Below are 56921 nucleotides of genomic sequence, written 5' to 3'. Positions count from 1 at the left end.
CATCGGCATCCCAATCTCGATTGTTTATTCGGGTTTGGTGCTGACCCTAATTCCTTATTTTTTCCCATTTTAATGCTGTTTATTTAAAGGACTAATTATGACCGCAGTACTCAAACCAAAAGATGAGAATGTTGTGTGGCATCAACACTCGATTGATAAAACATTTCGCTCTGATCTGAAATCACAAAAGCCAGCAGTGCTCTGGTTCACGGGATTATCTGGTTCTGGGAAGTCGACAGTCGCTGGAGCATTAGAAAATCGCTTGGCACAGCTTGGTTACCATACTTACTTATTGGATGGCGATAATGTGCGTCATGGGTTATGTAGCGACCTTGGCTTCTCTGAGCAGGATCGCCGAGAGAATATTCGTCGTATTGGTGAACTTGCTAAATTGATGGCGGATGCGGGTTTGATCGTGTTGTCAGCGTTTATTTCTCCACATCAAGCGGAGAGACAGTTGGTGCGTGATTTATTGCCGAAAGGTGAGTTTCTTGAGGTGTTCGTCAATACACCACTTGAGGTTTGCGAACAGCGTGATCCTAAAGGTTTGTATAAGAAAGCGCGTGCTGGAGAAATCCCGAATTTTACTGGCATTAGCTCAGTGTACGAAGCGCCTCAGAATCCTGAGATAGATCTACCTGCGGGTGAGAAGACACTCGATGAACTGGTTGAATTGTGTATTGATGCTTTAGAGAAGCGTAATATCTTAGCCAATTGAGATCGTTGGTATGACTGAGGCTACTCAGCTGTTTATCTGCTTATTCACGACCGATAAATAGTGCAGCCTTGGTTTACCGAGACAAGAAACCTATCCTCTAGATTCTCTTTATTCTTCTCGATATTCTTCACTTTTTACACCGTCTATTTTTTGCACCGTCGAGTGCCTAGACGGTGTAATTCACACTGCTTTTCACTTCTGTCTGAACCGTGAATTTCTGGCTTAATAGTGCAATCAGTTGATCGTAATACTGCATGTTGGGTTTGTTGCCAAGTAAGGTGCACAGCTCATTACCTGTTGGACTGAATCGGTAGTAAACCAGTTTAACCCCTTTTGAAATAGGCGCCAGTGACATGCTCTTACCTTGATAAGTCAGGTGTAGGGCTGGGTCGAAATCAATCTCTCCAGATTCTAATTCTGTTCCTAGAATAATCCCGAGCTCAATCAAGTGGAGCAAACTAGAGTAGGGCAGGTTGTGTCCACCAAGGTTGATGGTGTTGGTGGTGTCTCTTTTGCCAAAGCTGAAGATTCCAGCATGGGATTTAAAGCCGAGTAATAGTTTTCTGCTGTTATCACTACCAAAGCTACAACCCAGTGACGCGGCTCTTTGCAGGGTGAGCGCTTCTTTTGGTGTCATGTCTTTTAAGATCTGAAGTGCCTTCATCGACGTCGAGCCTGGGTTGGTGACTTCTCGTTTCAGTACTTGAGCCCATAGCCTCTGCATCGATGTATTGTGGATCTCTTGTGCCATATCGAAGAAACGGTATAGCCAGTCCTGATCAGGGTCTCCAGCTGCTTCATCCTTACATGAAGAGTGTGCCAACTTTAGAATCTGTTCTAGGTTCTTTTGGCGAAGCTCTCTACGTTTTTTCTCTCGTAATAGTGCCCGTTCGATAAGCGTACTCTCAGCTTTATCGTTTGGCTTTGTACTATGACTAATTAAGGAATCGAGGCCGAAGTTTTGTGCGATGTGCAGCATTCTGCTTGCACTGTCGGCAATATGAGGCTTTTTCTCATGCTTTTGCTGTGTATCGCTAGCATGCTCAATGATCACTGGCTGTTTAGTTTCTGACATAAGAGTACCGTAAGGAGACGACCCAACACCAATCGTAGTAATTAATTGCTCGCCCTAGCTTGTTAAAACGCTCGATAACAGCGTTAGAATTTTTGATTGTAGAATAACTACTTATCAAAACTATTTATTGAAAAGAGCTTCCTTGTTCTCAAGCCTTTTTCCTACGCTATTTCTGAACACTTACTTATTGTGATTGGTATAACTGTCTAAAATGTAACTCTTTATCTTATTGGTGGCTAGATTTTGCGTGCAGAGTTGAAGGTTTCAACAAAATTTTACTTTTGCTAATGATAATAAAATGTTAAATTTGTTGTAATTCTCAAGGAGGAGTTATGAATCAAGTCAATGATAACAAGCTGAAGAAACAGCTTAGTATAGGGTTATTACTCGCTACTTATGTCGCTGTTCTAGCGTACTTATCTAATTACATCGCGTAATTTAGAATAAAATAATCGTTATTAAACTGTTATTGAATGATCTCACTCGTTCAGTGACGGCAGCTCATCCTTGAGCCACCCTTCTAATGACTACATGTCGTCATATTCTTCAATCGCAGTACCTTCAATAAGATAACCGGTTTGCGCCAAGTCATGGCTTATTGACTCAGTTTTCAGCGTACCCACTAAATAGATCACATCCCATAGCTGCTGGATTGGTGCACCTTTAGGGAACTTCACGTAGATGATTTGGTTTGGTGGTGGCGGTGGCACGTGGATACATGCGCCAAAGTACGGTACCAGCAGAAACTCAGTGATCATGTTCTCATCGCCTTCCAATGGAATCACAAAGCCAGGAATTTTGACTGTGCTGCCATTCAGTTCTGGGCGAACAGCGCCAAGTGTCGATTGTTGAGGTTTGTCCATGCTGTCGTGGTTAACCATCGGCATGCCAAATGAGTCGAGTTGTGCTCGCTCTGATTCTGGAATCAAGTCAATCCAATCGAGTGTTAATACCGATTCGTCAGTCTGAGTGGTTTCAGCGTGAGCTGTGCTGATAAATGGGAACATTAGTAACCCAAGTATCAGTAGGAATTTGCGTTGCATCGTAGGTTCCTATTTTAGATTCGAATAGTCATGCCATCAGACAATGACTGACGGTAAGCCCTGAAAGCGGGAATGAAGCCGATAATGATTCCAGCAACTTGCACCAACATAAGCAGTTTCCACTCATGAGGTGTGATTGCGGATATCGATATGTTGATACCATAACTTTGTTGCACAATAGGAGCAACTACTGCGATCAGGGCAAACAACACGGCAACACCTAATGTGATACCGAGGAAGGTTAGGGCACTTGCTTCACTGATCAGTAAACCAAACACATGACGAGGCCTTGCTCCCATCGCGCGCAGAATGGCCATCTCTCGACGTCTTTCTTGCAAGCTAGTGAGTAGACTACTCAGCATCCCTAACAGTCCTGCGATTACAACAAACCCTGAAACAATCAGTAGTGCTTGTTCTGCTACTGCCATCATTCCCCATAATTCGTGAAGCGCAATGCCTGGCATAATGGCGCTCAAAGGCTCTTGGCGGTAGTTATTGATTTCTCGTTGCAGTGCAAAGGTTTGGATCTTCGATTTAAGGCCAACCATCATCGCGGTAATCTGCTTCGGTTGGAAGTCACGTTGCTTTAGCGCTTCAGCATTCGGTGTGTGCCCGAGGTTAGCCCCCGATTCCCAACCAACGTGAATCGCTTCAATGGCCTCTAACGAAACATGCACCGTTTTATCTACTGGTGTGCCGGTTGGCGCGAGTATTCCGACAATGGTGAAGGGCAGGTTGTCGTGGCGACTGAAGGCGACATCACTGATACCGTGCGCCAGAATGATGTGATCACCAATCTTGTAATCTAACTTCTTCGCGACATCGGCACCAATCACGACATCAAATAGCTGATTGAACTCTTTACCTTGCTGAAACGTAAGTGGTTGCTTACTTCCATAGCGATAATTCTCGAAGTAGCTATGGTTCGTGCCCATTACGCGGAAGCCTTTATGTGAATCACCCAATGAGATTGGGATGGCCCACTTTACAGCGTTGTGCTGGCTAAATTCTTCATAGCTTTTCCAGTCGATGTTGTTGGTCGCATTACCGATTCTAAATACGGAATAAAGCAGCAGGTTTACCTGACCAGAGCGGCCACCGACGATAAGGTCAGTACCTGAAATCGTATTCGCAAAGCTGCTCTTAGCTTCGGTTCTTACACGTTCCACACCGAGTAATAGAATAACTGACACCGCCACAGTGAGAATAGTTAGAATGGCTGTGGCTTTACGGTTGAGTACGCTTTTTAAGGCTAAGTGAGTAATTACTTTCATACGACAACCTTAGCTTGGTTAACGGTTTTTAAATCTATGGTTCGAGTGAACAGTTTTTCTAATGTTGGATCGTGACTAACAAAGATCAGGGTAGAACCCGCCTGATTCGCTTGTTCTAGCAACAGTTCGATAAAGGCTTCTCGGTTGTCATGATCCAGAGCCGATGTCGGTTCGTCGGCAATAATGATTTTGGGTTGGCCGATCAAAGCACGAGCGGCAGCAACACGTTGTTGTTGACCAATACTCAACTCGGTAACGGGGTTGTCCATTAGAGCTTGAGGTAGCTTTAATCTGAGCAACAACTCTTGAGCGGTTGCTTGCAGGCTGTTCTGACTTTCAGTGACTTGCTGCTTACGAATCTTAGAAAACTGACAAGGAAGCGTCACGTTGTCGATGACTGACAAGTAAGGAAGCAGGTTAAATTGTTGGAATATATAACCAATATGATCGGCTCTGAATTTGTCTCTCTGGCGAGGTGTTAGCTGTGTGAGATCTTGGCCAAGGATAGATACTTCGCCTTGTTCAGCTTGGTTGATTCCGGTCAGTAACCCTAACAATGTTGATTTCCCGCAACCACTAGGCCCTTTGATGAAAAGGTGCTCTTGAGCTTGGATATGCAGTGAGAGGATCTCTAGCGTTGGGGGCAATTCAGGCTTCCAACGAAAGCTGATATTTTCGAGTTTGACCACAAGTGATGAACTGTCAAAAGACATATTAGCTCCAATAATTAAAGCGGTGTCTCTACTGGACAGTTATTAGAATAATAAATTCCCAGAGCACACCGATTTGTACAGCCAAGTAAGTGAATACTTACTTGGCTGCTTATCTACGTTTAATTCAATCTAATGCTAATTAGAATCGAAAACTAATACGATCTGCGTTAAGTACTTCTTGAATTTGAGCACTGTCAGTTAGCAGGTTCACAGTCATTGATTTTGTGTTGCTGAACTTAGAGAACCACTGAGTATTCACGGTATCCAGTTTTTCAATGTCAGAACATTGGTAGTGGTACTCGACAGTGAACTCACCGTGGCCGCCTTCTGAGTGGTCATGGCCTTCGTGGTCATCATGATCGTGCTCAGCATGGTCATGGCCTTCGTGGTCACCATGATCGTGCTCAGCATGGTCATGGCCTTTGTGGTCGTCATGATCGTGTTCCGCGTGGTCATGGTCTTTGTGGTCGTCATGATCGTGCTCAGCGTGGTCATGACCTTCGTGGTCGTCATGTTCGCCTTCAGCGTGGTCATGGCCTTCATGGTCATCATGATCGTCTTCTAGGGTGTTCGTCACTGACTTGAACTTCAAAGTACAGCTTGCATTGTTGAAACCAAATAGTTCTTCTGGCTTGTTCAGTTGCGCAATCGCTTGTTCAAACACTTTCTTTTGCTCGGCAGTTTCTGGAGCATGTTCAAAGCCAACCACATCAGCGCCGGGAGCTGTTACTTCAACAAGCAGCTCTTGCCCATCTTGAGCGATGTTCACTTCAACTTTACCGTGCACGTGTGCTTCGTGAGAGCGGAATTCTTCGTTAGCTAGAACATTAGTAGAGACAGTCATGCCGATAACAACGGCTAAAATAGTAGGTTTCATGTTTTTTTCCTGAATAAAGGTTAATTAAAAAGTAGTGGTAATTAAGCGATATTTACAGGAGGTGAACGTGCTAAATAAGCGAAATACAGGCGCTGTAACGAAATTACTGACTCTGTAATAGTGGCTGTAAATTCTGAATGGAACTCTGGAACTTGTGGCAGTGAGTGCGCAGTAATGAACTGATTTATCGAAAACAGCTCACAGTGATGCGAAGTGTGGTGATCGGGGTCAATATCCACCATATGTGTTGCCGCTAACACGCTTAACATGAGCATCAGCCCAAGCAAGAAGCCTGTTTTGCGTTTCACATTGTTAGGTGTGTTTTGCCACATGAGTATGTTTAACCACAGAATTAAAAAAGGATACTGTTATAATATAACAATATCCTTTGGTCAGGTCTCGAAAAAGACGCGAATATCTTATTAAAGGCTCGCTTTAATCAACTCAATGACTTGAGTGACTTCTGATTCGTTTAATGCCCCTTCTTTAACAAACAAGATTTTACCTTGCTTGTCTTGAACGATAATCGCAGAGCTTTCTTCTTTTAAAGCCCATGATGACGCTACCGTGCCGTCTTCATCTAGCACCATAGAAGACCATGGAAATTCTTCTTTGCTACTTTCTGCTGACGATTTAACAAAAGACCCAGTACCCCAAATCGCATCATCTTGGTTGATGATGGTCGTGGTTTGGTAGCTGTCTTCTGCGAATTTCGATGCTGTGATGGCTGCCATCAGTGGTGCGTTGAGCTCTTTCGAGCTGCTACGGCCTGCAATAGCTTGAACGACGCGAACTTTACCTAGAAGAGCGTTGGTTGCCCAAGCTTGATATCCAGTATTTCCGTCGTTTAGTACGATTTCACCATAGTTGCTAACATCGACAGCAGGCAGAGTTTCACCTACAGATAAGTTGTGAGCATTGGCTAAGAGTGGAGAGGCTGCGGCTAAAAAAGCCAGTAGAGTTTTGTTTTTCATTATATTTTTGTTCCGCTTATTGGTTTGCTCTGGAAGTATAATATGAAATTTGAAAAATGCCTCTTTAACTTTTTTATCGTACGACGTAGAAATAAGTTGCAGGCTTGTTACCAAAAGGTATAATGCATCAATATCGAGATGAACAATAGATTATCTTGCTGTTTGCTAAAGGAATTAGCGATTGAATGTGCTTTGAATACGGTGGTGTTCAGGTACGTGACTGTAGTACTCAAATGGAATTGAGGTTGTATTATGTTAAGAAAATTTTCTACTTACCGTCCACATCAGGTGGCGCGTTTCGTTAAAGTCCTGTTCAAAGGCCAGTTTGCTATTGAGGGTATCGGAGAGTTTCGCTTCGACCAAGGCAAAGTGCTTCTTCCTGAAGTTTCAGACAAGCAAAAGCTCACTATTTTTAAAGAAGTTAACGGCACGATTGCTGCGCTGCCGGTGTAACTGACTGTTATAGATTTGCATTGCGTCAAATAGATTTCCAATGAAAAAGGGCTTCCTAGCGGAAGCTCTTTTTTAATGGATGTTGTTCTAGTTTGTATGCCTAACACACATTATTGCGGAGGGAAGCAGACACCCGTACCGCCCAACCCACAGTAACCGTTAGGATTTTTGGCTAGGTATTGTTGGTGGTAGGTTTCTGCGAAAAAATATTTTCCAGCAGGCAGAACTTCCGTCGTGATCTCGTTGCCTAATGATTCAGTCATTGCTCGTTGATATTCACGTTTAGAGTGCTCGGCGACGGCTTGTTGCTGTTCGCTGAATGTGTATATCGCGGAACGGTACTGAGTCCCTAAGTCGTTGCCTTGGCGCATCCCTTGGGTGGGGTTATGGCGCTCCCAAAAGGTCTCAAGTATTCGAGCTAAAGATGTTTGTTCGCTATCAAAAATGACACGAACGACTTCAGTATGACCGGTTTGTCCGCTGCATACCTGCTCATAAGTGGGATTGACTGTGTATCCACCAGCGTAGCCAACGGATGTGGAAATAACACCATCAAGCTGCCAAAACAAACGCTCAGCTCCCCAAAAGCATCCCATACCAAGTAGGACTTCTTGTTGGGAACCCATAGGAGCATCGAGCAAGTCAGTTTGATTGACAAAATGGCGCTCAGTGATTCGGATTGGGTCTGCATTTCCCGGTAATGCGGTTGCTGCGGAAACCAGTTGTTGTTTGTTTAGCATGTTATATTCCTTTTCGCATACGTTTACCGCGTAAGTTAATATTAGATCCAGGTTCATATTAACGGCTGGTTCATATTGATTAAGTCTTTAAATTAGACCGTGTTATTCCAAGATTTATTACAGACTCAATGTCTTTTTAGCGGTATTATTTCTTTTCATTTATTAACGTATTGATAACTTCTTCACCAATTAAGCATGATAAGAAAAACTTTACCAGTTCTGATTGGCACTCTATTGTCATCGACGCTCGCTTTCGCTGATGTTTCCCTTGAAATTAAAGGGCTTAATGGAGCGCTTGAGGATAATGTTGATGCTTATCTGAGTGCGATTCCTGAAGAAGAGTACTCGGTTTCATTAAGGTTCCAATCTCGCTTGGAGTCTATGATAAAAGAAGCCCTGAATGCGTTAGGTTACTACCACCCTAATATCACATTTTCTCACTCCGAAGATGATACCGAAATGACCGTTACGGTTGAGCCGGGAGAGCCTGTTGTTATTTATACCTCAGATATCGTTCTGACTGGTGAAGCCAAAGATGATCCTGACTTTTTGGCTTTAATAGCTAAGAGTAAGTTGTCTAAAGGTTCGATTCTGAATCATGGCAATTATGATTCTTTGAAATCATCGATCCGCAACCTTGGATTAGCGAAAGGCTACTTCGATGGGGCGTATGATCTTAGCAAGCTAGAAGTCGCTCCTGAATTAAACCGCGCTTATGTCCGCCTTCATTATAACAGTGGTATACGCTACCACTTTGGCACAACCACAGTGACGGGCAGTCAAATTGAAGATGACAAAGTTCAATCTCTCAAGCCGTTTGAAGATGGCGAACCTTACTCAATTACCAAAGTCGGCGAGTACAACCAAAACTTGTCGAATACAGATTGGTTCTCCTCGGTATTTGTTGAGCCAGATTTAAGCCAGTTAGGCGAAGGCCGAGAAATCCCGATGAAGGTTAGCCTTGCTCCGCAAGCTCGTAACCAAATCGAAACGGGTATCGGTGTCTCAACAGACCTTGGTGTGAAAGGCACTCTTAAATGGAAAAAACCTTGGGTTAATGACAGAGGCCATAGCTTCAATAGTAGCTTGTCGATCTCCAAGCCTGAGCAGACGATCACTGCAGCTTATAAAATCCCATTGGATGACGTACTTAATGACTACTACCAAGTTAAGTACGGTATGAAAAATTTGGATAATCGTGATACCAAGAGTTTGGAATCAAACCTTGCCTTAGAAAGATATTGGCGCCTGGACAATGGCTGGCAACGCACGGTGTTCATTCGATACTTGGTCGAAAACTATGAACAAGGTTTACAAGATGACTTGGCACAGTTTGTTTTGCCGGGTTTCTCTTTCTCACGAACTCGAACGCGAGGTGGTTCGATGCCGATGTGGGGCGATAAACAAACCATTATGTTTGAAGCGGCTGATGATACCTTGTTATCTGAAACTAAGGTTGTTCGTTTTCAAGGCCAAACCGCTTGGATTCGAAGCATTGGCGATAACCACCGAGGTCTAACTCGGCTTCAATTTGGCGGTAACTTTGCCGACGAGTTTGAGAAGCTGTCTCCTTCCCTAAGATTCTTTGCCGGTGGTGATAACAGTATTCGTGGTTATGGCTATGAGTCGATCTCTCCGCGCGATGAAAGTGGCGCTCTAACGGGTGCAAAATTTATCGCAACCAGTTCGTTTGAATACCAATACCGCTTGGTTGGAAACTGGTGGGGCGCTGCATTCTACGATATTGGTGATGCATTTAATGACAAGCCAGAGTGGAAGCACGGCACCGGTGTCGGGGTGCGTTGGGCGTCCCCCGTTGGCCCAGTGAGTCTAGATTTTGCTTGGGGCCTAGATGCGAAGAAAGGCGATGAGTTCCAACTGCACTTTAGTTTAGGACCTGAATTATGATCAAAGTGATGGGCAAGTGCCTGAAATGGACGTCGATTTCATTGACGTCTATTTTGCTATTGTTGATAGCCCTGCTCGGTTTTGTTTTGTTCACGAATCCAGGGTTGAACACCGTGTTGTGGGGCGCTGAAAAAGCATTACCACAACTTGAAGTGGAAAGTACTAAAGGGGCCCTGTTCCCAAGCTTTACGCTTAATAATGTTCAGTTTAAAGATGACAGCCTGCATATCGACACCAAGGTTCAAAAGCTGAACTTGGCTATTAACCCTCGTTGTTTACTTGATCCTAAGCTGTGTGTTGATCGTTTAGCGATTCAAGGGTTGGACTTCGCATTTACTGAACTGCCTCCACCCTCTACAGAAGAAACAGAACCGACTCTGCCCGTAACATCGGTAAAAACACCGTTGCCAATTGTGATCAACCGTATCGCGTTGTCTGATATCAAATTGAATATCTTGGGTCATGAAATCGAATGGGGTTTGTTCTCAACGGCTCTGAGCATGCAGGGAGAAACGCTGACGGTATCGCCAACCTTGTTCAATGACCTAAAAATTAAGCTTGCTGAATCGACAGAAGAACCGCAAACAGAAACGGTAGAACCAGAGGTTGCCACTAAAACGGCTATCGAGCTGCCTGAAGTCTTAATTCCTTTGCAGGTTGTACTTGAGCGTTTTGACCTAAACCGTTTCACCTTAGAACAAGAAACGCCAATCGTTATTAATCACCTTGGGTTAGAGGCTCGCGCGGGTAAACACACGGTTGATGTTTCCACTCTCGAACTCGATATGCCACAAGTAAGCGCAAATCTAACGACGAAAGTTGAGCTCAAGGGCGACTATCCGCTAGAGCTGTCTTTGGATGCGTTAGTGAAAGAAACCGACCTTGCTGGGCAGAAGCTATCCCTGAAAGCGCAAGGTAGCGTAGCTAAACTAAACCTAGATTCCGAGTTTTCTGAGCTGATTGAGGCAAAGCTGTCTGGGGATATTCAACCCTTAGAGCCAACTCTACCATTTGACCTTCTTTTAGAGGGCGGACAAGCGCAGTGGCCTCTTACCGGAAAAAGCGATTACCAAGCGACAATTGAGCAATTCAAAGCTGATGGCTCACTAGATGGCTTCAATGTTCTACTTAAAGGTGAGGCCGATGGTAAGGAAATCCCTGAGTTAGCCATCGATCTGCAGGGTAAAGGCACGACGGAACAGATTGAGCTCGAGCGTCTAAAGCTAAACACGCTAGGCGGTGAACTTAACGGTGTCGTTAAAGCGAATTGGAAGAGTCTCGTTAACTGGCAAGCTGACGTTGCACTCAAAGATATTCAACCGGGCCTACAGTGGCCAGAAGCCGAGGGTAACATTAGCGGAAGCATCGTCACCTCGGGTGAGTTGACGGAAGCGGGCGGTTGGGCGATTGAACTGCCTAAGTTGGATATTGAAGGGATCTTGCGAGAATACCCTCTGGATATCGAAGGTCAGTTGTCAGCGTCGGATCGCAGTGCGAGCGGTGAACCAAAGCTGAAAACCAGCGGTTTGAGCTTGGCTCATGGTGTTAACTCGATTAAAGCACAGGGGCAACTTGATAAGCAATGGGACATGGGCGTTGAGATCTTCTTCCCTGAGCTTGCAAAAAGTAGTCCTGAGCTGAAAGGTAGAGTGATCGGTAGCATCCAACTTAGCGGCCCAACGAAAGAGCCTGAAGTCGATCTTGCTTTAAATGTTGATAAGGTCGATTGGAATAACGAAGCAACACTCGAATCCTTGTCGCTTAATGGCTCTGTGGTTCCTCTTCCATTACCTGAGGCTCAAGCTGATCTTGTACTCAAAGCTAAGAACTTAACCTATCAAGATCAAAGTGTGGAAAGCATTGATCTCACGGTGAGTGGTGGCGAGAAGAAACACACAGTGACACTTGATGTGATATCTGACATCGTGTCGACAAGTTTGGCCATCTCTGGTGAGTTGATTCAAAAGCCTTCTATTATTTGGGATGGGTCGTTAGATCGCGTCAAAATAACTACTCAGCAAGGTCCTTGGGTATTAGATCAACCTGTCGCGATAAAGGCGGATGTCGATAAACAGTTTGCCGATGTTCAAGCGCACTGTTGGAAACAATCTGGTTCGAGTGTGTGCTTGGATGAAGATGTTCGTGTCGGAAAATCGGGTGAGGCCAAGGTGGCCATCAATCAATTTGATTTCGAGCAGATTAAAGCCTTTGTGCCTAAAGAGACGCAATTACAGGGCTTAGTCAATGCGACTGCCCATGCTAAGTGGTCTGAACAAGGTGAGCCTGAGGTTACGGTAAGTGTTGATATGCCGAAAGGTCAGGTTGTTCAACAAGTTGGTGAGCCAATTACACTGGGTTGGGAAAGTATTGCATTGAATGCCCAGTTGAAAGACAACAAACTGGATGCCGATTTTAAGCTGGATGTTTCCGACAATGGTGACCTGTCTGGTACGGTGTCGTTACCGGATATCCTTGCCGAAGACAAAATGGTCGATGCTGCAATTAAGCTGACTACGTTCCACCTCGATTTCTTGCAACCAATCCTAGGTGAGTACAGCCTATTGAAAGCCGACCTTGAGAGTGATCTTCAAGTTAAAGGCTCTTTAATGCACCCTCAAGTTTTTGGTCAGTTCTCGGTTGATGGTATTCAAGTCAAAGGCGACGTTACGCCTGTTGATGTGAAAGATGGCCGTATCGATCTCGACTTTGATGGTTATAGTGCAAAACTGGATGCGAATGTAGAAACGCCTGACGGCCACCTTGATATTGAGGGAACCGGAGATTGGCAAGATCTTAAAGCATGGCACTCTAACGTTAGAGTTTTTGCCGATGAGTTGATGGTTGATATTCCGCCGATGGTCAAGGTTAAGGTCGTGCCTGATATGACCATTGATGTCACACCAGAACTGGCGAAAATTACCGGTGATATTGCACTACCATGGGGACGAATTGTGGTAGAAGACTTACCACCGTCAGCGGTTGGTGTGTCTTCCGATCAAGTGATATTGAACAAAGATCTTGAGCCTGAAAGTGAAGATACGATCCCATTCAATGTGATGACCAATATTAATATCTCCATTGGTGATGACTTTAAATTGTCTGCCTTCGGTCTTGAAGGCGACTTGGTTGGTAAGCTTAATGTAGCTCAAAAAGACCAAGGTCCATTCATCACTGGTGAAGTGAATATCGTCGATGGTACTTACCAATCATTCGGGCAAGACCTCTTGATCGAAGAGGGTAAAATTCTAATGAATGGTCCACCGGATCAACCATATGTAGCCATCAATGCGATTCGTAACCCTGATAATACTCAGGATGATGTGACCGCAGGTATTCGAGTTACAGGCCCTGCGACAGAGCCGACCATCGAGATTTACTCTGATCCAGCGATGCCACAAGCGAACGCGCTGTCTTATATTCTGCGTGGCCAAGATATCGATGGTGAGTCCAGCGGTTCGATGACAACAACCTTGATCGGTTTGAGTTTGGCGAAGAGTGGTAAGGTTGTTGGCGAAATCGGCGAAGCCTTTGGTGTACAAGATTTACAACTGGATACAGCAGGCTCTGGGGATGACTCTCAGGTTACGGTAAGCGGCTATATTCTCCCAGGTTTACAGGTGAAATATGGTGTGGGTATCTTTAACTCGTTAGGCGAGTTTACCGTTCGTTATCGATTGATGCAGGATCTCTACGTTGAGGCAGTATCGGGTCTAGACAGTGCTGTGGATCTTCTCTATCAATTTGAATTTGAGTAACACTTTGAGCGGTGATTGATTAGCGGAGGACGAATGCTAGGGAGTGAGTATGCAGCACCTCGTTTTTGTTTATGGGACATTGAGAAAAGACCAATCGAACCACCACTATTTAAAACAGTGTGAGTGTTTAGGAAGGTTTGACACACCTGAGGAATACTCACTTTTTGATTTAGTTGCGTATCCGGCGATGATTTTCGGAAAGAAAAGTGTCGCTGGCGAGGTCTATATCATTAACGACGAAATTTTGGAGTCGCTCGATCGGCTAGAAGATGTTCCTGTTGAGTATCGTCGCGAGCAAATAGAGACTATATTTGGATTAGCATGGGTATATTTGTATCAGCTTGATCTAACAGCTAATAAAGAAATACTTTCGGGTGACTGGTGTAAGCGGGACAACTGTTAGCCGCTATATATCCTTGAGTTATCAAACAAAAAGCCAGCATCTAAATGCTGGCTTTTTTAATGACGTTATTTTGAGAAATAAACGAGAGAATTAGTCTCGGTTAAGCTCAAGAAACTCTTCTACTTTGCGAACCATGTCTGTTGAGCCAACAAAGAAAGGTACACGTTGGTGTAACTCAGTTGGTTTGATGTCCATGATACGTTGAGCACCGTCTGAAGCGATACCACCCGCTTGTTCCATAAGGAAAGCAATTGGGTTGCACTCGTAAAGCAAACGTAGTTTACCTTGAGGGTGGCTTTGTGTGCTTGGGTATAAGTAGATGCCGCCTTTCAGCAGGTTACGGTGGAAATCTGATACTAGAGAACCAATGTAACGAGAAGTGTAAGGGCGGTTATCACTTGGCTCATCTTCTTGGCAGTACTTGATGTACTTTTTAACACCGGTAGGGAAGCGGAAGTAGTTACCTTCGTTGATCGAGTAGATCTTACCTTCATCAGGGATCATCATGTTTTCATGAGATAGACAGAAGGTACCCAGTGATGGGTCGTAGGTGAAACCATTGACGCCAGCGCCTGTTGTGTAAACAAGCATGGTTGAAGAACCGTAAATTACGTAACCAGCTGCGACTTGTTTGTGTCCAGGTTGTAGGAAATCTTCTTGTGTTGGTGGGGTACCAATCGGTGACACTCGGCGGTAGATAGAGAAAATCGTACCAACCGATACATTCACATCGATGTTTGAAGAACCATCAAGTGGATCCATCAGAACAACGTATTTTGCGTTTTTGTTGAGCTCTTTATTGAAGGCAACAGCTTCGTCTTCTTCTTCACTTGCAACGCCACAAACTTGGTCACGAGCTTCTAGAGCCGCTTTAAATTTGTCGTTCGCGTAAAGGTCTAGCTTTTGTTGCTCTTCACCTTGAACGTTGTCTGTACCAACAGCGCCAGTAATGTCGACAAGACCTGCTTTGTTGATTTCACGGTTAACAATTTTCGCAGCAAGACGAATTGATGACAAAAGGGATGATAGATCACCACTTGCATGGGGAAAGTCACTTTGTTTTGCAACAATGAACTCACCAAGGGTGCGCATCTCAGACATGTTATTTCCTTAAACTTCTCTCAATATTAGGGGGGATTTGAGCACTGTAGATTAGGCCTCTTGAGTGGGCTTTATTCATCTAGACGCTTACCTAAATTCTAAAGGTTAGATCTTTTTAATGGTAATGAACTAAGCGACACAGATCTCACTTACTATGTCGACTAAATTTGTTTTGCATTGCTGCTCGCTTTTAATCGCCATTTAATGATAATGAGTGCAAGTAGTTTGATTTAGACATGGCTCATTTAGCCAAGCGTTTGGAAGCAATATATGCATATTCACATCTTAGGAATTTGTGGCACCTTCATGGGTGGTGCCGCGGTATTGGCTCGTCAATTAGGTCACAAGGTTACGGGTAGTGACGCGAATGTTTACCCTCCAATGAGCACTTTGTTGGAATCGCAAGAGATTGAAATTATTGAAGGGTTCGATCCTAGTCAATTAGAGCCAAGGCCTGATCTCGTGGTTATCGGTAATGCCATGAGTCGTGGTAACCCGTGTGTTGAGTATGTGTTGGATAACAATCTTAGATACACATCAGGCCCGCAATGGTTGCAAGAATTTCTACTGCATGACCGTTGGGTTCTGGCGGTATCGGGAACGCATGGCAAGACAACAACATCGAGCATGCTGGCTTGGATCCTTGAAGACTGCGGCTATGCACCGGGCTTTTTAGTTGGCGGTGTGTTGGGTAACTTTGGTATATCTGCTCGCCTTGGTGAAAGCATGTTCTTCGTGGTTGAAGCCGACGAATATGACAGTGCTTTTTTCGATAAACGATCTAAGTTCGTTCATTACCACCCAAGAACCTTGGTGATGAATAATCTTGAGTTCGATCATGCGGATATCTTTGACGATCTTGAAGCGATCAAGCGACAGTTCCATCATTTGGTTCGCACTGTGCCAAGTAATGGTCGTATTTTCTCACCGAAGCAAGATACGGCTATTGAAGATGTTCTATCTCGTGGGTGTTGGAGTGAGACTGAATCGAGCGGCGAACTTGGCGATTGGGATGCTAAGAAACTGGTTAAAGATGGCTCCAAATTTGAGGTCTATTTCCAAGACGAATGTGTTGGAACCGTAGACTGGGATTTGGTTGGCGATCATAACGTAAGTAATGCCTTGATGGCGATTGCGGCGGCAAGACATGTTGGTGTGACACCCGACTTAGGATGTGAATCACTGGCGACTTTCATTAATACCAAGCGTCGCTTAGAGTTTAAAGGCGAAGTGGCAGGTGTTTCTGTCTATGACGATTTTGCTCATCATCCTACAGCGATTGAACTTACTCTGGGTGGCTTACGTAATAAGGTCGATACGAAAAAAATCATTGCTGTTTTAGAGCCTCGTTCTGCCACCATGAAGCGTGGTGTGCATAAAGAAACCTTGGCTGATTCGCTCAAACAGGCGGATTCTACCTACTTATTCCAACCGGATAACATTGATTGGTCTGTACAAGATGTTGCCGATGCGTGCCATCAACCCGCACATGTAAGTGATGACATGGATGCATTCGTTGCTAGAATTGTCTCTGAGGCACAAGCGGGCGACCAAATCTTAGTAATGAGTAATGGTGGCTTTGGTGGTATTCACCAGAAATTGTTGGATGCGTTGGCACTCAAAGGCTAACGGCATCCACGACCTTATATTTTGAAGTAATTGAGAACATGACAAAACACGATAAAGCTATAACCCTCGCTTTCACTGGCGCATCTGGTGCGCCTTATGGCCTGCGTTTACTTGAATGCCTTTTGGCGGCGGATTATCAGGTCTATTTACTGATATCGTCGGCTGCGCGAGTGGTGTTGGCGACCGAGCATGAACTTAAGTTACCTGCTGGACCAGATGCCGCGAAACAAGCTTTGGTTAAGCATTTAGGCTGCGACCCAGAAAAGCTGGTGGTGTGTGGTAAAGATGATTGGTTCTCACCGGTTGCCTCTGGTTCTGCAGCGCCGAAGCAGATGGTCGTTTGCCCATGTTCAGCGGGAAGCTTGGCTTCAATTGCTCATGGTTTATCGGATAACCTGATTGAGCGTGCTGCAGATGTGGTCATGAAAGAACGAGGCCAACTGTTGTTGGTGGTTCGTGAGACGCCATTCTCGACGCTGCACTTAGAGAACATGCATAAGCTATCGACTATGGGCGTGACGATCATGCCTGCCGCTCCGGGTTTTTATCATCAACCTAAGTCGATTGACGATCTGGTCGATTTTATGGTGGCGCGCATTTTGGATCATCTTGGCATCGAGCAAGGTTTAGTGCCACGTTGGGGTTACGATCAACGTAATTGATCCAAACTTGATAGCTTATTGTTAAAATTCGAATTACAATTCTGAACACTCATCGGGGAGCGAACCATTCAAATAATGAATGCGAGCTGAGATCAAGCAAGTGCTTGGGACCCGTAAACCTGAACCAGATAATGCTGGCGTAGGAATTGAGTTAGGAACAACTTCTACCGTTCTCCTCCCTCAAACCTGTGCCGCTCAGACCATGGAGAGCGTCCAGTGAAATTTACATTAACAACTCTTGCTGTTACTACAGCCATCTCTTTTTCTGCCTTTGCTGCAGACAATACCCTAACGGTTTATACCTATGACTCTTTTGCTGCGGATTGGGGACCTCGTCCTGCCGTTGAAAAAGCATTTGAAGAAAAGTGTGGCTGCGATGTGAACTTTGTCGCGCTAGAAGATGGCGTGTCTATTCTGAACCGCTTACGTCTTGAAGGTGGCAATAGCAAAGCTGATATCGTGTTAGGCCTAGATAACAATCTGATGGCTGAAGCGAAAGCGACGGGCTTATTGGCTGAGCACAATGTTGATACGTCTTCAGTGACACTTCCGAATGGTTGGAACGACAGTACTTTTGTACCCTATGACTTTGGCTACTTTGCTTTTGTTTACAACAAAGAGAAGTTGGCAAACCCGCCTAAGAGCTTAAAAGAACTGGTTGAGCAGCGTGATGATCTCAAGGTTATCTACCAAGACCCACGTACATCAACACCAGGCCAAGGCATGATGCTATGGATGAAGTCAGTATACGGTGATGAAGCGACAGCAGCTTGGAAGAAGCTCGCTCAGAAAACGGTTACTGTGACTAAAGGTTGGTCTGAAGCTTACTCTATGTTCTTAAAGGGTGAGTCGGACTTAGTCTTGTCTTACACAACATCTCCTGCTTACCACATCATTGCAGAAAGTGATTCTAAGTACGCAGCTGCAAGCTTCGAAGAAGGTCATTACACTCAAGTGGAAGTAGCCGCTAAAGTTAAAGGCAGCAAAAATGAAAAGCTTGCCGATGAGTTTATGGCGTTTATCTTAAGTGATGAATTCCAATCGGCGATGCCAACGGGCAACTGGATGTACCCAGTGACGGATATCGAGCTACCAAAAGGGTTTGAGCAGTTAACAGTACCGCAGAAAGCTCTGAGTTTTACGCCTGAAGAAATCGCTGCTAAGCGTAAGCCATGGATTCGTGAATGGCAGAGTGCACTTACTTTTTAAAAGATTAGCTTTCTAGCTTAACTTTCTAAAGATGAGTTTCCTAAAATTCAGCTTTCTAACTTTCTGTATTTAAAGGTTCGTTCGATATTAACTGAGTGAACCACTTACGGTAAAAAATCAATTTATGATAAAGAAAACACCTAAGGTCGGGATCTGGGTTGCGATACTCATTACCGCCTTTGTGGTTTCAGCAGTTGGGGCATTGCTTAGCAATGCCCCTTCTCTTGATATCAGCCAAGTATGGTCCGATCCTTACTATTGGCATGTAACGAAATTCAGTTTTTATCAAGCGACACTTTCAACTGTGCTGAGTGTTGGCTTTGCTATACCTATTGCTCATGCTTTGTGTCGCAGGCAATTTTTTGGGCGAGCTCTGTTGTTAAGGCTGTTCGCGTCGACCTTGGTTCTACCTGTGTTAGTCGGTGTGTTTGGTTTGCTTGCAATTTATGGCAACAGTGGTTGGTTAGCTAAATTTCTGGCGAACTTCGATATTGAACTGCCATTCTCCATCTATGGATTGAATGGCATTTTGCTGGCACACGTTTTCTTTAATCTGCCTTATGCCAGTCGTTTACTTTTACAAGCCTTAGATACCGTGCCTGCCGAGCAACATAAGCTGTGTGCTCATTTGGGTATGAGTCATTGGAATAAATTTAAATGGGTCGAATGGCCACGATTGAGACAACAACTGCCTCATGTGTGTGGCTTAGTCTTCATGTTGTGCTTTACTAGCTTTGCTACCGTGATGGCGCTAGGTGGAGGTCCGAAATCGACCACTATCGAACTCGCTATTTATCAAGCGATTAAATTTGACTTTGACTTACAGGCTGGTGCCTTGCTCGCGATATGGCAAATGCTGCTGTGTGGTGTGCTCGCCGTGAGTATTCAGCGCCTATCGAAACCTATTTCAGTGACGGCCAGTCAGTTGTCGGAAGAGAAATATTTGGTTAAGGACTGCTGGTGGTCAAAAGCTTGGGATAGCTTTTGGATCATAGTAGTCTCAATGCTGGTATTGCCGCCATTAGCCATGGTTATCGTCAGTGGTATTAACTCACAAGCACTGATTGTGCTCAGCAGCGAACCGTTTTGGGCTGCGTTAATGACCTCAGTTAAAGTTGCGTCCTTAGCAAGTGTTATTGCTGTCGGTATTGGTATTGCGATACTGCTGACCAGTCGTGCATGGCGTTTGCAGAATAAGAACTTTAGAGCCGATAAAATCGAGCTGATTGGTACCATTATCTTAGTGACACCAGGGTTAGTGATCAGTACGGGACTCTTCTTATTACTGCGTTCATTTACCGATGTATTTAGCTTAGCTTTCTTTATTGTGATTGCCGTGAATAGCTTAATGGCACTGCCTTATGTGATTAAAACCTTAGCCCAACCTATGTTGCATTTATCTCAACAGTATCAATACGTGTGTGCAAGCTTGGGAATGACAGGTTTCACTCGTTTTAGGCTGGTGGAGTGGCGCGCACTACGTAAACCAATGGCGCAAGCCTTTTCTATTAGCTTTATGCTGGCGATGGGGGACTTGAGTGCCATTGCCTTGTTTGGTAGCCAAGATTTTAGAACGCTGCCTTTGTATCTATTCCAATTGTTAGGCAGCTATCAAATGGAAGCTGCCGCGGTGGTTTCTGTGAGTTTACTGCTGCTGAGTGTGGGCAGTTTTAGCTTAATAGAATTTTTATTTACTCGAAGTTCAAAGCCCAATGCTAAAGAGTTAAGGAACCGATGATGTTAGTGATGAAAGAGGTGGACTACCACTATCACCGAGAGTTGTTTCGCTTTGATTTTCAAGCTGAGCAGGGCGACATTGTCGCGTTGATGGGACCGAGTGGCGCTGGTAAATCAACGTTGTTGGCGCTAGTCGCGGGATTCATAGAGCCTACATCGGGTGAGATCTCAGTGGCAGGACAATCGCTTATTGGTAAAGAAGCGCACCAACGTCCATTGGCGATGTTGTTCCAAGAGCATAATTTGTTTGCCCATCTCACCGTACGTGAAAATATTGGTTTAGGGCTGCATCCAGGATTAAAGCTTACCGCAACCCAAAAGCTCAAAGTTGAGCAAGCAGCCGCACAAGTAGGTGTTGCAGAGTATTTAGATAGATTGCCTGAGCATTTATCGGGTGGCCAGCGCCAGCGTGTCGCGTTAGCCCGCTGTTTTGTTCAGCCTCATGATATCTGGTTGCTTGATGAACCTTTCTCTGCGCTTGATCCTTTGCTGCGCGAGGAGATGCTTAGCTTAGTGAAGCGATTAGCGGCAGAACGAAATATTACGGTATTGATGGTGACTCACCATTTAGGTGATGCACGCAGTATCGCGAATAAGTTTATTTTTGTGGCGCTAGGTAAGGTGTTGGTTGAAGACTCTATAGAGGTACTGACAGCTACTCATCCACAGCAAGAATTAAGCTCGTTTGTTAAAGCGGGTGAATGACGACTGAGTATTGGTCTTGATGGCTTTTGATATTGAGTAAGTCGAAAAAAAAAGACCTAGCATGTGCTAGGTCTTTTATTATCTTTCTGAGTAAAGGGAGACGAAGATTAGTCGCCTTGCTTTAGCTCTTTTAAGATTTGGAAGATCTCGCGAGAAGACTTCGCTGGTTTGTTCGCTGATTTCTCTTTGTTAGCTTGGCGAGCTAGCTGACGAAGACGTTGACGGTCTGCTTCAGGGTACATTTCCATAACGTCAGAAATGGCAGCATCGCCTTCTGCAACAACGCGGTCACGCAGTTGTTCTAGTTTGTGCAGTTCAACTGTTGCTTGAGAGTGTTTGTTGCGAATTTTATCTAAAGCCGCTTGAATTGGCTCTGGATCTACATTGCGCATTACTTTACCAATGTATTGAAGCTGACGGCGCTTTGCTTCATTTTTAAAGCGTTGTGCATCTTTAATCGCTTGTGCCAGGTCTTCAGACAAAGGGAACTTATCAAGAATAGAAGGCTTTAGTTCAACAAGCTCTTCTCCCAGCTTTTGCAGGGCATCCATGTCCGTTTTCATTTCTGTCTTACTTACCCAGATGATTTCTTCTTCTGGTTCCCATGGGGCTTTTTGGTTTTTGCGAGCCATCTTTTCTGCCTATGTCACTATCTCAAACGAATATATTGCCTATTTTAGCAAGAATCTTGGGGAGAAAGCGAAATTCTTGTTATCCTACGTAATATTGACCTAAAAAATTAGAATAGATATGGATGTAAAACAGCAAGTCGCCCAGCAAAGAGTTGAGCTAGAAGCCGCAGTAGCTAAAGCGTTGGATATGGCATCAGTGAGTGCAGACGCAGCTGAGGTCGCTATTACTAAGTCAACGGGTTTAAGTGTTTCAACACGTATGTGTGAAGTGGAAAACGTTGAATTTAATAGTGATGGTGCTCTAGGTATTACTGTTTACCGCGGCCAGAAAAAAGGCAGCGCATCTACATCTGATCTGAGTGAAAAGGCAATTGCTCAAACAGTAGCGGCTGCGCTTGATATCGCTCAGTACACTTCTGAAGACCCATTTGCAGGTCCTGCCGCAAAAGAATACATGGTAAAAGAAATTCCAGATTTGGATCTTTTCCACCCTGATGAACCAAACCCTGACTATGCCGCTGAGATTGCGATTGCTGCTGAGAAGCAAGCGCTAGCTTATAGCGACAAGATCAAGCAAAGTGATGGTGCAAGCTACGACAGTCACTATGGTGTTAAGGTTTATGGTAACAGCCATGGCTTACTAGCAAGCTACGCCTCAAGTCGCCATAGCACGAGCTGCTGTGTGATTGGACAAGGCGCTAATGGTGAAATGGAACGTGACTACAGCTATACCGTTGCACGTCATCGTGATGAGCTATGGGCGCCTGAGCGTGTTGGTCAAGAAGCGGCAGAAAAAACCATCAGCCGTTTGGATGCTAAAAAGCTACCAACAGGCCAATATCCAATTATGTTCGCGAACGATGTCGCTACAGGTCTAATTGGCCACCTTGTGATGGCAATTAGCGGTGGTAATCTTTACCGTAAGTCTTCGTTCTTACTGGATCATCTAGGTCAGAAAATCTTGCCAGATTGGTTCAATATCTCTGAGCGTCCGCATATCTTACGTGGTTTGGCTTCAAGCCCATTCGATAGCGAAGGTGTGTTCACTCAAGATCGTGAAATCATCACCGACGGTGTGTTAGCAACTTACCTGCTAACGAGCTACGCCGCACGTAAAATGGATATGACGCCAACAGGTCATGCGGGTGGTATTCATAACTGGTTCGTTAAATCGACCGGTCAAAACTTTGAGCAGATGCTAAAAGAGTTAGGCACAGGCTTCCTTGTGACTGAAGTGATGGGTCAAGGCGTTAATACCGTGACAGGTGATTATTCTCGTGGTGCTGCAGGTTTCTGGGTTGAGAACGGAGAGATCCAATACCCAGTATCGGAAGTGACGATCGCAGGCAATCTAAAAGATATGTTCACTCAGATTGTAGCGGTAGGTAACGACGTTGAAACTCGTTCACAAATTCAAACCGGTTCTATCTTGCTTGAATCGATGAAAGTCGCGGGTGAGTAATTTACTTAATTTGTTGTAGTTTAAACATGAGACTTAAACCTGAAGCGTAAATCTGACCTATTAAAAAGGGAGCCTCTGGCTCCCTTTTTGTATTCAGCATCCCATCTTAGAATAGGCTATCTGTTTATTCACACTAGATAAGCATGAGTTAGATAAGAATGGTGGCTAGGCCTAAGAATACCGATAGGCCAATCACATCGGTTACTGTGGTCAGAGCCATACCGCCTGCAAGGGCAGGGTCGATATTCATCTTCTTCAGCATCACAGGAATGGTTACACCGGCGATACCCGCGACAATCAAGTTTGTCATCATCGCTGCTGAGATGATGCCTCCCAAGATCCAATTGCCTTTCCAAGCAACCACTATGCCGCCAATGATAACGGCCCATAGAATGCCGTTAAGGAAGCCGATAGAGGCTTCTTTGAGTAGCAGTTCGCGTTTGTTACTGTCACCAATGTGACCAAGCGCTAAACCACGAATCACTAGAGCGACGGTTTGGTTACCTGCAACCCCACCCATGGACGGTACGATAGTCATCAAAACAGCAATCGCGGCCATCTCATTCAGTGTGGCCTCAAACATATTCGACACAGACGCTGCCGCGAGTGCTGCCAAAACGTTTGCGCCTAGCCATACACTACGACGACGAGCAGATTTGACGACCGGTGCGAAGGTATCTTCGTCATCGTCCATACCCGCCATACTCATCATTGAGTGTTCGGCATCTTCACGGATAACATCAACCACATCATCGATCGTGATACGACCGACAAGGTGTTGATTTACATCGACAACAGGAGCAGACACCCAATTACGACGTTCGAATAGGCTAGCGATATCAGAGGCGCTAGTTTCGACTGCGATCGCTTCGTCTGCATCTTCCATCACTTCTGAAACAGACACATCAGGCTGAGTCGTAATCAGTGTGCTGAGCGATAGGTTACCAATGAGGCGTTCGTCGTCATCGATAACATATAATGCATCGGTAGCGTCAGGTAATTCACCACGCATACGTAAATAACGCAGTACGACCTCAACATCGACATCACCACGGATCGTGATTACGTCGGTGTTCATTAACGCACCCGCTGAATCTTCAGGGTACGAAAGGGCGGTTTCTACTAATGCACGATCAACGGAGTCCATTTGGGAAAGGACTTCTCGAGAAACATCGTCAGGTAGGCTTCGAAGTACGTACGCGACGTCATCGGTTTCCATGCCTTCTGTTGCTTCTGCCAAGGTCTCTGGTGCCATTTTCGACACAAGAGCATCTTTGACGTCTTCGTTTAGTTCATCAAGAATTTCACCGTAGTCTTCAGGATCGGTGAGTTGCCAGAGTACGTCACGACTTTTGCGAGGGGAGGCTTCTAAAAGGTGTGCAATATCCTCAGGTTCCATATCCTGAAGTTGTCGGCGTACGTGAACAAATCGGCCGTTTTCTAGGGCTTCGCTGACTTCTTGGAGGGTTTGGTGAGCTTGGTCGAATTCTAATTGCTCTGCCATATTTTCCTCCTATCTCATTATTCTAACAATGCTTGGAATAGTAACTTAATTCTGGGGCTTATTTAAATCATTAACTTAGGTAGAACTAAGAATTAATATTGGTTGATGCGTGGTTTGAGTTTTAGATGTTGTGAGTGAAGCGTTTTTTGCTACTCGCCCTCATCAAACCGGTCTTCAATTAGGTGACAAACGGCATCAAGCGCTTGCTGTGAATCGGTGCCTGCGGCTTGGATGGTGATGTGTTGCCCTTGCGCCGACTCCAGCATAAGTAGCCCCATTACACTGTCTGCTGTTGCTGTTTTATCTTCTTCACTATGGATGGTGATGGTTGCATCAAAGCTTTGTGCAAGCTCAACCAATTTTACGGCTGCTCTAGCGTGAAGACCCAAGCGATTTTGGATCAGTACAGTTCGAGTTAATTCCATGGTTAGCCCTGTTGGTGCTTCTCTAGGGAGGCGTGTCTGATTTGAACTTGATGGCCAAGTTGTTCGAAGTATTCACCAATTTTCTGAGTTAGGTAAACCGAGCGGTGTTTACCGCCAGTACAACCAATCGCGACCGTTAGATAGCTGCGATTATTCTTCTCTAACATTGGCAACCACTGCTCAACAAAGCCTTGAATTTGCTGCTTGAGTTCAAGAACTTCTGAGTGTTTTTCAAGAAAAGAGTGAATGGGTGCATCAAGACCCGTTAATGGTCGTAGTGCGGGTTCCCAGTGAGGATTCGGCAAAAAGCGAACATCAAACACATAGTCGGCATCACTTGGTAGGCCGTATTTGAAACCGAAAGATTGAAAGACAATGATCAGCTCTTGCTTCTCTTTGCCTTCAACTTTAAATCGAACCTTTTCGCTCAATTCGTAGAGGTTGCAATCACTGCTGTCAATCACAATGCTGGCTTGCTCTGCGAGAGGTGTTAGGAGTGTCTTTTCTAAATCAATCGCTTGCTCAAGAGATAACTTTTCCTGACCGATCGATAAAGGGTGGATTCTGCGTGTTTCGCTGTAGCGTTTGAGTAGCGTTTGCTTACTTGCGTCTAGGAACAAAACGTTCACATCAATATCAGTGGCGGCTTCTAGTTGTTCTAGTGTCTCTGTAACTAACTGCGGTTCTTTCGGTAGATTGCGAATATCAATGCTAACAGCGACGTTTTGATTGATCTCGCGTACCGATTCGACGAAGTCGCTTAGCAGGTTTACTGGAAGATTATCCACACAGTAATACCCCAAGTCTTCAAGGACTCGTAACGCAACACTTTTACCGGCCCCAGATTGGCCACTCACAACGATTAATCGCATGTTATTGCTCGCAAGTTGGCACTTGGATCATGATGTCGTAAAGCTCTTGATCGCTTTGAGCATTACGCAACTTTTTAAGAGTCTGCTTGTCGTTAAGTCGTTCTGCCATACATGAAAGGGTTTTTAGATGTTCTTTACATTGTTCACTAGGAACAAGCAGAGCAAATAGTAGGTCGACAGGACGATTATCAATCGCATCAAATTCGATTGGGTCTTGGCATTGTAGTAATACAGCTATCGCTTTATCACTGACATTCATACGAGCATGAGGAATAGCGATGCCATTACCAATACCAGTACTGCCCATTTTTTCACGGCTCAACATGCACTCAAACAGTTCTGTTGAATCTTGACCACAGCTTTCTGCAGCGATCTGACTGATGAGCTCAAGGGCTCTTTTTTTGCTTGTGCATTGGACTGCACTTTTGGTGCAGTCCAATGAAAGTACTTCGCTTAATTGCATGTTAGTGACTACTTAGCTTTTCTTTGTGCTTGTTGAGTTGGCGGACGAGTTTATCAACCAATGAATCAATCGCGGCATACATGCTTTCATCAGTTGCTGTCGCATGGATTTCCCCCTGATTTATATGCAGGGTAGCTTCCGCGATTTGATTGATTTTCTCAACTTTTAAAACAACCTGAACGCTATTGATATGATCAAAGAAGCGCTCAAGTTTGTCGAATTTAGTGCGAACATAGTCTTGCATTGAATCGGTAAGATCAACGTGATGGCCTTGAATATTGATTTGCATAGACTTTCCTTTTCAGTTGGTTGCCCGGTTATAACTAAATTAATAGTTAACTAAATAGCTAACTAAATTAGCCTATAACAGGCGTTTACGCTGACTCGATGGGGCAATGCCCAGAGACTCACGGTATTTCGCTATGGTACGTCTAGCTACCTGAATTCCTTGGTCAGCCAGTAAAGCAGCAATTTTACTATCACTGAGAGGCTTCGCGGTATTTTCCGCTGCGACAAGCTTCTTAATCAGTGCGCGAATTGCTGTAGATGAACATTCACCGCCATTGTCAGTGCTGACATGGCTTGAGAAAAAGTATTTGAGTTCGAAGATGCCACGTGGCGTGTGCATGAATTTTTGAGTCGTCACACGAGAGATCGTGGATTCGTGCATATCAACGGCTAACGCAACATCATTCAGAACCATTGGCTTCATCGCTTCTTCGCCATGTTCGAAGAAATCACGCTGATGTTCAACAATGCATCGCGCAACTTTGAGTAGCGTCTCATTTCGGCTTTCTAAGCTTTTGATTAGCCATTTTGCTTCTTGCAAATTTGAGCGAATGAATTGGTTGTCTGCGCTGCTGCCCTTGCTACCAAGAGCGGCATATTGCTGATTTACTTTCAGCTTAGGGACACTATCAGGGTTAATGGTGACTAACCACTTTCCAAGATCTTTGAACACCGTTACGTCTGGAACCACATATTCAGTTTCGTCCGGTGTAATCTTACTGCCAGGTCGAGGATCCAGTTGCTGAATCAGCTGCAGAACCTCACGTAGTTCCGCTTCTTTCAGCTTGGTTTCTTTGATGACTAATTTGTAATCGCGGTTACCGAGTTGGTCGATGTGGCTAGTAAGTACTAACTTAGCTTCGTTAAGCCAAGGGGTATCCTGGGGAAAGGTTGCCAGTTGCAGTAACAAGCAATCTTGTAGGTTTACTGAACCGACACCCAGCGGGTCAAACTGCTGAACTCGTTTGCGGACGGCTTCAATCTCATCAAGCTCTACTTCTTCGCTATCGAAGTTTTCAAGGATATCTTCACAAGATACGGTGAGGTAGCCATAGTCATCAATGGCATCAATCAGCGCGAAAGCAATGCTTCGGTCAGTTTCAGAGAATGGTGTTAGGTCGAGTTGCCAAAGTAGGTAATCGTGTAGGCTTTGAGTCGTTTCGCCTTGATAAACAGGCATGTCGTCATCAATCGCAATACCAGTGTTACCTGTGTTTGCGCTGTAGACGTCTTCCCAAGTTGTGTCGATTTCTAGTTCGTTGCCAATTTCTGATTTTTCGATTAAGTCTGAACTATCAGGTAAATCTTGCTCTGTGGCTTCAACTGTTTCTTTCTCGTCACTGCTAGGTTTCTCTTCCGATGTAGGCGTATCTTCATTGCCTTCTTCGACATCGAGTAGTGGATTAGATTCAAGTGCTTCTTGAATCTCTTGCTGCAAATCTAAAGTAGACAATTGCAACAAACGAATCGCTTGCTGCAATTGAGGAGTCATTGCTAACTGTTGGCCTAGCTTAAGTTGTAATGAGGGTTTCATTCAGTGTGACTTACCTAGTTATTATTCTTAGAACTCTCGATACTCTCTATATAATCATAGACGGAATTGTTCGCCTAGATAAACTTGTTTAACTTGTTCGTTATTGAGAACATCTTCAGGAGTACCTTCAGCGATCAGGTGTCCTTGGCTTACGATGTAAGCTTTTTCACACACATCTAATGTTTCACGAACGTTGTGATCGGTAATCAAAACGCCCAAGCCGCGATCGCGTAGGTGAACAATGATTTTCTTGATATCGATAACTGAGATCGGGTCAACACCGGCAAACGGTTCATCCAGCAGAATGAATTGCGGGTTTGCTGCTAGAGCTCGAGCAATCTCCACACGACGACGCTCACCACCTGACAGAGCCATACCATTACTGGTGCGGATATGTTGGATGTGAAACTCTTCTAGAAGGTCTTCCAGCTTATCTTGGCGCTGTTCGTTAGTCATCTCATCACGGGTTTGTAAAACGGCCATGATGTTGTTCTCAACAGACAATTTACGGAAAATCGATGCTTCTTGCGGTAGGTAACCGATACCAAGACGAGAACGACTGTGCATTGGCAAGATACTGATGTCACGGTCGTCAATGCTGATAGTACCTTCATCACGCGCAACCAGACCAACTATCATATAGAAAGACGTGGTTTTACCGGCACCGTTAGGGCCAAGCAGACCAACGATCTGGCCTGACTCTACCTGCAAGCTTACATCGGTAACAACTTTGCGCTTGCTGTAGGTTTTCGCTAGGTTTTTTGCTTTAAGAACAGCCATCGTTACTTATTCACTTCCGTTGGTTGTAAAACCGTTGACACTCGTTTGTTTTCACCACTGTCGGCGACTAATTTTTGAGAGCCGATCTGGTAGGTGATCCTAGAGCCACGAATGATGCTGCCATCTTGAGATAGCATTGCATTCTTAGTCATGATCAATTTGTCGGCAACAAGCTGGTAATGTAAGTCATCAGCTTCACCGTAGAGTGTCTTCCCGTCGTCAGTCAGTTGAGAGAAGGTCGCTGGCTTACCGAAGCCTTGAATTTCTTCAATCTCACCGTTTACGGCGTTGCGGGTAACAATAACCTTATCGGCATTGATATTGATGCTGCCTTGCTTAAGGTTTACATCACCAAGGAAAGTCACTTGGTTACTTTTCATATCCAATTGCTGGCTGTCTGAGTCAATGTAGACAGGTTGCTCGCTATCCGAAGAAAGGGCATAGACATTAGGCGCCGCAAGGGTCAAAGCGAATAAACTAAGGTGTAAGAGTTTCATATCTACCTTGAACAGAATTAAAGAGGGTTGCATTGTTGGTACCGAAGTTACCTTTCATTGCTTGTCCCTCAGTTTCAAAAAATGTACCGATCATATGGACCGGAGTCTCTGAATAAAAATCTCGGCTAGGCAGCTCAACAACCATTTTATCTGTGGTCATTGTATCGAAGCTGGCTTCTGGCAACAGGTTCTTTGCGACGACGTTGTCATAAAACGTGACAACTTGATTCTCATCCATAATCGCGCGATCAGCGGTGACTTGCCATTCAATCGTGTGCCCTTCTCGGAATACCGAAAGAACCGGGTTTTGAAAGTGCGTATCGCCAACCACTGAGTAGTGCTCTAAATACGTCGATTCAACCTGATAGCTACGAATACCGCTTTCGTCATAGCTAATGTTGTTTAGACTTTTGCCACTAAACGCGGGCAGCTCCAAATTTGGAGCCACTTGTATCGTTGATGTTTGCTCTTTGTCGTACAAGTAATAGGTCGACCAAGAGGCAATAAATATTAGTATTAAATAGATAATACGAGTAAAACTCATATGCTTAAACCTTTATGCACGTCGAGTTCATTTCTTGCTTGTAAAATAAGGTCGCAAACTTCACGTACCGCACCGTGACCACCGTTAATGGTTGTCACGTAATTTGCACGCTTTGCAAGTAGTGGATGACCATCTGCAACACATACTTTCAAGCCAACTTTTTCCATCACAGGCCAGTCGATCAGATCGTCTCCGATGTAGCCCGTATTTTCAGGATTTACAGAAAGCTTATCGCAAATATCTTGGTATGCCTTAACTTTATCATCCTGACCTTGATAAATAAGCTTAATACCGAGAGCGGTCATTCGATTCTCAACAATTTGAGATTTACGGCCAGTGATGATCGCGATTTCGATACCGGCGTTCATCAGTGACTTAATGCCATAGCCATCACGAGTGTGGAAGGTTTTCAGTTCTTCACCGTTGTTGCCCATGTAGATGCGACCATCTGAGAATACGCCATCGACATCGCAAATAAGCAATTTAATCTCTTTCGCTACGGCAAACACTTCTGAATCTACCGTGCCGTATAGAGTTTCGACTGTCTGTGTCATTACATTACTCCTGCTTTCAGTAAGTCATGCATGTTTAACGCTCCGACTAGTTTGCCTTCATGGCACAGCATTAGGCCATTGATGCTCTTAGCTTGCATCAAGTTCAAACCCTCAACCGCGAGCATGTTTGGTTCTGCTACCGTCGGATTTAGCGTCATCACGTCGCCGATCTGCGTATCATGGATATCGATGCGCTTGTCTAGGATACGGCGCAAATCACCATCAGTAAAAATACCGGCCATTAGACCGTCTTCACCTACGACTGCCGTCATCCCCAAGCCTTTTTGAGATATCTCCAAAAGAGCGTCTCGTACCAATGCTTCCGGTGCTACCACTGGGAGTGCATCGCCCGTATGCATGATATCTTCAAGCTTCAATAATAGTTGTCGACCCAAAGCGCCGCCAGGGTGGGACAAAGCAAAATCTTGCGCAGTAAAGCCTCTGGCTTGTAAAAGTGCGACGGCTAATGCATCACCCATCACCAAGGTTGCCGTGGTGCTGGTTGTTGGTGCAAGCCCTAATGGGCACGCTTCTTCTGGCACTGATATTTGTAAATGAATATCAGACAAAGTCGCCATGTTTGATGCTGGCTTACCTGTCATGCTGATAATCTTGATGTTCAAACGCTTCAATACCGGGAATAAGCTTAGGATTTCACCTGATTCGCCAGAGTTGGATATTGCTATCACAACATCGCCAGCCCCGATCATCCCTAAGTCACCGTGCGCAGCCTCCCCTGGGTGTACGAAGAAAGCGGATGTCCCAGTACTTGCTAATGTTGCTGCTATTTTTTTGCCAATGTGGCCAGATTTTCCCATGCCCATCACAACCACTTTGCCTTTGTTGTTCAGGATAAGGTCGCAAGCATTGCAAAAGTCATCATTAAAATATTGGTCCAATTGAGTAAGACCTGCAACTTCGGTTTCCAAAACTTGCTTTGCAACACTGCGATAATCGAATGACTGAGACATTAAATACTCCAAGTACGGGAAGTTAAATCAATAATTAAGCTGACATGTTCATAAGTAGGTAAGCTTGGTAGGCCACGAATGTCACTATTAACACACCGCCTTCAATACGATTCACACTACGTGATTTACCTAGTGCCATTACAACAAGAAGTAGCGATACACCTAGCATTACCCAGAAATCACGCCCCATCGCAAACTCGCTCAAGACTGAAGGGTTGAGGATGCCAGGGATACCCATAACAGCAAGGATGTTGAATACGTTCGAGCCAATGATATTACCCACGGCCATATCATCTTCACCCTTCATTACGCCAGCAAGTGATGCTGCTAGCTCAGGCAGACTTGTACCAACGGCAATAATGGTTAAACCAATCACAAGGTCGCTCATGCCAAAGAACTTCGCGATAACAACCGCGTTATCAACCAACATGTTGGCAGCTAGAGGCAGAATTATCAGACCAACTACCACCCACATTGCGGCTTTAGGGTTGCTCACGCCTTCAGGAACTTCAGATTCTTGTTCTTCAAGGAAGGCATCGCCGTTCTTTTTCTCACTGCGGCTGATTTGCAGCATCGCGAATAAGAATGCGGCAAAAAGAACAAACAACAATACGCCTTCGTAGAACCCTAAATGGTTGTCCCACAGCAAAGCGCCCGCTAGTAGAGTCACACCAATCATCAATGGTAGTTCACGGCGAATCACACCAGAGCTAATTGATAGCGGTTTGATAAGCGCTGTAATACCCAAAATCAGTGCGATGTTGGCGATGTTAGAACCGAGAACGTTACCTACAGCTGTATCTGTTTTTCCATCAAGAGCAGCTGTTGCTGAAACCATCATTTCAGGAGCTGAAGACCCCATTGCTAGAATCGTCATACCGATAACTAATGGTGAGATACCAAAGTTGCGAGCAAGAGCAGCGGCTCCATAAACCAGTTTATCTGCGCTCCACACCAAAAAACCTAGACCGATAATAAGAAACGCAATCGCTTCAAGCATGATGATTCCTAAAAATTAATAAAAAACGGAGAATTAACCGCTAATTTTGACTTGTTGCTAGATAAAAGGGAAGTCACTCGGCAAATTAATTACCAGTTAGCAGGCAAGAAAGAGAGCTCAATAGATAATTTTCTAATGCTTTCAAATTCCTGCATAGATTTCTGTTTAATATGAATTAATTGAACAGTGCTTTTAATTCTAAAGTAGACTCATTATTATTGCAGCCATAATTGGCGTATTTTAAAGCAAGGAAACAACAAAAATATGTTGAACACTGAGCTTGTGAAAGTTAAGAACCTCAGCTTCTCACGCGGTGAGCGCGTTATCTTTGATGACATCAGTTTAGAGGTGCCTCAAGGCAAAATAACCGCAATCATGGGCCCGTCAGGGATCGGTAAAACGACCTTGCTGCGTTTGATTGGCGGACAATTACCGCCAGATGAGGGCGAAATTTGGTTTGATGGCGACAATATCCCTGCATTATCACGTCGTAAGCTATATCAAGCCCGCAAGAAAATGAGCATGCTTTTCCAATCGGGTGCACTTTTTACTGATCTTAATGTCTTTGATAATGTGGCGTTTCCGCTGCGAGAGCATACTGAACTTAACGAAAAATTCATTCGTACCATCGTATTACTTAAGCTTGAAGCAGTAGGGTTACGAGGTGCTGCGCAATTGATGCCGAGTGAATTGTCTGGTGGGATGGCGAGACGTGCTGCGTTGGCCCGTGCGATCGCACTGGATCCTGAACTCATCATGTACGATGAACCATTTGTTGGCCAAGACCCGATCACTATGGGCGTCTTGGTTGAGCTGATCCGCAATCTCAATCAAGCTTTGGGCTTAACCTCTATTGTCGTTTCTCACGATGTGCCTGAGGTGATGAGTATTGCCGATTGGGTTTATCTGATGGCTGATGGAAAAATCATTGCTGCTGGTGCGCCTGATGAGTTGTACAACAACAGCGATCCGAGAGTGCAGCAATTTTTGCAAGGTGACGCGGATGGCCCTGTGCCGTTTAGATTTCCTGCGAAGAGCTTAAAAGAGGATTTGTTTTAATATGATTGTTAAAGCTATTGCGGGTGTCGGTAAGCGAACACTTGCGATCTGTGAGTCATTTGGTCGAGCAAGCCTGATGCTATTTGGGGCTTTGCTTGGAATCCCGAGACTAAAGAATTTCCCTTTATTCGTTAAACAACTTTATAGCGTTGGTGTTCAGTCATTAGCTATCATTTTAGTTTCGGGTTTGTTTATTGGCATGGTGCTCAGCCTGCAAGGCTATGTCGTGTTAATCGACTACGGTGCTGAGGGTAATCTTGGTCAAATGGTCGCGCTTTCATTGTTACGTGAGTTGGGCCCAGTGGTGACTGCGTTATTGTTTGCAGGCCGCGCAGGTTCAGCGTTAACGGCTGAGATCGGCTTAATGAAAGCAACCGAACAGATCTCTAGCCTTGAAATGATGGCCGTCGATCCTCTCAAACGCATTATTGCGCCACGCCTTTGGGCCGGGCTTATCTCAATGCCACTGCTCGCCATGATCTTTATGGCGGTCGGGATTTGGGGGGCTCAGTTAGTTGGTGTTGATTGGAAGGGCATTGACCACGGCAGTTTCTGGTCTGCGATGCAGTCTTCCGTTGAGCTAGGTCGAGATATTGGTAACAGCACGATCAAATGTATGGTCTTTGCTATCACAGTAACTTGGATCGCACTTTTTAATGGTTATGATGCGGTACCGACCTCAGAAGGTATTAGTCAGGCAACCACACGCACTGTAGTGCACTCTTCTCTAGCGGTATTAGGGCTAGATTTTGTTCTTACCGCATTGATGTTTGGGAATTAATCATGCAACAAACTCGAAAATTAGAATTATGGGTCGGCACCTTTGTTATTGTCGGAATTTGCGCAATCTTAATCATGATCTTTCAAGTCGCTGACGTAAAAGGCTTAGGTTCGAACCATACTTACAATCTAAAAGCGACTTTTGACAACATTGGTAGCCTAAAAGTTCGCTCTCCAGTGAAGGTGGGTGGCGTCGTTGTCGGTCGAGTTAAAAGTATTGAGCTTGATAGCGAGAGTTACCTTCCTGTCGTTGATTTATCTATTGATGCGAAGTACTCACAATTTCCAGATACCTCTAGTGCTCAAATCTTAACGTCTGGCTTAATCGGTGAGCAGTACATCAGTCTGGTTCCTGGCTTCATTTTTGATGATGAAGAAATGTTGGTTGATGGTGATTCTATTGAAGACACCAAGTCAGCATTAGTACTAGAAGATTTGATTGGCCAAGTGCTGTATAGCGTTGGTGGCTCTGATGACAGCGAAGCTAAGGAGTAAGATGATGTTGAAAACTATTAGTCATTTAAAAGATATTAGTCATTTAAAAGCTATCGGTTACTTGAAATCAATGTTTATGGTAGCAATGGCTTCACTTGTTTCTGCTCAAGTTTTTGCTTCAGAATCGATTGATCGCACTCAGCCTTATCAGATGATGACGCAAGTTGCTGAAGTGGCATTTGATCGTTTGAAGAGTGAGCAAGAGAATATCCAGCAAGATCCTGAGTTATTGAAGGTCATTGTGGAAGAAGAGTTGATGCCCTATGTTAATGCTCAATATGCGGCTCTTAAACTGCTAGGTCCAAACTTGAAAGGTGCGGATAGAAAAGACGTAGGCGTGTTTATCGATGCGTTCCGTAAATACCTTGTATCTTCTTATGCTCAAGTACTGACTCAGTACTCGGATCAGACGATTGAATTTGGTCCTGAGCCAAAAATCAAAGCAGATAGCCGTATTACCAGTATTAAGGTTAGTATCATAGATACGCCGCGACCAAACATTAAGCTTGAATTTAAGTTACGCAAAGACAAGAAGTCGGGCGAGTGGAAGGCGTTTGATATGGTTGCTGAAGGTATTAGCCTATTATCGAGCAAGCAATCAGAGTGGAATACTAAAATTCGTCAAGAAGGCATCTTACAAGTTGCCGATGAATTAGAGAAACTTGCAGCACAACCGATTCGTTTTGAGAGTAATAAATAATGAGCCACTCTCAATGGCAAGCACTAAGCTCTAAAGAGTATCAGCTGCTCGGTGATATAGACCGAGACAGTGTCCCTGCAATCTGGCGTATATTGGAAAAGTGGCAAACGACGGAATCGAGCGTTGAAATTGACCTTAGCCATATAAATCGAGTCGATTCAGCAGGAATGGTGATGCTAATTCACTTATTAGAGCATGCAAAAAATCAAAACTGTCATATAATGCTCAGTTTCGTGCCAGAACAATTACGAACGTTGTTCCAATTGAGCAATATCCAGCCAATGATGGCAGAACACATAAAAAATTAGGCAGGAGCTATTTGTGGACAGCACAAAAGTACAAGAATTATTAGCAGCGGCACTGAACCTTCAGGAGATTTTCGTGAAGGGTGAAGGCAGTCATTACGAAGTTGTTGCGGTTGATGCATGTTTTGATGGCATGAATCGAGTTAAGAAGCAGCAACTAATCTACGGCCCACTAATGGAATACATTCAACGCAATGACATCCATGCTCTTTCTATTAAGGCTTTCACGCCAGAAGAGTGGGAACGTGATAAGAAACTGATGTCACTTTAAGGTTTATGATGGAAAAGTTTCGAGTTATTGGATCGGATAAGCCGTTAAGCGGTGAAGTGACGATCTCAGGCGCAAAAAATGCAGCGCTACCTATTTTATTCGCCTCAATCCTTGCTGAAGAGCCGGTTGAAGTGAGTAATGTTCCTCACCTACGTGACATCGATACTACGATGGAACTACTTAAGCGTTTAGGCGCAAAAGTATCACGTAACGGTAGTGTTCATGTTGATGGCAGCGAGATTAATGAATTTTGTGCGCCTTATGATTTAGTAAAAACAATGCGTGCTTCTATTTGGGCTTTAGGTCCTCTAGTCGCTCGTTTTGGTGAAGGCCAAGTGTCACTTCCTGGTGGTTGTGCAATTGGCGCTCGACCTGTTGATTTACATATCCATGGCCTAGAGCAACTAGGTGCGACCATTAAGTTGGAAGATGGTTATGTAAAAGCAAGTGTTGACGGCCGTTTGAAAGGCGCGCACATCGTGATGGATAAAGTAAGTGTGGGTGCCACCATTACTATCATGTGTGCAGCAACGCTAGCGGAAGGTACAACTGTATTAGATAACTCAGCGCGTGAGCCTGAGATTGTTGATACGGCTGATTTCCTAAACAAACTAGGTGCTAAGATTTCTGGCGCAGGTACAGACACGATTACTATCGAAGGCGTTGAACGTCTTGGTGGTGGTCATCACTCTGTGGTTGCTGACCGTATCGAAACGGGTACGTTCCTTGTTGCTGCTGCTGTTTCTGGCGGTAAAGTGGTTTGTCGCAACACCAACGCTCATCTTCTTGAAGCTGCATTAGCGAAGCTTGAAGAAGCGGGTGCGAAGGTTGAAACGGGCGAAGACTGGATCAGCCTTGATATGACAGATCGTGAGCTGAAAGCGGTGAAAATCGTAACAGCACCTCACCCAGGTTTCCCAACCGACATGCAAGCACAGTTTACTCTGCTCAACATGATGGCGAAGGGCAGTGGTGTTATCACTGAGACTATCTTTGAAAACCGCTTTATGCACATTCCTGAGTTACAGCGAATGGGTGCAAAAGCAGAAATCGAAGGCAACACGGCTATCTGTGGTGAAACTGAGAAGTTAAGCGGCGCTCAAGTAATGGCAACGGATCTTCGTGCATCTGCGAGTCTAGTTATTGCTGGCTGTATTGCCCAAGGCGAAACTATCGTTGACCGTATTTATCACATCGATCGTGGCTACGATAAGATTGAAGATAAACTTTCAGCTTTAGGCGCAAACATTACACGATTTAGCGAGTCGAACTAACTTAGGTTAGTGGATTCATGAATCAGTAAGATGAAAACATAAAAGTCGGAACCTTGGTTTCGGCTTTTTTATAGTTGTATTTACCGCAAGTGAATCTATTGCCTATTTTGTGTGAATAGATGAATCAACTTGGCGGTTGTGAGGAGCAAAATGATAGCAATATTACGTATTTTCGCAGTGGCGATATTTGCGATTCTTATGTTTGTATTTGGTTGTGGCTACTGTCTATTAAGCCCACGTAACCCGAAACACGTATTTACCTTTGGCCGTTATTTCGGTCGCATGTCGAAAATCTTTGGCATGAAGTTAGAGCTTCGCATCCCGGAAGATGCTTACTCTCGTGGCCAACATGTTTACGTTGCAAACCACCAAAACAGCTGGGATCTATTCACGATTTCATCAGCGGTAACACCTAAAGTTGTGACAGTAGGCAAGAAAAGCCTAGCGTGGATGCCTCTTTTTGGTCAGCTATACTGGTTGACGGGTAATATCCTAATCGACCGAGCTAACCGCAGCAAAGCGGTAGGTACGATTGACCAAGTGGTTACTAGCCTTAAAGATAGTGATGTTTCAGTATGGATGTTCCCTGAGGGGACTCGTTCTCGTGGTCGTGGTTTGTTGCCATTCAAAACGGGTGCTTTCCATGCTGCGATTGGCGCTGGCTTACCTATTATCCCTATCGTGTGTAGCTCAACTGGTGGCGTGAAGCTGAACCGTTGGAACAATGGTCATGTGATTGTTGAAATGCTACCACCAATCAGCACTGAAGATTACGATAAGTCTAATGTTCGTCAACTGGCTAACTTAGCCCGTGAGCAGATGGCTGCTAAGCTTGAAGAGTTAGACAAAGAAGTGATTGAGCTTAATAAGAAGTAATCATCTAAGTGAAACGATGAACAATAAAAAAGGTTGCCAATTGGGCAACCTTTTTTGTATCTGATAAACGCTCAGCTTCATGCCAACTTGTTTACTAGAAACCGTTTATTCTAGAGGAAGAACCTATTTGCGAACCGCAATAGCTTCGATCTCGATACCTACATCTTTTGGTAGACGAGCTACTTCAACACATGAACGTGCAGGGTAATTTGCAACGCCGTGCTCATCAAAGAACTTACCGTAAACTTCGTTTACTGTGCCGAAGTCGTTTAGGTCTTTAACGAATACCGTTAGTTTTACGATGTCTTTTACAGTCAGGCCAGAAGCTTCAACAACCGCTTGAACGTTGTCTAGAGATTGGCGAGCTTGCTCTGCGATATCAGCAGATACTTCACCAGTTGCTGGGTTTACTGGGATTTGACCAGAAGTCAGAACCATATTGCCAAGGTCAACACCTTGTACGTATGGGCCGATTGCAGCTGGAGCAGATTCTGTGTGAAGTACTTTAGTCATTGGTTATTCCGTCAGTTATTGGATAAAAAGCAATTTTTAGTGTGCCTTCAAACTTAGGATAGGTAAAGAGCAAAATACCCCGCACAGGCGAGGTATTGAATAGTTTTTGCGTTCGATCGGCGTTGCCGTATGACGTTATCTTTCTGTCACGATCTCACGAGAGAAGACTTTTTCGCAGTACTTACACTTCAATCGAATATCTTCTTTCTTTTCAAAGATCTTAAAGCTGCTTTCTACGGGCTCATTGTGAGTAATACAGTTGGTGTTTGGACACTCAAACACATCGTTGATTTGCTCAGGAAGTTCTAGTGGTAGCTTCTTAACCACTTCGTAATCTTCGATTTGGTTTACCGTTGCGTGAGGTGCGTAAAGTGCTAACTTGCTCGCCTGTTCTTCAGTGATAAAAACATTCTCTATCTTGAGTAAGTCTTTGCCGCCTAGAGCAGAAGATGGCAGGTTTAGGCCAATCGTTACTCGCTGATTTGAGTTATGCATGTCGAACAGTTTGAGTACCTTGATCCCGATGTTGGCTGGGATATGGTCGATAACCGTTCCGTTCTTGATTGCTTCAACTTTTAATTGAGTCTCTTTAGACATGATATCTCTCCTCTACAGCGTTTCGTTAAGAACAAGGGCTAGCAGTGCTTCACGTGCGTAAACACCGTTCTCTGCTTGCTGGAAGTAGTAAGCGTAAGGTGTTTTATCGACATCGACAGTAATTTCATCAACACGAGGAAGAGGGTGAAGAACCTTTAGATTATCACGTGCATTTTCCAGCATCGGAGCAGTCAGGATGTACGCTGATTTGATGTGCGCATATTCCGATTCATCGAAGCGCTCTTTTTGAACTCGAGTCATGTACAAGACATCAAGTTCTGGAATGACATCTTCCATGTCTGTCAGCAGTTGATACTTGATACCCGCTTCATCAAGTTCTTCGCAAATGTAGTCTGGCATCGCCAGTGCTTCAGGTGCTACGAAGTAGAAACAGATGTTATCGAACTTCGCTAGCGCTTGAGTCAACGAGTGAACCGTACGGCCGTACTTAAGGTCACCAACGAATGCAACGTTGAGGTTGTCTAGGCGACCTTGTGTCTCAGCGATAGAGAATAGGTCTAATAGCGTTTGTGTTGGGTGTTGGTTTGCGCCGTCACCTGCGTTAATAACCGGTACACCGTTAGAAAACTCAGAAGCCAGACGCGCAGCACCTTCTTGAGGATGACGCATTACGTAAGCATCAACGTATGAAGAGATAACCTGTACCGAGTCCGCTAGCGTTTCGCCTTTCTTCGCCAGTGAGGTGTTACCACCACTGTCGAAACCAATCACATCACCACCGATGCGTTGAATAGCCGTTTCAAAAGAGAGACGAGTTCGCGTTGAAGGTTCGAAGAAGCAGCTGGCAACAACTTTGTTCTTGATGAGTTCTGGGTTTGGTTCAGCCTTTAGCTGACCTGCCGTTTGAACAATTAATTCTAGCTCTTCACGAGAAAGCTCTGGAATTGAGATGATGTGCTTTTGATAGAGCGAATTCGCCATGATCTTCTTCCCCACAATAATGTATTGGCCATAAAAAAGCCCCCCATAATGGGAGGCTTTAAAAAAGTGCTGAAAAGCAGAATAGACGGCCTGGCAAGCATGCTAGCTTGCGAGCAATATTTGGTGTTTTCACAATTTTATTATGTGTTTTCACAATATCATTATGTTTTATCACAACATTGCTTGGCGTCATTTTCACTACTCTCAGACAAATTGCCGAGAATTATACGCTTTCAATTTGTGAGCGCAAGCGATTACATCAAGCTTTTGTTTACTTTCAGTGTTCGCTATTGGCCCAGAGTCGCAACCATTACCGCTTTGATGGTATGCATGCGATTCTCTGCTTCATCAAATACAATTGAGTAATCCGATTCAAAGACTTCGTCAGTGACTTCTAAGCCGTTCATTCCATATTTGTCTGCAACTTGCTGGCCGATCACGGTTTCATTGTTGTGGAAAGCGGGCAGGCAATGCATGAATTTCACTTGAGGGTTACCTGTGAGCTTAATGACATCCATATTCACTTGGTAAGGTGTCATTACAGCAACACGTTCGTCCCAAGCTTCTGGCGCTTCACCCATAGAAACCCAAACATCGGTATAAAGGAAATCACAGCCTTTCACACCTTCGGCAACGTCTTCTGTCAGCGTGATTTTTGCACCTGTACTTTGCGCGATAGCTTGGCACTCTTCGACAAGGTGCTCTTCTGGCCAAAATGCTTTTGGCGCGACAAGGCGAATATCCATGCCCATTTTCGCGGCACCCACTAACAGAGAGTTACCCATGTTGTTACGTGCATCACCAAGGTAAGCAAAGCTGATTTGGTGTAGATGTTTACCGCGACCATGCTCAAGCATAGTGAGGAAATCAGCCAAGATCTGAGTAGGGTGGAACTCATTGGTTAAGCCATTCCAAACCGGTACACCAGCATAAGCGCCTAGGTCTTCGACAATGCTTTGGCCAAACCCTCGGTATTCAATGCCATCGTACATGCGACCTAATACACGCGCCGTATCTTTCATTGATTCTTTCTGACCAATCTGAGAACCAGAAGGGCCTAAATAAGAGACTTGAGCGCCTTGATCAAAAGCAGCTACCTCAAAAGCACATCGAGTTCGAGTGGATGCTTTTTCAAAGATCAAAGCGATGTTTTTACCGTTAAGCTTTTTCTGCTCTGTACCTGCATACTTAGCTTTTTTAAGGTCGGCAGACAGGTCGAGTAAAAACTGAATCTCTTTAGGAGTAAAGTCGAGAAGTTTTAGAAAGTTACGATTGCGAAGATTAAAGGCCATCTCTCGCTCCTTGCGTATATAGAATCAATGAAGAACTCAGTTAAACATAAAAATGCTATATTTGTGAATATTTATTTTATTAATTTGATAAAAAAGGCCAGTACAATGGTACTGGCCTAGATAAGTTAGTGTGCTTGCTTTATTGAGTTTTGTGGCTTAGATACCGTCTCTTTCGATAGGACAACTCATACAGCGAGCGCCACCTCGGCCACGACCTAGCTCATTGCCCGGAATCGTCAGAACTTCGATTCCTGCTTTGTCGTATTTTTCATTGGTGTAAACATTACGCTCATAGCCGATAACCGTACCCGGTTTCACCGTCAGTACGTTGTTAGCGTCATTCCACTGCTCACGTTCAGCTTCGTAGTTATCACCACCGGTTGTGATGATCTTCAGTTGATCGAGGTCCAGTGCGCCTTCAATCGCTGTTAGGTAGTTTTCAGCTTTCTCTACTCGCATTTCGCCATTTTCTTTCGGCGTTAAGCGCCAAGTATCTAGGTCTTTACGAACGATCTCTGGATAGACTGAGAATGTGTCGATATCCATGTGCGTCATTACTGTATCAAGGTGCATACAAGAGCGGTGTTTCGGTAAATCAATCGCAATCACTTCTTTAGCTTGACCAGATTTGAATAAACTAGCGGCTAGGTTTTCAACACCTTGTGGCTTAGTACGCTCTGAAATACCGATAAGCACGGCACCTTTACCGATAACCAGTACATCTCCACCTTCAATATTCGCGTTGTCATAGTGAAGATCTTCATCACCGAAGTGCTTAATGAAATCTTGGCCTGCGAATACAGGGTGCCAGCGGTAAATTGCTCGCAAGTGATTCGTTTCTCGTTGACGAGCAGGCATCATCATCGGGTTAAGAGACACACCTCCATAAACCCAACAAGAAGTATCGCGGGTAAATAGATGGTTGGGTAGCGGCTCAATAACGAAATCAAGCGGGCGGTGCATCTTCGGTAGCATTGAAGAAGATTTAATAGGAAGTTCAGAGTAGGCTAAACCACCCAGTAGGATCGTGGCTAAGTGCTCGTTGTCCATTTGAGCAAGGTATTCTCTTAAATCACGTGCGAATGTAGGGCCGTAACGGAAGTCTGAGATTTGAGTCGTCAGTAGCCACTCACGAGCTTGAGCCACAGCGAGTGTCTCAACCAGTAGGTCATGCAGTAATAACACTTCAACGTCTTGGTTACGAAGTGTCGTCGCAAAGGCATCGTGTTCTTCACCTGCGGCTTCTACTGCAAGTACATCATCAAAGAGTAACTCATGACAGTTAGAAGGGGTGAGGTGGGTGAGTGCCCTTTCAGGTCGATTTAGGAGAACTCGTCTTAATTGACCGACTTCGGAGCCAACGTACAGCTTACTCATTTTGCATCCTTACTATTAATCCAGCGTCTATTTATGACAAGCTTGTTCGTAATATGCAAGTTTTGAAAATTGCGTAAAGGTTGTGTTATTTCTCAATTATTGGATTTTAATGCTAATTAATTAAAAATTAGTGATATTAAAATCCAATTGAAAGACTCAATGCTAGAACAAACTTTTTGCGGTTCTATGCTCAAATTTCAGTAATCCGATAATCCATTTTGCTTGGTGAACATGATTTTCCATTCAAAATTTATGCAATTATCCACTCTAAAATGAGATCTTATGCACCAATGAAGTGATCGTCAGTATGCATTTGATATGACTAACCACTCAGTTTTAGAGAAGTAAGACGAAAAGTAGCAATAAAAATGAAATGCTAAAACACACGATAGTTAATAATATGTTGAAAATTTGTTTCTGTGATTTTGATTTCACTTTTTAATTGATATCCCCTCTGTTATCTAGCGATAAACTTACTCTTCTATACCTGATCTAGGTGGCTTTTCTAGGCGATCCATGCCATATTTCGTGGCAATCAAATTTGATCTTTTCATAGTCAACACTCTGGAGCAGACACATGTCTCACGAAGATGAATATCTATCAGTAGCGGAATTAATTGAATTTCAAAAAGGAGAGACTCGCGACATCATTGAAGCACTAATCGAAGATGGTAGCGATCCTGAAGCTCTATACGATATCGAGCATCACCTTTTTGCTGAAGATTTCGCAGTACTTGAGAAAGCCGTTGTTGAAGCATTCAAAATGGGCTTTGAAGTGCTTGAAGCTGAAGAGACAGAAGACGAAGATGGCAACAAGCTACTTTGTTGTGATGCAACGATGCAGTGTACTCTGAATGCAGAAGCGATTGATGAGCAAGTTGAGAAGCTTGTAAATCTTGCAGAGAAGTTTGACATTATCTACGACGGTTGGGGCACTTACTACGAAGGTGAAGATGCTATCTACCCAGACGAAGATGATGAAGACGAAGAGTAATTTCTTCCCAGTTTTAAAGAATGCCAGCCTTGAGCTGGCATTTTTTTATCCTCAGAAAAATAAATGTCTTTATATGCATTCATTCATTATAATGCGGTCAAAATTGATCTAGCTCAAGGAATGCTATGCGATTACCTCTCGATGGTCTTTGGCAAATATCGCCACTAACGGATCTCTCTATTCCACAAGATGACATTACCTTTCCGGCTCCGTTAAGTTCAAAGCTTCCTGATAGCTTGAGTGAAAGTGAAATCGCAGAGCAAGAGTGGCACCTGATGCATGACATCGAAGTGGATGATGCGATGTTGGCGTGCCCGTTTGTTGAGTTAGTAATGGCAGGTGTTGATTACTTTGCGGAAGTGCGACTCAATGGTGTGGCTGTGTTTGATTGTGATGGTAGCCAAGTCGAATACCGTAAAGATATTCGACCTTACATGCAGTCTGGTCGCAACCGTTTTGAGATTCTTTTCCTTGAAGAAGAGGAGAGCCTGTTGCTTGAAGAGGATATGGATGAGTCAGTCTCTTCACCGGCTGTCGCTAAATCGGATTCTCGTATCGGAATCTGGCAAGCGCCATATCTGCAGTTCGTTCGTCACGTCAAGCTTGAGCAAGTTGTGACAGAGCAGATCTGGCATTACGGTGGTGGTTGTGAGTTCAAAGTGGATGTTATCTATCAAACGCTAAAGCCGGGGCTAATATCGGCATCAATCAAGTTTAATGGTATGACGTTGGTGATGCCGATAGATGTGCGAGCAGAACATACGGGTGTTGTTTTCCAGGTTGAGGCACCGATCATTTTTGATATTGAGAATCCTAACCCTAAACATTTATACTCGTTAGAAGTGGTACTTGATGGGCAGGAAGAGAGCTCTTTTGTCGCCTTGAATCCAGCTTCTTGCGTCAGTAATTTTTTGCGTAGTTAGCGGTTATTTAATTAGCCCGTTACGTAAGGAATCAATTCGCTCACTTGCTTGTCATCTGATGAACTGCCGACGCTAACCCTATTTCAAAAACACATTATAGCGTTTTGGCCATGACAACTTCACAAGCGTCATGGCCTGTTTCTCCCCAAGCTGAATCAAGGTGTTCAAAGCCCAATTTTTCGTAAAGTTTAACGGCAGCATTAAGGCATTCAGTCGTTTCTAGATACATATGTTGATAACCCAGTTCCTTAGCTTTCTCCATCGACATATTAACCAACCTCTTAGCTAAGCCTTTGCCTCTTGTTTCTGGCAAGAAGTACATCTTTTGCAATTCACAGACTTCTGGCATACCTGCTAATGGTGCAAATCCACCACCACCGACAACCTTTCCATCAAGTTCAATTACCCAATACTGAGATCTTTCATTGTTATAAACGCTAAACATGTCTTCTAAGGTGGGATCTGCTACACCATAACCTTTATCTTCGGTTAGCCCGTTCTCATAAGAGACTTGGCGAATTACATTGGCCACTACGGTGTTGTCTTGCTGTTGTAGGGGACGAACCACCACATCACTTGAAGCGTGGCTTTGTTGCAGTGCTTTAAGGTAGTGCTCGATTCCCCCCGAAACTTGTTGAGTTTCCGCTTCCGTTAAACGCTCAAGTACCGAGTCATAAAATTGATTTTGTTGATTGTGAAGTTTGGCAAGAGTGTTTATCCCTTGCTCTGTTACTGAAGCAACAACACTGCGCTTATCGTTGGGGTGTGGCGAGGTTTGGATTAACGAGTTCTTCGCTAGATTATTGACTGCTCTACTGGCGTTGGACTTATCAATATTGAGCTTATCCGCTAATTGATTCACGGTTAATGGCTGCTGCTCTAGTTCGATAAGCGTATGCGCTTGAATCGGAGGTAGGGCAATATCACCACAATCTTTGTCGAGCATTCCAAGCTGTCGAACGAGCTGACGTGATAATTCTCTAAGTTGTGCTGAAGTCATGTTGCCTCTCAATATGGTTGCGATGTACAACTATAATTTAATTGCGCGTCGCAACCATGTCAACAATAAACTCTCTAGGTTAAGCGTGTTGGTGCAAACAAAACTGTGGCTGTGTTGTTTGGCTTTCTGCTTTTCGTAGCCAAACTTTCTCATGGAAGTAGTAAGCCACGGTATTCAAAGCGGGTTCTAACGTTGCCATCACACCACCAACAAAGGCATCGCCAGTCAATAAGTAGACAACGGTAAAGGCAACACTAAAGTGGATAGTAGCGAAGCTTGCTGTTTTTAATTTAGTCATCCACTGACGAGCTTTAAGCGCTGGAACTTGAGCCCAAGCCTTTTCATGAAAATAGAAGGCCACAGTATTCACAGAGGGCTCAATCATGGCAATTAAGCTGCCAATTAAGATGTCGCCTGTTAGTACGTAAGCGACACTAAATGCGATAGTAAAATGTAATGCGGCAAAGGTTAGTGTCTTTTTCATGATAATTACTCAATCGTTGTGTTGTTTCGATAGGTCTATTATTGAGAATTATTATCATTAGTTAAAATGGGTTGTAGGAATTAATTCGATAGATGAAACCTATCAAAGGATTCTAGGGGTAAAATAATTTCTGGTTGAATGTAACTGTATAGTGATAAATATATTATTAAGGCTTATTTAACTCCTTGTTATTATTTGAAAAAATTATGATAACTCCCTTTGATTTATCCATTCAGGTTATTGATTAGCACGGCGTGTTTCTATAGCGTGCAATCTCTCAATGCGCACCAAGATGCGCATGATTTAATGATGAACGTCAGATGGAGTTAAAATGGAAAACAAAGCGTTGGAAACTAAGGTTCTCTTTAGTGGAAAAGGGAAAGAGTATTTTGGAATATGGATTGTTAACATTCTACTATCAGTGATCACGCTCGGTATTTATTCGGCTTGGGCGAAAGTTCGAAATAAACGTTACTTTTATGGGAATACATTTATTGGTAGTGATAGCTTTGAATATCATGGTAAGCCCATGCAAATATTGAAAGGGCGAATCATTGCGTTGATTTGTGTAGTCGCTTGGGGAATCAGTAATCAATTTGCTCCTCAGGTTGCATTGGTTTTATTACTGGTTTTTTTTGCATTGTTACCATTGTTATCTCGCAGTAATGCTCGTTTTGATTCGGCAATGACAAGCTTTCGAAATGTTCACTTCTCTTTCCATGGTACTGTTTCCGGAGCCTACTGGGCAATTCTTGGGCGTGGTCTTGTTGTCGGTGTCGGCGTATTTACGGCAATTATGGCAATAATATTTACGATGCAAATGAACATGATTGCTGGTGGTATCGCCATTTTAATATCCATACCTTCTTATGTTTATTTACAATCCTGGTTACTTGCCGGTATCGCCAATTATTTTTCTAATGGTTATCGCTATGGCGATCGTCAGTTTAAAGCTGATTACCAAGATGGCTTTTATTTCAAAGTATACTTAACCAGTATGATTGCATGGCTGGTTGTCTCTATTGTTGCCGTTTTGGCTCTCTTCAGTGCCGTTGGCTTCAACATGATCAGCAACCCTGAGTCGTTATCCGAAATCGCTAACAACGGAAGTTTGACTTCAATGATGGTTGCTTATTACTTTGCTTTCATTGTTATGAGTATTGCGATTGCTGCTTACATTCAAGTTAAAATTAGAAATTACACCTTCTCTGAATTAGTGCTTGAAGGAAAAGAAAATGAGGCCGATTCAACGTTAAGTTTTGCTTCGACATTAACGATAAAAAGCTACATGTTTTTAGTATTGACTAACTTCTTACTTCAATTGATTACCCTCGGGTTAGCTAGACCATGGGTGATGGTAAGAACGATGAACTACTTGTCGGAGAATACGTATGTTCAAGGTAACTTAGATTTACTAGTAGCAAACGACCAACCGTCTGATGTGGAATCGGCTATTTCTGATGAAATAGCTCAAGCGTTTAATGTTGATCTTGGTATTGGCTAAATGATCTCTGGTGTTGCACACCCGCCTCGTAGTTCTGAACGCTGCGAGGCCATTTTAGATATCTCTCACCCTGATAAACTACTCCTGAGTGTGGATGGCTCTATTGTTTCTGCATATTTTGAACGTGTTGAAATTATGCGAGGCGTTGGATCCGCTCCAACAAAGCTCAAATTCCCAGATGGATGGCAATTTATCTCTGAGGAAAGTGATGAGTTGGACGCCTATTTGAGAGACAGAGGTAAACATAATTTCTTAGGTAAATTAGAGAAGAACATTACGGCTATCTTAGTTAGTAGTGTTGTTCTCGTGTTACTTACTATTTCTATGTTCACTCATGGGATCCCGTGGTTAACTCATCAAATAGTCACTTATCTACCTGATTCGGTGCCTAGGCTGGTTGAAAATCAGGTTTTAGAGTCTTTAGATGAACAGTTCTTTGAGATCTCCACTCTGTCGGAAGAACGACAGCGCCACATTCGACAGCGCTTTGAAAGGCAGCTGCAAAAAATGAGTATTGAAGGCGATGTACAGTTGGTTTTTCGTTCTTCAGAGCTTGGCGCCAATGCTTTTGCGCTGAGTGCTAGGACAATCATCGTATTAGATGATCTCGTTAGATTGACTACAACGGAAGAGCAACTAGACAGTATCTTGTTACATGAATTAGGACATGTTCAGCACCAGCATGTAATGAAGGTATTGGTTCGATCAAGTTTGTTATCAGTAACTGTGGCGGCTTTGACTGGTGAAAGCTCTGGGATCATTGATAACCTTACTGGTCTTGGTGTGTTTGTTGCAAATAATGGTCAATCACAAGATGCAGAGCGAGAAGCGGATTCATTTGCTTCCTATTCGATGATCGAGCTGCATGGTTCTAATCAAGCTATGATTGAGATGTTTGAATTGTTAGGAAAAAATTCTGATGGACATGCTGAACTACCCACATGGCTCAGTTCTCATCCTGAACTGGGTGAACGGATTGAATCATTGAGGGACGTACATTAGTTGTTTACTGGTGAAGGCTAGTGTTAATGCTTAAGTCATTGTTATATAAGATAAATGTATTAATCAAACAATTGAAACCGAATTTTAGACAATAAAAAGGGCAGATTATTATCTGCCCTTTTTCTTACTTAAAAACTATCGCATCGATTATAAAGCAGCAATAGTCGCTTTTTGCTCTTCAAGCTTAACCAATGTTTCTTGGTAGCCTTCAAGCTTTTCACGCTCTTTTGCGATAACAATTTCAGGTGCTTTAGCAACAAAACCTTCGTTACCTAGCTTACCTTCGATACGCTTAATCTCACCGTGAGTTTTCGCTACTTCTTTATCTAGACGAGCAAGCTCAGCATCTTTGTCGATAAGACCCGCCATTGGGATCATCAGCTCAGATTTGCCAACCAGTTTAGTTGCACAAGCTGGAGTTGCTTCGCCGTCAGCTAGAACTTTAATATCGTCTAGCTTAGCTAGAGAAGTAAGAACGATCTTGTTTGCTTCGATACGAGCTGCATCTTTCTCATCAGCGACTTTGATCATTATCTCCAAGCCTTGGCTTGGTGCAATGTCGTATTCCGCACGTAGGTTACGGATAGCAGTGATGAAAGTTTTAACCCATTCGATGTCGTCAACGATCTCAGCATTGAAGTTATCTTCATTAAACTGAGGAAGTGCTTGAGTCATGATGGTCTCGCCTTCAACGCCGTCTACTAGCGGCTTAACGCTCTGCCAGATAGATTCAGTGATGTAAGGAAGAACAGGGTGAGCAAGACGTAGAGTCTTCTCAAGAACCGTAATAAGCGTGTAACGAGTCGCTTGTTGTTGAGCTTCAGTACCCTTCCAAAGCACAGGTTTCGTTAGCTCTAGGTACCAGTCACAGAATTGGTTCCAGATGAATTCGTAAAGCGTGTTTGCCGCCATGTCTAGACGGTAGTTGTCTAGGTGAGCGTTAAACTCTTTCGCTGCAACTTCAAACTGAGATTCAATCCACTTGTCTGCTAGAGAGAATTCCATGTTTGCACGGTCTTCAACAGACAGTGACATGCCACAATCGTGCTCTTCTGTATTCATCAGTACGTAACGGCTTGCGTTCCATAGCTTGTTACAGAAGTTACGGTAACCTTCAAGACGCTTCATGTCCCAGTTGATGTCACGGCCAGTTGAAGCCATAGCAGCAAGAGTGAAACGCAGTGCATCAGTACCGTACGGTTCGATACCATCTTCGAAAGTTTTACGCGTAGCTTTTTCGATCTTAGCAGCCAGTTTAGGTTGCATCATGTTGCCACAACGCTTCTCTACTAGCTCTTCAAGGCCGATGCCGTCAATCATATCGATTGGATCAAGTACGTTACCTTTCGACTTAGACATCTTGTCGCCGTTTTCATCACGGATAAGACCCGTCATGTAAACGGTTTTGAAAGGTACTTGAGCCTTGCCATCTTCATCTTTCACGAAGTGCATGGTCATCATGATCATACGAGCAACCCAGAAGAAGATAATATCAAAACCAGATACTAGTACTTCTGATGGGTGGAATGTTTTCATTGCTTCAGTATCTTCAGGCCAGCCTTGTGTGCCGAACGTCCAAAGTGCAGAAGAGAACCAAGTATCAAGAACGTCGTTGTCTTGCTTAAGAACAATTACCGGTGAAAGGTTGTTCTTTTCACGAACTTCTTCTTCAGTGCGACCTACGTAAACTTTACCATCGTTGTCGTACCATGCTGGGATACGGTGGCCCCACCAAAGTTGACGAGAGATACACCAGTCTTGCACGTCACGCATCCACGCGAAGTACATGTTTTCATATTGCTTAGGTACGAATTGGATCTCACCATCTTCAACGGCTTTAACAGCAGGCGCAGCAAGAGGTGCTGTACGCACGTACCATTGGTCTGTCAGCATTGGTTCGATAACCACACCACCACGGTCACCGTAAGGAACGGTTAGATCGTGATCTTTGATTTCTTCAAGTAGGCCTAGCTCTTCAAATTCAGCAACCGTTGCACGACGAGCAGCAAAACGTTCCATGCCTTGGTATTTAGCAGGAAGCTCTGTTGAATACACATCGCTCTCTTCACCGTTAGTTGTGAAAATTTCAGCCGCATCACGGATATCACCGTTGAACGTTAGGATGTTGATCATTGGTAGGCTATGGCGCTTGCCCACTTCGTAATCGTTAAAGTCATGAGCTGGCGTGATTTTTACACAACCCGTGCCTTTATCCATGTCAGCGTGCTCATCACCTACGATAGGGATAAGACGATTAACGATAGGAAGCAGGATTTCTTTACCGATAAGATCTTTGTAGCGAGGATCTTCAGGGTTAACCGCAACGCCTGTATCACCAAGCATGGTTTCTGGACGTGTAGTAGCAACGACGATGTAGTCTTTGCCATCAGCCGTTTTAACACCGTTCGCTAGTGGGTAGCGGAAGTGCCACATGAAACCTTTTTTGTCTTTGTTTTCAACTTCAAGATCAGAAATAGCAGTGTGCAGTTTAGGATCCCAGTTTACTAGACGCTTACCACGGTAGATTAGGTCTTCTTCGTATAGACGAACAAACACTTCTTGAGTCGCAGCCGATAGGCCGTCATCCATAGTGAATCGCTCACGATCCCAATCTACAGAAGCACCAAGACGACGAAGTTGTTGAGTGATCGTGCCACCTGATTCGCCTTTCCATTCCCAGATCTTGTCGATGAAAGCTTCACGGCCGTAGTCGTGTTTTGTTTTGCCTTCTTCAGCGGCGATCTTACGCTCAACAACCATTTGAGTGGCGATACCAGCGTGGTCAGTACCCACTTGCCAAAGAGTATTTTTGCCTTTCATACGTTGAGCACGGATAAGCGTATCCATGATCGTATCTTGGAACGCGTGACCCATGTGTAGGCTGCCAGTGACGTTCGGTGGCGGGATCATGATGCTGTAAGCTTCTTTTGATGTGTCACCGTGTGGCTTAAAGTAGCCTTTCTCTTCCCAAGTCTTATACAGAGCTTGTTCGATTGATGTTGGGTTGTATGTCTTTTCCATAGTGCTCTTATAACGGATACTGTGAATGGTTAATCGTGGTCAAACTTCATAAGTGAAGCTTCTTGAATCTAAATCCAAAGATAGCTTTAACTATGAGGTTTGACTATGGATGTTGAATCTCGATAGTTTGTAGCTGATATCCAGCCTGACGGTAAATTTTATACCTTTCTCGAGCGAGTTGCTTAGCTTTTTCTTCGCAAGGAACGAAGTCTATCACCTGAGCAAAGGCGTTCGCAAAGGTTGTATTATTATCGGCCAGATTTATTACCAGTTGGCGATTCCAATTATGTTTTACGCCTTGATAGCCAATTTCGATGTTGGTTGAATACTTTGGGCCTTCGCCAACTAAGTTATGTGCAATAAATTCATTGGGTTCGACTTGCCAGAAAACTTCAGCGATACGTTCGGCATGTTCTTTGTCATTGCAGTTGAGATAAAGTTTAGCGCCTTGTGTAGCAAAGTGCTTAGCAAGAAACAGCACATAGTGAGCAAAACCATCTTCGCTGGCTTGCGGGCTGTCTGAAGGCACAATGTAAAACGTGGCAGTCTGCATACTTAACACTCGAAACTTGAACTGAAAATCGTGGATATCAATATTACTTGGTTAACAGGGTCTAACAAATAGCGCTTATTAAAAAAGGGCCCGTAGGCCCTTTTCATTATTTTGAAGATTGCTCTTCAGTCTCTTGGCCGCTGCGGTTCAATAAGAATTGGACTAGCATTGAGACAGGACGACCTGTCGAGCCTTTCGCTGCACCTGACTTCCACGCAGTACCTGCACTGTCGATGTGAGCCCAGTGGTACTTCTTAGTGAATTTAGACAGGAAGCAACCTGCGGTGATAGTACCGCCAGGGCGGCCACCGATGTTTGCCATATCAGCAAACGGACTGTTCAGCTGCTCATGGTACTCGTCTGCCATAGGTAGACGCCATGCGCGATCACTTGCTTGCTCTGAAGCATTAACAAGTTCATGAGACAGTGGGTTGTGGTTAGATAGAACGCCACTGATGTGGTGACCTAGAGCGATAACACATGCACCAGTTAGCGTAGCAACATCGACAACACAATCTGGTTCAAAGCGCTCAACGTAAGTTAGGGCATCACATAGAACCAAGCGACCTTCTGCATCAGTATTTAATACTTCAACGGTTTGGCCTGACATGGTTGTTAGAATGTCACCTGGGCGGTAAGCATTGCTACCAGGCATGTTTTCACAACCTGCAAGGATACCTACAACGTTGATTGGCAAGTTAAGTTTCGCCAGTGCTTTCATTGTGCCGAATACAGATGCAGCACCACACATGTCGTACTTCATCTCATCCATGCCTTCACCTGGCTTAAGCGAGATACCGCCTGAATCGAAAGTAAGACCTTTACCGACTAGAACGATAGGTTTTGCATTTGGATCAGCAGCGCCTTTGTACTCCATGATAGACATCATAGATTCGTTCTTAGAGCCACGGCCTACAGCTAAGTATGAAGTCATACCCAGCTTTTCCATCTCTTCTTCACCGATGATCTTAGTCTTTACTGTCTCATAATCGTCAGCTAAACGACGAGCTTGAGAAGCTAAGTAAGCAGGGTTTGCGATGTTTGGTGGCATGTTGCCAAGATCTTTAGATGCTTTCACACCTGAAGCAATAGCAAGACCATGAGAAATCGCTTTTTCGCCAAGGCTTAGCTCGCGACGAGTTGGTACGTTGAATACCAATTTACGCAATGGACGACGAGTCTCTGGTTTGTTGCTCTTAAATTGGTCGAATGTGTAAAGACCATCTTTAGTCGCTTCTACCGCTTGACGAACTTTCCAGTAAGTGTCGCGACCTTTAACGTGAAGTTCTGTAAGGAAACATACTGCTTCCATAGAACCTGTTTCGTTTAGTGTGCTGATGGTTTTTTGGATAATTTCTTTGTATTGACGCTCGCCTAGCTCACGTTCTTTACCACAGCCTACCAGTAGAACGCGTTCTGAAAGTACACCAGGTACTTGATGCAGTAGCAGCATCTGGCCAGGTTTACCCTCTAGATCACCGCGACGAAGCAGTGAACTAATGTAGCCATCGCTAATCTTATCTAATTGCTCGGCTACTGGAGAAAGGCGGCGCGGTTCGAATACACCGACAACGATACATGCGCTGCGCTGTTTCTCTGGGCTGCCACTTTTTACACTGAACTCCATGCGTACTCCTACATCCTGAAGACAAATCGAACTAAATGTTAGATAATGGGTTCTTACTTGTTGGATCCTATAATGGAACTAACCTTAAAGAAGAACGCTAACACTTAGCTAAAAATTTAAAAAAATAAAAGGTTCAACGGGAAATTATAGTGATTCAATCAAAAAAACAAGTTTTGTATAGGTAATTTGAGCGTGATTATTGTTAGATATTTGATCCGCGAGACAATCAAGAGCCAATTTGCGATCTTTTTTGTTCTCTTTCTCGTGTTTCTCAGCCAAAAATTCATCAGTGTTTTAGCGGACGCCTCTGATGGTGATATTCCTGCGAGCCTCATATTGTCGATTGTTGGTCTAAATATGCCAGCGATGGGTTTATTGATGCTTCCACTCAGTATTTATATTGGTATTTTGCTTACTTTTGGCCGTCTTTACGCTGAAAGTGAAATAGTCGTAATGAACGCTACGGGTATTGGTAATAAATTCCTTATCCAATCTGCGCTTTATTTGGCTTTGATAACCGCATCAGTTGCCGCTTTCAACTCATTTTGGTTATCTCCTTGGTCGCAAGACAAAGTTGAGCAAATGTATGAAGAAGTGGCTGCAGAAAATAGCGTTGATTTACTTCCGAAAGGTAAGTTTGAAGGTACGCCGGATGGTTCTTCTGTCGTTTTCATTGATGATATCGACGGTAATAAGTTAGAAAATGTGTTCGTTGCTCAAATGCGCCCACGTGATTCGGTATTGCCTAGTGTGATGTTTTCTAAGTCGGGTGATGTCAAAGAACTGAGCGATGGTCGCCAAGTCATCGTTATGTATGACGGCACTCGTCATGAAGGGGTTCCGACACGTCTTGATTATATGGTGACGCACTTTGAAGAGTACGAAGGCTTAATTGGTCAGCGTGAAGTTGAGAAAAAAGGTCGAGATTGGGAAGCCATTCCTACACTCGAACTGATTGGTAATCCAGAAAACAGTGCGAAAGCGGAATTACAATGGCGAATTTCATTGGTACTTTGTATTCCATTGTTGACCATGCTTGTTGTGCCACTGTCTGCGGTGAACCCTCGACAAGGTCGTTTCGCTAAAATTGGGCCTGCTATTCTAATTTACCTAACCTATTTCTTAGCAATCAGTGCAACCAAATCTTCGATTGAAGAGGGGAGTATCCCTGCGGTAGTCGGCATGTGGCCAATTAATGCGTTATTGTTATTTGTCGCAATTGGTGCAAACTTTATGGATAGCGTGCCAGTAAGGCGTTTGAAAGAAAAATTCAAGAATAAAAGGTTAGCTTAAGCCGTGTTTAAGATTCTCGATTTATATATAGGCAGAACCATCATCGCAACGACGTCACTGGTATTGGTGACGTTTGTTGGTCTTTCTGGGATTATCAAGTACGTAGAGCAGCTGAGAAAAGTGGGGCGTGGTACCTATGATCTACTACAAGCACTGTATTTCGTTCTATTGAGTGTCCCTCGTGATATCGAAATGTTCTTTCCAATGGCTGCATTACTTGGTGCATTGATTGGACTGGGTATGCTTGCTGCGAGTTCTGAGCTGGTGGTGATGCAGGCGGCGGGTTTCTCTAAGTTAGATATTGGCCTATCGGTACTCAAAACCGCCATTCCACTAATGATCGTGGTGACTCTTCTTGGTCAATGGGGTGCGCCTCAAGCACAGAAGATGGCTCGTGACTTAAGAACTATATCGATTGCTGGTGGTAATATTATCTCTACCCAAAGTGGGGTATGGGCACGTGATGCCAATGACTTCATTTTCATTGTCAAAATCGATGATCAGAAGTTATATGGTATGAATATGTGGCGCTTTGATGAGAACAAGGCTCTGAAAACAGCTATATACTCAAAAGAAGTCGATTACGTTGGAAACAACGTTTGGACTATGAACGATGTCGAGATCACGTCTTTCGAAAATGAGCTTCAGATTACCAAAGAAAGCTTACCAACTTATACTTGGGAAACATCACTCGCTCCGGATAAGCTTGCGATCGTAACGGTTAAACCAGAAGAACTGTCTTTAAGTGGGTTGTACGATTATGTTTCCTACCTTAAAGCCTCGGAGCAAGATGCATCACGCTATGAACTCGCTTTATGGAGAAAGATAACTCAGCCGATTTCGATAGCGGTCATGATGTTGATGGCATTGTCGTTTATCTTTGGTCCATTACGAAGTGTGACTATGGGAGCTAGGATTCTTTCGGGGGTTATTGCAGGTTTTACCTTCTATATATCCAGTGAGTTCTTTGGTCCGGTCAGTTTGGTTTATCAAATACCACCGGCCTTGGGTGCGCTAGCCCCGAGCGTGGTATTCCTCGGAATAGCCATAATGCTCTTGAGGCGGAAACTGTAAATAGAAAAAGGAAGGCATAACGCCTTCCTTTTTTGATCTTGACTGTAGCAAGTTTAATCGCGTTATCGTGCTTGTGGTAGCACTACTACTTCGGTCTTCGCCCAGATGTCGTGAAAGCCACGCTTCTGAGGATCGAATGGAACACATAAGTTTGCTAATCCAAATCCTGAAGTTCCTAAGCGAATCAGCGCTTGGGTTACCGTAATAGCGGAGCCATCTTTGTTTTGAATGCGCAATTTCCAAGCTCGCATTCCTAGCGTTTGACCTGCTCTTGTCCAAAAGAACACAAAGAAGTACACCCAAACTACAACTAAGTAAAAGGTATATGCAGGGCTCCAAATAGGGTGGTTGCTCAAGAAGTCACTAACATCGGCATAACCGCTATGGTTAAAAACGCCAAGTGCCATGAGCGCATGCAGCAAAGCGACAATGACGCCAGCCGCCAGCATCTCAATAGCGATTA

The 56921-nt window shown here is 44.1% G+C and carries 59 protein-coding genes and 1 riboswitch (1 of these 60 running past the window's edge); of the genes, 26 read left to right on the top strand and 33 right to left on the bottom strand.

Going from position 1 to position 56921, the window contains the following annotated elements:
- Together AACT19_RS11280 and cysC are read left to right on the top strand one after the other, a co-directional pair.
- A protein-coding gene (locus tag AACT19_RS11280) for an SLC13 family permease (protein WP_017080873.1) crosses the window boundary here: on the top strand, positions 1-73 show its 3' portion. It extends 1652 nt beyond the left edge of the window; 73 of the gene's 1725 nt are visible here — the last part of the coding sequence; its start codon lies beyond the left edge, outside the window; it ends in the stop codon at positions 71-73.
- A 24-nt stretch (positions 74-97) separates the two neighbouring features.
- Entirely contained in the window at positions 98-718 is a 621-nt protein-coding gene (cysC, locus tag AACT19_RS11275; protein ID WP_076646316.1) for an adenylyl-sulfate kinase, read from the top strand.
- 166 nt (positions 719-884) lie between these two features.
- Here the strand turns inward: cysC and AACT19_RS11270 are convergent, their stop codons facing one another.
- From AACT19_RS11270 to AACT19_RS11240, 7 genes are all read right to left on the bottom strand, one after another.
- Complete coding sequence (locus tag AACT19_RS11270; RefSeq protein WP_076646314.1) at positions 885-1793, bottom strand: TIGR03899 family protein; 909 nt, start codon at positions 1791-1793, stop codon at positions 885-887.
- A 527-nt stretch (positions 1794-2320) separates the two neighbouring features.
- The gene (locus AACT19_RS11265) at positions 2321-2836 is read right to left on the bottom strand and encodes a DUF3299 domain-containing protein (RefSeq protein ID WP_004735277.1); all 516 of its coding nucleotides are present in this window, start codon (positions 2834-2836) and stop codon (positions 2321-2323) included.
- A 14-nt stretch (positions 2837-2850) separates the two neighbouring features.
- Positions 2851-4110 (bottom strand): ABC transporter permease, encoded by a 1260-nt coding sequence (locus tag AACT19_RS11260; protein ID WP_004735278.1) that lies wholly within the window; start codon positions 4108-4110, stop codon positions 2851-2853.
- Positions 4107-4823, bottom strand: coding sequence for an ABC transporter ATP-binding protein (locus AACT19_RS11255; protein ID WP_076646312.1), 717 nt, complete (start codon positions 4821-4823; stop codon positions 4107-4109). The genes AACT19_RS11260 and AACT19_RS11255 overlap by 4 nt, the downstream gene beginning before the upstream one ends.
- Positions 4824-4962: 139 nt before the next feature.
- Entirely contained in the window at positions 4963-5700 is a 738-nt protein-coding gene (gene zrgA, locus AACT19_RS11250; RefSeq protein ID WP_076646310.1) for a zinc uptake protein ZrgA, read from the bottom strand.
- A 41-nt stretch (positions 5701-5741) separates the two neighbouring features.
- Complete coding sequence (locus AACT19_RS11245) at positions 5742-6032, bottom strand: DUF2607 family protein (RefSeq protein ID WP_017078801.1); 291 nt, start codon at positions 6030-6032, stop codon at positions 5742-5744.
- 90 nt (positions 6033-6122) lie between these two features.
- Complete coding sequence (locus AACT19_RS11240; RefSeq protein ID WP_004735282.1) at positions 6123-6674, bottom strand: YtfJ family protein; 552 nt, start codon at positions 6672-6674, stop codon at positions 6123-6125.
- A 252-nt stretch (positions 6675-6926) separates the two neighbouring features.
- Between AACT19_RS11240 and AACT19_RS11235 the strand changes: the two genes are divergently transcribed.
- A complete protein-coding gene (locus AACT19_RS11235) occupies positions 6927-7127 on the top strand; it encodes a DUF1107 family protein (protein ID WP_004735283.1) in 201 nt (66 codons plus the stop codon).
- A 110-nt stretch (positions 7128-7237) separates the two neighbouring features.
- Here the strand turns inward: AACT19_RS11235 and msrA are convergent, their stop codons facing one another.
- Complete coding sequence (gene msrA, locus AACT19_RS11230; protein ID WP_017092969.1) at positions 7238-7867, bottom strand: peptide-methionine (S)-S-oxide reductase MsrA; 630 nt, start codon at positions 7865-7867, stop codon at positions 7238-7240.
- Positions 7868-8062: 195 nt separating this feature from the next.
- Here msrA and tamA point away from each other — a divergent pair, with 195 nt between their 5' ends.
- From tamA to AACT19_RS11215, 3 genes are read left to right on the top strand one after another with little or no spacing between them, the layout of a single operon-like run.
- On the top strand, positions 8063-9775 hold the full coding sequence (tamA, locus tag AACT19_RS11225) for an autotransporter assembly complex protein TamA (protein WP_076646308.1): 1713 nt from the start codon (positions 8063-8065) through the stop codon (positions 9773-9775).
- Complete coding sequence (gene tamB, locus AACT19_RS11220) at positions 9772-13530, top strand: autotransporter assembly complex protein TamB (protein WP_076646306.1); 3759 nt, start codon at positions 9772-9774, stop codon at positions 13528-13530. The genes tamA and tamB overlap by 4 nt, the downstream gene beginning before the upstream one ends.
- Before the next feature lie 49 nt (positions 13531-13579).
- A complete protein-coding gene (locus AACT19_RS11215) occupies positions 13580-13933 on the top strand; it encodes a gamma-glutamylcyclotransferase family protein (RefSeq protein ID WP_076646304.1) in 354 nt (117 codons plus the stop codon).
- Between the two features lie 90 nt (positions 13934-14023).
- Here the strand turns inward: AACT19_RS11215 and fbp are convergent, their stop codons facing one another.
- On the bottom strand, positions 14024-15034 hold the full coding sequence (gene fbp, locus AACT19_RS11210) for a class 1 fructose-bisphosphatase (protein ID WP_004735289.1): 1011 nt from the start codon (positions 15032-15034) through the stop codon (positions 14024-14026).
- A gap of 270 nt (positions 15035-15304) precedes the next feature.
- On the opposite strand from fbp, the gene mpl reads away from it, so the two are divergent.
- The 5 genes from mpl to thiQ all read left to right on the top strand — a co-directional run bounded on the left by mpl (position 15305) and on the right by thiQ (position 20976).
- Positions 15305-16663: a UDP-N-acetylmuramate:L-alanyl-gamma-D-glutamyl-meso-diaminopimelate ligase gene (gene mpl, locus AACT19_RS11205; RefSeq protein ID WP_076646302.1), complete on the top strand. Its 1359-nt coding sequence runs from the start codon at positions 15305-15307 to the stop codon at positions 16661-16663.
- Positions 16664-16701: 38 nt separating this feature from the next.
- Positions 16702-17325 carry a flavin prenyltransferase UbiX gene (locus tag AACT19_RS11200; RefSeq protein ID WP_017092972.1) on the top strand — a complete coding sequence of 208 codons (624 nt, stop codon included), beginning with the start codon at positions 16702-16704 and terminating at the stop codon, positions 17323-17325.
- A gap of 43 nt (positions 17326-17368) precedes the next feature.
- Positions 17369-17488, top strand: a riboswitch (TPP riboswitch).
- A gap of 53 nt (positions 17489-17541) precedes the next feature.
- Positions 17542-18534, top strand: a complete 993-nt coding sequence (thiB, locus tag AACT19_RS11195) for a thiamine ABC transporter substrate binding subunit (RefSeq protein ID WP_017086692.1) — start codon at positions 17542-17544, stop codon at positions 18532-18534.
- Between the two features lie 124 nt (positions 18535-18658).
- Complete coding sequence (thiP, locus tag AACT19_RS11190; RefSeq protein ID WP_017083750.1) at positions 18659-20272, top strand: thiamine/thiamine pyrophosphate ABC transporter permease ThiP; 1614 nt, start codon at positions 18659-18661, stop codon at positions 20270-20272.
- Positions 20272-20976 carry a thiamine ABC transporter ATP-binding protein gene (gene thiQ, locus AACT19_RS11185; protein ID WP_020477151.1) on the top strand — a complete coding sequence of 235 codons (705 nt, stop codon included), beginning with the start codon at positions 20272-20274 and terminating at the stop codon, positions 20974-20976. The genes thiP and thiQ overlap by 1 nt, the downstream gene beginning before the upstream one ends.
- A gap of 107 nt (positions 20977-21083) precedes the next feature.
- Here thiQ and yjgA read toward each other — a convergent pair whose 3' ends face one another.
- Positions 21084-21608 carry a ribosome biogenesis factor YjgA gene (yjgA, locus tag AACT19_RS11180; protein ID WP_017083748.1) on the bottom strand — a complete coding sequence of 175 codons (525 nt, stop codon included), beginning with the start codon at positions 21606-21608 and terminating at the stop codon, positions 21084-21086.
- Between the two features lie 118 nt (positions 21609-21726).
- Between yjgA and pmbA the strand changes: the two genes are divergently transcribed.
- Positions 21727-23070: a metalloprotease PmbA gene (gene pmbA, locus AACT19_RS11175; protein WP_017086694.1), complete on the top strand. Its 1344-nt coding sequence runs from the start codon at positions 21727-21729 to the stop codon at positions 23068-23070.
- A gap of 148 nt (positions 23071-23218) precedes the next feature.
- Here the strand turns inward: pmbA and mgtE are convergent, their stop codons facing one another.
- The 12 genes from mgtE to AACT19_RS11115 form a co-directional block, all read right to left on the bottom strand.
- On the bottom strand, positions 23219-24574 hold the full coding sequence (mgtE, locus tag AACT19_RS11170) for a magnesium transporter (protein WP_004735298.1): 1356 nt from the start codon (positions 24572-24574) through the stop codon (positions 23219-23221).
- A gap of 149 nt (positions 24575-24723) precedes the next feature.
- Positions 24724-24999 (bottom strand): HPr family phosphocarrier protein, encoded by a 276-nt coding sequence (locus tag AACT19_RS11165; protein ID WP_004735299.1) that lies wholly within the window; start codon positions 24997-24999, stop codon positions 24724-24726.
- 2 nt (positions 25000-25001) lie between these two features.
- Positions 25002-25871 (bottom strand): RNase adapter RapZ, encoded by an 870-nt coding sequence (gene rapZ / locus AACT19_RS11160; protein ID WP_004735300.1) that lies wholly within the window; start codon positions 25869-25871, stop codon positions 25002-25004.
- Between the two features lies 1 nt (position 25872).
- Positions 25873-26334 (bottom strand): PTS IIA-like nitrogen regulatory protein PtsN, encoded by a 462-nt coding sequence (gene ptsN, locus AACT19_RS11155; RefSeq protein ID WP_004735301.1) that lies wholly within the window; start codon positions 26332-26334, stop codon positions 25873-25875.
- A gap of 1 nt (position 26335) precedes the next feature.
- The gene (gene hpf, locus AACT19_RS11150; RefSeq protein WP_004735302.1) at positions 26336-26623 is read right to left on the bottom strand and encodes a ribosome hibernation promoting factor; all 288 of its coding nucleotides are present in this window, start codon (positions 26621-26623) and stop codon (positions 26336-26338) included.
- Between the two features lie 72 nt (positions 26624-26695).
- Entirely contained in the window at positions 26696-28156 is a 1461-nt protein-coding gene (locus AACT19_RS11145; protein WP_004735303.1) for an RNA polymerase factor sigma-54, read from the bottom strand.
- 54 nt (positions 28157-28210) lie between these two features.
- Positions 28211-28936: an LPS export ABC transporter ATP-binding protein gene (lptB, locus tag AACT19_RS11140; RefSeq protein WP_004735304.1), complete on the bottom strand. Its 726-nt coding sequence runs from the start codon at positions 28934-28936 to the stop codon at positions 28211-28213.
- Positions 28937-28938: 2 nt separating this feature from the next.
- Positions 28939-29433, bottom strand: coding sequence for a lipopolysaccharide transport periplasmic protein LptA (gene lptA, locus AACT19_RS11135; protein ID WP_076646300.1), 495 nt, complete (start codon positions 29431-29433; stop codon positions 28939-28941).
- A complete protein-coding gene (lptC, locus tag AACT19_RS11130) occupies positions 29414-29977 on the bottom strand; it encodes an LPS export ABC transporter periplasmic protein LptC (RefSeq protein WP_004735306.1) in 564 nt (187 codons plus the stop codon). The genes lptA and lptC overlap by 20 nt, the downstream gene beginning before the upstream one ends.
- Entirely contained in the window at positions 29974-30531 is a 558-nt protein-coding gene (gene kdsC / locus AACT19_RS11125; protein WP_004735307.1) for a 3-deoxy-manno-octulosonate-8-phosphatase KdsC, read from the bottom strand. Before kdsC ends, lptC begins: the two co-directional genes overlap by 4 nt.
- Positions 30531-31502 (bottom strand): KpsF/GutQ family sugar-phosphate isomerase, encoded by a 972-nt coding sequence (locus tag AACT19_RS11120; protein ID WP_004735308.1) that lies wholly within the window; start codon positions 31500-31502, stop codon positions 30531-30533. Before AACT19_RS11120 ends, kdsC begins: the two co-directional genes overlap by 1 nt.
- A 34-nt stretch (positions 31503-31536) precedes the next feature.
- A complete protein-coding gene (locus AACT19_RS11115; protein ID WP_004735309.1) occupies positions 31537-32502 on the bottom strand; it encodes a calcium/sodium antiporter in 966 nt (321 codons plus the stop codon).
- 264 nt (positions 32503-32766) lie between these two features.
- Here AACT19_RS11115 and mlaF point away from each other — a divergent pair, with 264 nt between their 5' ends.
- From mlaF to AACT19_RS11075, 8 genes are all read left to right on the top strand, one after another.
- Positions 32767-33561, top strand: coding sequence for a phospholipid ABC transporter ATP-binding protein MlaF (gene mlaF / locus AACT19_RS11110; protein WP_004735311.1), 795 nt, complete (start codon positions 32767-32769; stop codon positions 33559-33561).
- A gap of 1 nt (position 33562) precedes the next feature.
- Entirely contained in the window at positions 33563-34342 is a 780-nt protein-coding gene (gene mlaE / locus AACT19_RS11105) for a lipid asymmetry maintenance ABC transporter permease subunit MlaE (protein WP_017089960.1), read from the top strand.
- 2 nt (positions 34343-34344) lie between these two features.
- Positions 34345-34836, top strand: a complete 492-nt coding sequence (gene mlaD / locus AACT19_RS11100) for an outer membrane lipid asymmetry maintenance protein MlaD (protein WP_017089961.1) — start codon at positions 34345-34347, stop codon at positions 34834-34836.
- Between the two features lie 70 nt (positions 34837-34906).
- A complete protein-coding gene (locus AACT19_RS11095) occupies positions 34907-35536 on the top strand; it encodes an MlaC/ttg2D family ABC transporter substrate-binding protein (RefSeq protein WP_125458498.1) in 630 nt (209 codons plus the stop codon).
- The gene (locus tag AACT19_RS11090) at positions 35536-35844 is read left to right on the top strand and encodes an STAS domain-containing protein (RefSeq protein WP_004735315.1); all 309 of its coding nucleotides are present in this window, start codon (positions 35536-35538) and stop codon (positions 35842-35844) included. Before AACT19_RS11095 ends, AACT19_RS11090 begins: the two co-directional genes overlap by 1 nt.
- Positions 35845-35857: 13 nt before the next feature.
- Positions 35858-36112 (top strand): BolA family iron metabolism protein IbaG, encoded by a 255-nt coding sequence (ibaG, locus tag AACT19_RS11085; RefSeq protein ID WP_004735316.1) that lies wholly within the window; start codon positions 35858-35860, stop codon positions 36110-36112.
- An 8-nt stretch (positions 36113-36120) separates the two neighbouring features.
- Positions 36121-37386 carry a UDP-N-acetylglucosamine 1-carboxyvinyltransferase gene (gene murA / locus AACT19_RS11080; protein WP_004735317.1) on the top strand — a complete coding sequence of 422 codons (1266 nt, stop codon included), beginning with the start codon at positions 36121-36123 and terminating at the stop codon, positions 37384-37386.
- Positions 37387-37536: 150 nt separating this feature from the next.
- On the top strand, positions 37537-38262 hold the full coding sequence (locus AACT19_RS11075) for a 1-acylglycerol-3-phosphate O-acyltransferase (RefSeq protein ID WP_029405144.1): 726 nt from the start codon (positions 37537-37539) through the stop codon (positions 38260-38262).
- Positions 38263-38385: 123 nt separating this feature from the next.
- Here the strand turns inward: AACT19_RS11075 and AACT19_RS11070 are convergent, their stop codons facing one another.
- The 5 genes from AACT19_RS11070 to arcA all read right to left on the bottom strand — a co-directional run bounded on the left by AACT19_RS11070 (position 38386) and on the right by arcA (position 42983).
- Entirely contained in the window at positions 38386-38775 is a 390-nt protein-coding gene (locus tag AACT19_RS11070; RefSeq protein WP_004735319.1) for a RidA family protein, read from the bottom strand.
- A gap of 135 nt (positions 38776-38910) precedes the next feature.
- The gene (pyrI, locus tag AACT19_RS11065) at positions 38911-39372 is read right to left on the bottom strand and encodes an aspartate carbamoyltransferase regulatory subunit (RefSeq protein WP_004735320.1); all 462 of its coding nucleotides are present in this window, start codon (positions 39370-39372) and stop codon (positions 38911-38913) included.
- 12 nt (positions 39373-39384) lie between these two features.
- Positions 39385-40314, bottom strand: coding sequence for an aspartate carbamoyltransferase (gene pyrB / locus AACT19_RS11060; RefSeq protein ID WP_004735321.1), 930 nt, complete (start codon positions 40312-40314; stop codon positions 39385-39387).
- A 287-nt stretch (positions 40315-40601) separates the two neighbouring features.
- Positions 40602-41606, bottom strand: coding sequence for an ornithine carbamoyltransferase (locus AACT19_RS11055; protein WP_017078784.1), 1005 nt, complete (start codon positions 41604-41606; stop codon positions 40602-40604).
- Positions 41607-41762: 156 nt separating this feature from the next.
- The gene (gene arcA / locus AACT19_RS11050) at positions 41763-42983 is read right to left on the bottom strand and encodes an arginine deiminase (protein ID WP_004735323.1); all 1221 of its coding nucleotides are present in this window, start codon (positions 42981-42983) and stop codon (positions 41763-41765) included.
- Between the two features lie 577 nt (positions 42984-43560).
- On the opposite strand from arcA, the gene rraB reads away from it, so the two are divergent.
- Positions 43561-43977, top strand: a complete 417-nt coding sequence (rraB, locus tag AACT19_RS11045) for a ribonuclease E inhibitor RraB (RefSeq protein ID WP_004735324.1) — start codon at positions 43561-43563, stop codon at positions 43975-43977.
- A 125-nt stretch (positions 43978-44102) separates the two neighbouring features.
- A complete protein-coding gene (locus tag AACT19_RS11040) occupies positions 44103-44900 on the top strand; it encodes a glycosyl hydrolase 2 galactose-binding domain-containing protein (protein ID WP_017078782.1) in 798 nt (265 codons plus the stop codon).
- A gap of 94 nt (positions 44901-44994) precedes the next feature.
- Here AACT19_RS11040 and AACT19_RS11035 read toward each other — a convergent pair whose 3' ends face one another.
- Positions 44995-45900 (bottom strand): bifunctional helix-turn-helix transcriptional regulator/GNAT family N-acetyltransferase, encoded by a 906-nt coding sequence (locus tag AACT19_RS11035; RefSeq protein ID WP_017078781.1) that lies wholly within the window; start codon positions 45898-45900, stop codon positions 44995-44997.
- A gap of 79 nt (positions 45901-45979) precedes the next feature.
- Positions 45980-46384, bottom strand: a complete 405-nt coding sequence (locus tag AACT19_RS11030) for a DUF2061 domain-containing protein (protein ID WP_009847723.1) — start codon at positions 46382-46384, stop codon at positions 45980-45982.
- A gap of 331 nt (positions 46385-46715) precedes the next feature.
- Here AACT19_RS11030 and AACT19_RS11025 point away from each other — a divergent pair, with 331 nt between their 5' ends.
- Positions 46716-47888, top strand: coding sequence for a YjgN family protein (locus AACT19_RS11025; protein ID WP_076646298.1), 1173 nt, complete (start codon positions 46716-46718; stop codon positions 47886-47888).
- A complete protein-coding gene (locus AACT19_RS11020; protein ID WP_076646296.1) occupies positions 47889-48890 on the top strand; it encodes a M48 family metallopeptidase in 1002 nt (333 codons plus the stop codon). It abuts the gene before it with no gap.
- Between the two features lie 147 nt (positions 48891-49037).
- On the opposite strand, the gene AACT19_RS11015 is transcribed toward AACT19_RS11020, so the two are convergent.
- The 3 genes from AACT19_RS11015 to pepA form a co-directional block, all read right to left on the bottom strand.
- On the bottom strand, positions 49038-51911 hold the full coding sequence (locus AACT19_RS11015) for a valine--tRNA ligase (protein ID WP_076646294.1): 2874 nt from the start codon (positions 51909-51911) through the stop codon (positions 49038-49040).
- Positions 51912-52014: 103 nt separating this feature from the next.
- Entirely contained in the window at positions 52015-52464 is a 450-nt protein-coding gene (locus AACT19_RS11010; RefSeq protein WP_004735334.1) for a DNA polymerase III subunit chi, read from the bottom strand.
- A gap of 106 nt (positions 52465-52570) precedes the next feature.
- Positions 52571-54091, bottom strand: coding sequence for a leucyl aminopeptidase (gene pepA / locus AACT19_RS11005; protein ID WP_004735335.1), 1521 nt, complete (start codon positions 54089-54091; stop codon positions 52571-52573).
- A 192-nt stretch (positions 54092-54283) separates the two neighbouring features.
- Here pepA and lptF point away from each other — a divergent pair, with 192 nt between their 5' ends.
- The gene (gene lptF / locus AACT19_RS11000) at positions 54284-55384 is read left to right on the top strand and encodes an LPS export ABC transporter permease LptF (RefSeq protein ID WP_004735336.1); all 1101 of its coding nucleotides are present in this window, start codon (positions 54284-54286) and stop codon (positions 55382-55384) included.
- A gap of 3 nt (positions 55385-55387) precedes the next feature.
- Positions 55388-56458: an LPS export ABC transporter permease LptG gene (gene lptG, locus AACT19_RS10995; RefSeq protein ID WP_076646292.1), complete on the top strand. Its 1071-nt coding sequence runs from the start codon at positions 55388-55390 to the stop codon at positions 56456-56458.
- A gap of 62 nt (positions 56459-56520) precedes the next feature.
- Here the strand turns inward: lptG and AACT19_RS10990 are convergent, their stop codons facing one another.
- On the bottom strand, positions 56521-56919 hold the full coding sequence (locus tag AACT19_RS10990) for an RDD family protein (protein WP_242658942.1): 399 nt from the start codon (positions 56917-56919) through the stop codon (positions 56521-56523).
- Between the last annotated feature and the right edge of the window lie 2 nt (positions 56920-56921).

Source organism: Vibrio sp. 10N.222.47.A9, assembly GCF_963872585.1.
In the GTDB taxonomy this organism is placed as follows: domain Bacteria; phylum Pseudomonadota; class Gammaproteobacteria; order Enterobacterales; family Vibrionaceae; genus Vibrio; species Vibrio splendidus.
This window is presented reverse-complemented; position numbering and strand designations above follow the sequence as displayed.

What these genes read in the sequence shown, in the direction of transcription:
- tamA (WP_076646308.1), top strand. Translation starts at nt 8,063, where the DNA reads ATGATAAGAAAAACTTTACCAGTTCTGATTGGCACTCTATTGTCATCG.
- AACT19_RS11010 (WP_004735334.1), bottom strand. Translation starts at nt 52,464, where the DNA reads ATGCAGACTGCCACGTTTTACATTGTGCCTTCAGACAGCCCGCAAGCC.
- AACT19_RS11165 (WP_004735299.1), bottom strand. Translation starts at nt 24,999, where the DNA reads ATGGAATTAACTCGAACTGTACTGATCCAAAATCGCTTGGGTCTTCAC.
- pyrB (WP_004735321.1), bottom strand. Translation starts at nt 40,314, where the DNA reads ATGGCGAATTCGCTCTATCAAAAGCACATCATCTCAATTCCAGAGCTT.
- zrgA (WP_076646310.1), bottom strand. Translation starts at nt 5,700, where the DNA reads ATGAAACCTACTATTTTAGCCGTTGTTATCGGCATGACTGTCTCTACT.
- AACT19_RS11025 (WP_076646298.1), top strand. Translation starts at nt 46,716, where the DNA reads ATGGAAAACAAAGCGTTGGAAACTAAGGTTCTCTTTAGTGGAAAAGGG.
- rraB (WP_004735324.1), top strand. Translation starts at nt 43,561, where the DNA reads ATGTCTCACGAAGATGAATATCTATCAGTAGCGGAATTAATTGAATTT.
- AACT19_RS11075 (WP_029405144.1), top strand. Translation starts at nt 37,537, where the DNA reads ATGATAGCAATATTACGTATTTTCGCAGTGGCGATATTTGCGATTCTT.
- mlaE (WP_017089960.1), top strand. Translation starts at nt 33,563, where the DNA reads ATGATTGTTAAAGCTATTGCGGGTGTCGGTAAGCGAACACTTGCGATC.
- tamB (WP_076646306.1), top strand. Translation starts at nt 9,772, where the DNA reads ATGATCAAAGTGATGGGCAAGTGCCTGAAATGGACGTCGATTTCATTG.
- AACT19_RS11095 (WP_125458498.1), top strand. Translation starts at nt 34,907, where the DNA reads ATGTTTATGGTAGCAATGGCTTCACTTGTTTCTGCTCAAGTTTTTGCT.
- cysC (WP_076646316.1), top strand. Translation starts at nt 98, where the DNA reads ATGACCGCAGTACTCAAACCAAAAGATGAGAATGTTGTGTGGCATCAA.
- AACT19_RS11055 (WP_017078784.1), bottom strand. Translation starts at nt 41,606, where the DNA reads ATGGCCTTTAATCTTCGCAATCGTAACTTTCTAAAACTTCTCGACTTT.
- AACT19_RS11235 (WP_004735283.1), top strand. Translation starts at nt 6,927, where the DNA reads ATGTTAAGAAAATTTTCTACTTACCGTCCACATCAGGTGGCGCGTTTC.
- pmbA (WP_017086694.1), top strand. Translation starts at nt 21,727, where the DNA reads ATGGATGTAAAACAGCAAGTCGCCCAGCAAAGAGTTGAGCTAGAAGCC.
- fbp (WP_004735289.1), bottom strand. Translation starts at nt 15,034, where the DNA reads ATGTCTGAGATGCGCACCCTTGGTGAGTTCATTGTTGCAAAACAAAGT.
- hpf (WP_004735302.1), bottom strand. Translation starts at nt 26,623, where the DNA reads ATGCAAATCAATATTCAAGGCCATCACGTTGATCTTACCGATTCAATG.
- AACT19_RS11260 (WP_004735278.1), bottom strand. Translation starts at nt 4,110, where the DNA reads ATGAAAGTAATTACTCACTTAGCCTTAAAAAGCGTACTCAACCGTAAA.
- AACT19_RS11115 (WP_004735309.1), bottom strand. Translation starts at nt 32,502, where the DNA reads ATGCTTGAAGCGATTGCGTTTCTTATTATCGGTCTAGGTTTTTTGGTG.
- mpl (WP_076646302.1), top strand. Translation starts at nt 15,305, where the DNA reads ATGCATATTCACATCTTAGGAATTTGTGGCACCTTCATGGGTGGTGCC.
- AACT19_RS11035 (WP_017078781.1), bottom strand. Translation starts at nt 45,900, where the DNA reads ATGACTTCAGCACAACTTAGAGAATTATCACGTCAGCTCGTTCGACAG.
- AACT19_RS11015 (WP_076646294.1), bottom strand. Translation starts at nt 51,911, where the DNA reads ATGGAAAAGACATACAACCCAACATCAATCGAACAAGCTCTGTATAAG.
- pyrI (WP_004735320.1), bottom strand. Translation starts at nt 39,372, where the DNA reads ATGTCTAAAGAGACTCAATTAAAAGTTGAAGCAATCAAGAACGGAACG.
- AACT19_RS11245 (WP_017078801.1), bottom strand. Translation starts at nt 6,032, where the DNA reads ATGTGGCAAAACACACCTAACAATGTGAAACGCAAAACAGGCTTCTTG.
- AACT19_RS11020 (WP_076646296.1), top strand. Translation starts at nt 47,889, where the DNA reads ATGATCTCTGGTGTTGCACACCCGCCTCGTAGTTCTGAACGCTGCGAG.
- AACT19_RS11040 (WP_017078782.1), top strand. Translation starts at nt 44,103, where the DNA reads ATGCGATTACCTCTCGATGGTCTTTGGCAAATATCGCCACTAACGGAT.
- mgtE (WP_004735298.1), bottom strand. Translation starts at nt 24,574, where the DNA reads ATGGCAGAGCAATTAGAATTCGACCAAGCTCACCAAACCCTCCAAGAA.
- AACT19_RS11240 (WP_004735282.1), bottom strand. Translation starts at nt 6,674, where the DNA reads ATGAAAAACAAAACTCTACTGGCTTTTTTAGCCGCAGCCTCTCCACTC.
- AACT19_RS11270 (WP_076646314.1), bottom strand. Translation starts at nt 1,793, where the DNA reads ATGTCAGAAACTAAACAGCCAGTGATCATTGAGCATGCTAGCGATACA.
- AACT19_RS11070 (WP_004735319.1), bottom strand. Translation starts at nt 38,775, where the DNA reads ATGACTAAAGTACTTCACACAGAATCTGCTCCAGCTGCAATCGGCCCA.
- thiQ (WP_020477151.1), top strand. Translation starts at nt 20,272, where the DNA reads ATGTTAGTGATGAAAGAGGTGGACTACCACTATCACCGAGAGTTGTTT.
- AACT19_RS11215 (WP_076646304.1), top strand. Translation starts at nt 13,580, where the DNA reads ATGCAGCACCTCGTTTTTGTTTATGGGACATTGAGAAAAGACCAATCG.
- ptsN (WP_004735301.1), bottom strand. Translation starts at nt 26,334, where the DNA reads ATGCAATTAAGCGAAGTACTTTCATTGGACTGCACCAAAAGTGCAGTC.
- mlaD (WP_017089961.1), top strand. Translation starts at nt 34,345, where the DNA reads ATGCAACAAACTCGAAAATTAGAATTATGGGTCGGCACCTTTGTTATT.
- thiP (WP_017083750.1), top strand. Translation starts at nt 18,659, where the DNA reads ATGATAAAGAAAACACCTAAGGTCGGGATCTGGGTTGCGATACTCATT.
- lptA (WP_076646300.1), bottom strand. Translation starts at nt 29,433, where the DNA reads ATGAAACTCTTACACCTTAGTTTATTCGCTTTGACCCTTGCGGCGCCT.
- murA (WP_004735317.1), top strand. Translation starts at nt 36,121, where the DNA reads ATGGAAAAGTTTCGAGTTATTGGATCGGATAAGCCGTTAAGCGGTGAA.
- kdsC (WP_004735307.1), bottom strand. Translation starts at nt 30,531, where the DNA reads ATGACACAGACAGTCGAAACTCTATACGGCACGGTAGATTCAGAAGTG.
- rapZ (WP_004735300.1), bottom strand. Translation starts at nt 25,871, where the DNA reads ATGCGATTAATCGTTGTGAGTGGCCAATCTGGGGCCGGTAAAAGTGTT.
- AACT19_RS11145 (WP_004735303.1), bottom strand. Translation starts at nt 28,156, where the DNA reads ATGAAACCCTCATTACAACTTAAGCTAGGCCAACAGTTAGCAATGACT.
- arcA (WP_004735323.1), bottom strand. Translation starts at nt 42,983, where the DNA reads ATGAGTAAGCTGTACGTTGGCTCCGAAGTCGGTCAATTAAGACGAGTT.
- AACT19_RS11265 (WP_004735277.1), bottom strand. Translation starts at nt 2,836, where the DNA reads ATGCAACGCAAATTCCTACTGATACTTGGGTTACTAATGTTCCCATTT.
- AACT19_RS11255 (WP_076646312.1), bottom strand. Translation starts at nt 4,823, where the DNA reads ATGTCTTTTGACAGTTCATCACTTGTGGTCAAACTCGAAAATATCAGC.
- mlaF (WP_004735311.1), top strand. Translation starts at nt 32,767, where the DNA reads ATGTTGAACACTGAGCTTGTGAAAGTTAAGAACCTCAGCTTCTCACGC.
- msrA (WP_017092969.1), bottom strand. Translation starts at nt 7,867, where the DNA reads ATGCTAAACAAACAACAACTGGTTTCCGCAGCAACCGCATTACCGGGA.
- AACT19_RS11120 (WP_004735308.1), bottom strand. Translation starts at nt 31,502, where the DNA reads ATGTCTCAGTCATTCGATTATCGCAGTGTTGCAAAGCAAGTTTTGGAA.
- AACT19_RS11030 (WP_009847723.1), bottom strand. Translation starts at nt 46,384, where the DNA reads ATGAAAAAGACACTAACCTTTGCCGCATTACATTTTACTATCGCATTT.
- AACT19_RS11090 (WP_004735315.1), top strand. Translation starts at nt 35,536, where the DNA reads ATGAGCCACTCTCAATGGCAAGCACTAAGCTCTAAAGAGTATCAGCTG.
- AACT19_RS11200 (WP_017092972.1), top strand. Translation starts at nt 16,702, where the DNA reads ATGACAAAACACGATAAAGCTATAACCCTCGCTTTCACTGGCGCATCT.
- yjgA (WP_017083748.1), bottom strand. Translation starts at nt 21,608, where the DNA reads ATGGCTCGCAAAAACCAAAAAGCCCCATGGGAACCAGAAGAAGAAATC.
- lptB (WP_004735304.1), bottom strand. Translation starts at nt 28,936, where the DNA reads ATGGCTGTTCTTAAAGCAAAAAACCTAGCGAAAACCTACAGCAAGCGC.
- pepA (WP_004735335.1), bottom strand. Translation starts at nt 54,091, where the DNA reads ATGGAGTTCAGTGTAAAAAGTGGCAGCCCAGAGAAACAGCGCAGCGCA.
- lptC (WP_004735306.1), bottom strand. Translation starts at nt 29,977, where the DNA reads ATGAGTTTTACTCGTATTATCTATTTAATACTAATATTTATTGCCTCT.